At 66.9% G+C, this 57,034-nt stretch carries 53 protein-coding genes and 1 pseudogene (1 of these 54 running past the window's edge); 33 read left to right on the top strand and 21 right to left on the bottom strand.

Going from position 1 to position 57,034, the window contains the following annotated elements; genetic code table 11:
• Nucleotides 1-226: 226 nt before the first annotated feature.
• Nucleotides 227-1,078, top strand: coding sequence for a type IV toxin-antitoxin system AbiEi family antitoxin domain-containing protein (locus J1M43_RS12585; protein ID WP_206476889.1), 852 nt, complete (start codon nt 227-229; stop codon nt 1,076-1,078).
• 148 nt (nt 1,079-1,226) lie between these two features.
• Here J1M43_RS12585 and glmS read toward each other — a convergent pair whose 3' ends face one another.
• The 4 genes from glmS to J1M43_RS12605 form a co-directional block, all read right to left on the bottom strand.
• On the bottom strand, nt 1,227-3,068 hold the full coding sequence (glmS, locus tag J1M43_RS12590; protein WP_206476890.1) for a glutamine--fructose-6-phosphate transaminase (isomerizing): 1,842 nt from the start codon (nt 3,066-3,068) through the stop codon (nt 1,227-1,229).
• 576 nt (nt 3,069-3,644) lie between these two features.
• Nucleotides 3,645-4,589 carry a type I pantothenate kinase gene (gene coaA, locus J1M43_RS12595; RefSeq protein WP_206476891.1) on the bottom strand — a complete coding sequence of 315 codons (945 nt, stop codon included), beginning with the start codon at nt 4,587-4,589 and terminating at the stop codon, nt 3,645-3,647.
• A gap of 40 nt (nt 4,590-4,629) precedes the next feature.
• Complete coding sequence (locus J1M43_RS12600; RefSeq protein WP_206476892.1) at nt 4,630-5,892, bottom strand: type II toxin-antitoxin system HipA family toxin; 1,263 nt, start codon at nt 5,890-5,892, stop codon at nt 4,630-4,632.
• Entirely contained in the window at nt 5,885-6,157 is a 273-nt protein-coding gene (locus tag J1M43_RS12605) for a helix-turn-helix domain-containing protein (RefSeq protein ID WP_084595507.1), read from the bottom strand. The genes J1M43_RS12600 and J1M43_RS12605 overlap by 8 nt, the downstream gene beginning before the upstream one ends.
• Before the next feature lie 76 nt (nt 6,158-6,233).
• Here J1M43_RS12605 and J1M43_RS12610 point away from each other — a divergent pair, with 76 nt between their 5' ends.
• The gene (locus J1M43_RS12610; protein WP_206476893.1) at nt 6,234-7,175 is read left to right on the top strand and encodes a Ppx/GppA phosphatase family protein; all 942 of its coding nucleotides are present in this window, start codon (nt 6,234-6,236) and stop codon (nt 7,173-7,175) included.
• Between the two features lie 129 nt (nt 7,176-7,304).
• On the opposite strand, the gene J1M43_RS12615 is transcribed toward J1M43_RS12610, so the two are convergent.
• Entirely contained in the window at nt 7,305-7,619 is a 315-nt protein-coding gene (locus J1M43_RS12615) for a hypothetical protein (protein ID WP_206476894.1), read from the bottom strand.
• A 103-nt stretch (nt 7,620-7,722) separates the two neighbouring features.
• Here J1M43_RS12615 and J1M43_RS12620 point away from each other — a divergent pair, with 103 nt between their 5' ends.
• The 6 genes from J1M43_RS12620 (at nt 7,723) to J1M43_RS12645 (ending at nt 12,738) form a co-directional block, all read left to right on the top strand.
• On the top strand, nt 7,723-8,169 hold the full coding sequence (locus tag J1M43_RS12620) for a VanZ family protein (protein ID WP_206476895.1): 447 nt from the start codon (nt 7,723-7,725) through the stop codon (nt 8,167-8,169).
• A 47-nt stretch (nt 8,170-8,216) separates the two neighbouring features.
• Nucleotides 8,217-9,956: a cell wall metabolism sensor histidine kinase WalK gene (locus J1M43_RS12625; protein WP_206476896.1), complete on the top strand. Its 1,740-nt coding sequence runs from the start codon at nt 8,217-8,219 to the stop codon at nt 9,954-9,956.
• Nucleotides 9,953-11,071 (top strand): hypothetical protein, encoded by a 1,119-nt coding sequence (locus J1M43_RS12630; protein ID WP_206476897.1) that lies wholly within the window; start codon nt 9,953-9,955, stop codon nt 11,069-11,071. The genes J1M43_RS12625 and J1M43_RS12630 overlap by 4 nt, the downstream gene beginning before the upstream one ends.
• Nucleotides 11,072-11,123: 52 nt before the next feature.
• Nucleotides 11,124-11,894 (top strand): response regulator transcription factor, encoded by a 771-nt coding sequence (locus tag J1M43_RS12635; RefSeq protein ID WP_206476898.1) that lies wholly within the window; start codon nt 11,124-11,126, stop codon nt 11,892-11,894.
• Nucleotides 11,895-12,113: 219 nt separating this feature from the next.
• A complete protein-coding gene (locus J1M43_RS12640; RefSeq protein WP_206476899.1) occupies nt 12,114-12,263 on the top strand; it encodes a hypothetical protein in 150 nt (49 codons plus the stop codon).
• A gap of 82 nt (nt 12,264-12,345) precedes the next feature.
• Nucleotides 12,346-12,738 (top strand): response regulator transcription factor, encoded by a 393-nt coding sequence (locus tag J1M43_RS12645; RefSeq protein WP_206476900.1) that lies wholly within the window; start codon nt 12,346-12,348, stop codon nt 12,736-12,738.
• A gap of 9 nt (nt 12,739-12,747) precedes the next feature.
• On the opposite strand, the gene J1M43_RS12650 is transcribed toward J1M43_RS12645, so the two are convergent.
• Nucleotides 12,748-13,827 (bottom strand): hypothetical protein, encoded by a 1,080-nt coding sequence (locus J1M43_RS12650; RefSeq protein WP_206476901.1) that lies wholly within the window; start codon nt 13,825-13,827, stop codon nt 12,748-12,750.
• A gap of 333 nt (nt 13,828-14,160) precedes the next feature.
• On the opposite strand from J1M43_RS12650, the gene J1M43_RS12655 reads away from it, so the two are divergent.
• Both J1M43_RS12655 and J1M43_RS12660 read left to right on the top strand, forming a co-directional pair.
• A complete protein-coding gene (locus tag J1M43_RS12655; RefSeq protein ID WP_206476902.1) occupies nt 14,161-15,627 on the top strand; it encodes a sugar transferase in 1,467 nt (488 codons plus the stop codon).
• 45 nt (nt 15,628-15,672) lie between these two features.
• A complete protein-coding gene (locus J1M43_RS12660) occupies nt 15,673-17,532 on the top strand; it encodes a DUF4012 domain-containing protein (protein ID WP_206476903.1) in 1,860 nt (619 codons plus the stop codon).
• Nucleotides 17,533-17,536: 4 nt separating this feature from the next.
• On the opposite strand, the gene J1M43_RS12665 is transcribed toward J1M43_RS12660, so the two are convergent.
• Genes J1M43_RS12665 through J1M43_RS12680 form a run of 4 tightly spaced genes read right to left on the bottom strand, consistent with a single transcriptional unit; the run spans nt 17,537 to nt 20,904 of the window.
• The gene (locus J1M43_RS12665) at nt 17,537-18,550 is read right to left on the bottom strand and encodes a MauE/DoxX family redox-associated membrane protein (RefSeq protein WP_206476904.1); all 1,014 of its coding nucleotides are present in this window, start codon (nt 18,548-18,550) and stop codon (nt 17,537-17,539) included.
• A gap of 14 nt (nt 18,551-18,564) precedes the next feature.
• Complete coding sequence (locus tag J1M43_RS12670) at nt 18,565-18,831, bottom strand: hypothetical protein (protein WP_206476905.1); 267 nt, start codon at nt 18,829-18,831, stop codon at nt 18,565-18,567.
• Nucleotides 18,828-19,691: a hypothetical protein gene (locus tag J1M43_RS12675; protein WP_206476906.1), complete on the bottom strand. Its 864-nt coding sequence runs from the start codon at nt 19,689-19,691 to the stop codon at nt 18,828-18,830. The genes J1M43_RS12670 and J1M43_RS12675 overlap by 4 nt, the downstream gene beginning before the upstream one ends.
• A 10-nt stretch (nt 19,692-19,701) precedes the next feature.
• The gene (locus J1M43_RS12680; RefSeq protein ID WP_206476907.1) at nt 19,702-20,904 is read right to left on the bottom strand and encodes a glycosyltransferase family 4 protein; all 1,203 of its coding nucleotides are present in this window, start codon (nt 20,902-20,904) and stop codon (nt 19,702-19,704) included.
• A 48-nt stretch (nt 20,905-20,952) separates the two neighbouring features.
• Here J1M43_RS12680 and J1M43_RS12685 point away from each other — a divergent pair, with 48 nt between their 5' ends.
• Genes J1M43_RS12685 through J1M43_RS12695 form a run of 3 tightly spaced genes read left to right on the top strand, consistent with a single transcriptional unit; the run spans nt 20,953 to nt 25,225 of the window.
• Nucleotides 20,953-23,088, top strand: a complete 2,136-nt coding sequence (locus J1M43_RS12685) for a glycosyltransferase (RefSeq protein ID WP_206476908.1) — start codon at nt 20,953-20,955, stop codon at nt 23,086-23,088.
• Nucleotides 23,085-24,125: a glycosyltransferase gene (locus tag J1M43_RS12690; RefSeq protein WP_206476909.1), complete on the top strand. Its 1,041-nt coding sequence runs from the start codon at nt 23,085-23,087 to the stop codon at nt 24,123-24,125. The genes J1M43_RS12685 and J1M43_RS12690 overlap by 4 nt, the downstream gene beginning before the upstream one ends.
• Complete coding sequence (locus J1M43_RS12695) at nt 24,122-25,225, top strand: glycosyltransferase (protein WP_206476910.1); 1,104 nt, start codon at nt 24,122-24,124, stop codon at nt 25,223-25,225. Before J1M43_RS12690 ends, J1M43_RS12695 begins: the two co-directional genes overlap by 4 nt.
• Nucleotides 25,226-25,324: 99 nt before the next feature.
• On the opposite strand, the gene J1M43_RS12700 is transcribed toward J1M43_RS12695, so the two are convergent.
• Nucleotides 25,325-25,828, bottom strand: a complete 504-nt coding sequence (locus J1M43_RS12700; RefSeq protein WP_206476911.1) for a hypothetical protein — start codon at nt 25,826-25,828, stop codon at nt 25,325-25,327.
• A gap of 144 nt (nt 25,829-25,972) precedes the next feature.
• Here J1M43_RS12700 and J1M43_RS12705 point away from each other — a divergent pair, with 144 nt between their 5' ends.
• Nucleotides 25,973-27,775 carry an ABC transporter ATP-binding protein gene (locus J1M43_RS12705; RefSeq protein ID WP_206476912.1) on the top strand — a complete coding sequence of 601 codons (1,803 nt, stop codon included), beginning with the start codon at nt 25,973-25,975 and terminating at the stop codon, nt 27,773-27,775.
• Between the two features lies 1 nt (nt 27,776).
• On the opposite strand, the gene J1M43_RS12710 is transcribed toward J1M43_RS12705, so the two are convergent.
• Complete coding sequence (locus J1M43_RS12710) at nt 27,777-28,718, bottom strand: glycosyltransferase (RefSeq protein ID WP_206476913.1); 942 nt, start codon at nt 28,716-28,718, stop codon at nt 27,777-27,779.
• On the opposite strand from J1M43_RS12710, the gene J1M43_RS12715 reads away from it, so the two are divergent.
• Nucleotides 28,699-29,541 carry an alpha-1,2-fucosyltransferase gene (locus tag J1M43_RS12715; protein ID WP_206476914.1) on the top strand — a complete coding sequence of 281 codons (843 nt, stop codon included), beginning with the start codon at nt 28,699-28,701 and terminating at the stop codon, nt 29,539-29,541. The two genes, J1M43_RS12710 and J1M43_RS12715, sit on opposite strands and share 20 nt — an antisense overlap.
• On the opposite strand, the gene J1M43_RS12720 is transcribed toward J1M43_RS12715, so the two are convergent.
• On the bottom strand, nt 29,538-30,362 hold the full coding sequence (locus tag J1M43_RS12720) for a hypothetical protein (protein ID WP_206476915.1): 825 nt from the start codon (nt 30,360-30,362) through the stop codon (nt 29,538-29,540). The two genes, J1M43_RS12715 and J1M43_RS12720, sit on opposite strands and share 4 nt — an antisense overlap.
• An 80-nt stretch (nt 30,363-30,442) precedes the next feature.
• Nucleotides 30,443-31,426: a glycosyltransferase family 2 protein gene (locus J1M43_RS12725; RefSeq protein ID WP_206476916.1), complete on the bottom strand. Its 984-nt coding sequence runs from the start codon at nt 31,424-31,426 to the stop codon at nt 30,443-30,445.
• Nucleotides 31,427-31,534: 108 nt separating this feature from the next.
• Here J1M43_RS12725 and J1M43_RS12730 point away from each other — a divergent pair, with 108 nt between their 5' ends.
• From J1M43_RS12730 to J1M43_RS12740, 3 genes are all read left to right on the top strand, one after another.
• On the top strand, nt 31,535-32,587 hold the full coding sequence (locus J1M43_RS12730; protein WP_206476917.1) for a glycosyltransferase family 1 protein: 1,053 nt from the start codon (nt 31,535-31,537) through the stop codon (nt 32,585-32,587).
• Complete coding sequence (locus J1M43_RS12735; protein ID WP_206476918.1) at nt 32,584-33,432, top strand: hypothetical protein; 849 nt, start codon at nt 32,584-32,586, stop codon at nt 33,430-33,432. The genes J1M43_RS12730 and J1M43_RS12735 overlap by 4 nt, the downstream gene beginning before the upstream one ends.
• Before the next feature lie 150 nt (nt 33,433-33,582).
• Complete coding sequence (locus J1M43_RS12740) at nt 33,583-34,776, top strand: hypothetical protein (protein ID WP_206476919.1); 1,194 nt, start codon at nt 33,583-33,585, stop codon at nt 34,774-34,776.
• Nucleotides 34,777-35,095: 319 nt separating this feature from the next.
• Here J1M43_RS12740 and J1M43_RS12745 read toward each other — a convergent pair whose 3' ends face one another.
• From J1M43_RS12745 to J1M43_RS12765, 5 genes are all read right to left on the bottom strand, one after another.
• Nucleotides 35,096-35,992, bottom strand: a complete 897-nt coding sequence (locus J1M43_RS12745; protein WP_206476920.1) for a polysaccharide pyruvyl transferase family protein — start codon at nt 35,990-35,992, stop codon at nt 35,096-35,098.
• A complete protein-coding gene (locus J1M43_RS12750; protein WP_206476921.1) occupies nt 35,989-37,161 on the bottom strand; it encodes a glycosyltransferase family 4 protein in 1,173 nt (390 codons plus the stop codon). Before J1M43_RS12750 ends, J1M43_RS12745 begins: the two co-directional genes overlap by 4 nt.
• Nucleotides 37,145-38,761, bottom strand: a complete 1,617-nt coding sequence (locus tag J1M43_RS12755) for a polysaccharide biosynthesis tyrosine autokinase (RefSeq protein WP_206476922.1) — start codon at nt 38,759-38,761, stop codon at nt 37,145-37,147. Before J1M43_RS12755 ends, J1M43_RS12750 begins: the two co-directional genes overlap by 17 nt.
• Nucleotides 38,737-40,131 (bottom strand): O-antigen ligase, encoded by a 1,395-nt coding sequence (locus tag J1M43_RS17105; RefSeq protein ID WP_206476923.1) that lies wholly within the window; start codon nt 40,129-40,131, stop codon nt 38,737-38,739. Before J1M43_RS17105 ends, J1M43_RS12755 begins: the two co-directional genes overlap by 25 nt.
• An 84-nt stretch (nt 40,132-40,215) precedes the next feature.
• A complete protein-coding gene (locus J1M43_RS12765; protein WP_206476924.1) occupies nt 40,216-40,704 on the bottom strand; it encodes a hypothetical protein in 489 nt (162 codons plus the stop codon).
• Between the two features lie 216 nt (nt 40,705-40,920).
• Between J1M43_RS12765 and J1M43_RS12770 the strand changes: the two genes are divergently transcribed.
• From J1M43_RS12770 to J1M43_RS12780, 3 genes are all read left to right on the top strand, one after another.
• Nucleotides 40,921-42,108, top strand: a complete 1,188-nt coding sequence (locus J1M43_RS12770) for a glycosyltransferase (RefSeq protein ID WP_206477390.1) — start codon at nt 40,921-40,923, stop codon at nt 42,106-42,108.
• 120 nt (nt 42,109-42,228) lie between these two features.
• A complete protein-coding gene (locus J1M43_RS12775) occupies nt 42,229-43,539 on the top strand; it encodes a UDP-glucose/GDP-mannose dehydrogenase family protein (protein ID WP_206476925.1) in 1,311 nt (436 codons plus the stop codon).
• Between the two features lie 31 nt (nt 43,540-43,570).
• Complete coding sequence (locus J1M43_RS12780) at nt 43,571-44,320, top strand: low molecular weight phosphatase family protein (protein WP_307823443.1); 750 nt, start codon at nt 43,571-43,573, stop codon at nt 44,318-44,320.
• 39 nt (nt 44,321-44,359) lie between these two features.
• On the opposite strand, the pseudogene J1M43_RS12785 reads toward J1M43_RS12780, so the two are convergent.
• Nucleotides 44,360-44,701: pseudogene (locus tag J1M43_RS12785) on the bottom strand (DegT/DnrJ/EryC1/StrS family aminotransferase); the annotation flags it as partial.
• A gap of 897 nt (nt 44,702-45,598) precedes the next feature.
• On the opposite strand from J1M43_RS12785, the gene J1M43_RS12790 reads away from it, so the two are divergent.
• From J1M43_RS12790 to J1M43_RS16770, 11 genes are all read left to right on the top strand, one after another.
• On the top strand, nt 45,599-46,339 hold the full coding sequence (locus J1M43_RS12790; RefSeq protein WP_206476927.1) for a sensor histidine kinase KdpD: 741 nt from the start codon (nt 45,599-45,601) through the stop codon (nt 46,337-46,339).
• Entirely contained in the window at nt 46,336-47,460 is a 1,125-nt protein-coding gene (locus J1M43_RS12795; protein WP_206476928.1) for a hypothetical protein, read from the top strand. Before J1M43_RS12790 ends, J1M43_RS12795 begins: the two co-directional genes overlap by 4 nt.
• 74 nt (nt 47,461-47,534) lie before the next feature.
• A complete protein-coding gene (locus tag J1M43_RS12800; protein ID WP_206476929.1) occupies nt 47,535-48,401 on the top strand; it encodes a response regulator transcription factor in 867 nt (288 codons plus the stop codon).
• A gap of 206 nt (nt 48,402-48,607) precedes the next feature.
• Nucleotides 48,608-49,171, top strand: coding sequence for a hypothetical protein (locus tag J1M43_RS12805; protein WP_206476930.1), 564 nt, complete (start codon nt 48,608-48,610; stop codon nt 49,169-49,171).
• Nucleotides 49,172-49,224: 53 nt separating this feature from the next.
• Entirely contained in the window at nt 49,225-49,749 is a 525-nt protein-coding gene (locus J1M43_RS12810) for a signal peptidase I (protein ID WP_206476931.1), read from the top strand.
• Entirely contained in the window at nt 49,746-50,276 is a 531-nt protein-coding gene (locus J1M43_RS12815) for a hypothetical protein (protein WP_206476932.1), read from the top strand. The genes J1M43_RS12810 and J1M43_RS12815 overlap by 4 nt, the downstream gene beginning before the upstream one ends.
• Entirely contained in the window at nt 50,276-50,659 is a 384-nt protein-coding gene (locus J1M43_RS12820) for a response regulator transcription factor (RefSeq protein ID WP_206476933.1), read from the top strand. The genes J1M43_RS12815 and J1M43_RS12820 overlap by 1 nt, the downstream gene beginning before the upstream one ends.
• Nucleotides 50,660-50,712: 53 nt before the next feature.
• Complete coding sequence (locus J1M43_RS12825; protein ID WP_206476934.1) at nt 50,713-51,177, top strand: VanZ family protein; 465 nt, start codon at nt 50,713-50,715, stop codon at nt 51,175-51,177.
• Nucleotides 51,174-51,953, top strand: coding sequence for a low molecular weight phosphatase family protein (locus J1M43_RS12830; protein ID WP_206476935.1), 780 nt, complete (start codon nt 51,174-51,176; stop codon nt 51,951-51,953). The genes J1M43_RS12825 and J1M43_RS12830 overlap by 4 nt, the downstream gene beginning before the upstream one ends.
• Nucleotides 51,954-52,049: 96 nt before the next feature.
• Nucleotides 52,050-53,909, top strand: coding sequence for a DUF4012 domain-containing protein (locus tag J1M43_RS12835; RefSeq protein ID WP_206476936.1), 1,860 nt, complete (start codon nt 52,050-52,052; stop codon nt 53,907-53,909).
• A 627-nt stretch (nt 53,910-54,536) separates the two neighbouring features.
• The gene (locus tag J1M43_RS16770; protein ID WP_241245466.1) at nt 54,537-54,884 is read left to right on the top strand and encodes a hypothetical protein; all 348 of its coding nucleotides are present in this window, start codon (nt 54,537-54,539) and stop codon (nt 54,882-54,884) included.
• 317 nt (nt 54,885-55,201) lie between these two features.
• Here J1M43_RS16770 and J1M43_RS12845 read toward each other — a convergent pair whose 3' ends face one another.
• Complete coding sequence (locus tag J1M43_RS12845; protein WP_206476937.1) at nt 55,202-56,668, bottom strand: acyltransferase family protein; 1,467 nt, start codon at nt 56,666-56,668, stop codon at nt 55,202-55,204.
• 354 nt (nt 56,669-57,022) lie between these two features.
• On the opposite strand from J1M43_RS12845, the gene J1M43_RS16775 reads away from it, so the two are divergent.
• Nucleotides 57,023-57,034 carry the start of a hypothetical protein gene (locus J1M43_RS16775; protein ID WP_241245229.1) on the top strand. It continues 252 nt past the right edge of the window, so 12 of the gene's 264 nt are visible here — the first part of the coding sequence; its start codon is at nt 57,023-57,025; its stop codon lies beyond the right edge, outside the window.

Consider the following 57,034-nt stretch of genomic DNA (forward strand, 5'->3'; position numbering starts at 1 on the left):
ACGACGCGACAGACGCGACCGAAGATCCTCGACCGAGACCCGGCCGCGTGGATCAACCAGCCACCAACCGACGAGATCCAACTCGCCGCCTAACACCCACCGGCCTCACTCGCCTTGACAAATTCCGCGAGCGCGACTAGTTCTGCACAATTCCCGAGAAGTCGAACTCGTTCACAATCACCGCAATTCGGCAGTTGACGACCGAAGATCGGTGCATGCTCTGAGGATGCTTCAGCCCGCCCAGCTCCTCCCCCACTTCGACGGCATCGCGCGCGGTACGCAGCTTCAGGCGTTCGGATGCACTCGCACAGATCTCGCCGCCGCGGCGCGCTCCGGTGACATCGTCCGAGTCCGTCCCGGTGTGTACGCGCTGGCCGGGATCGATCCACGCGTCATCACGGCTGCGGAACACGGCGGCGCACTCACCTGCGCTGCCGCCCTTCGAAGCCACGGCGTCTGGATGCTTCCCGAGAAGAAGAAGAAGAAGAAGGAAGAGGAGGGCACCGAGGTCCACGTGTGGATGGGCAAGGCCGGTCGCCGGCACCACACCGAATGCGGGTGTGTCACACATCACAGTCCTGGCAAGGCACAGCTCGGCATGGCCCCCGTCGCCGCAGCCCTCATCCACTTGTTCCGCTGCGCCGACCACGAGACATTCTTCGCTGCGTACGAGTCCGCCTGGAATCAGCGATTGATCATGGCGAGCGATCGTGACCGCATCAGACGGGAGCTGCCACTCACCGCGGGGTGGCTCCTGGACCTCGCGCGCGGCGATGCCGAGAGCGGTTTGGAGTCGCTGCTCCGCTTGCGACTGCATCTTCTCGGAATCCGGCTCGACTGCCAAGTGCAGATCGACGGCGTCGGCAGAGTGGATTTCGTGATCGGCGGACGCGTGATCCTCGAGGCTGACGGCAAGGTGAACCACGACGGCAGCATGCGGCACAAGGACCTGATCCGGGATGCCGAGGCTTCAGCTCGCGGCTACGAGACGCTGCGCTTCGACTACTCGATGATCGTGTACGACTGGGACCGGGTCGTCGCAGCGATCCTGCCTGCACTCGCACGTGCTCGGGCCTGATGCCCCGGCATCCGGTGCCGGCAAGGTCGATCCCGCGCACACATGTCAGCCCAGAAAACAGGTGTCAGCCGAAACGCCGAGGTTTCGACCGACATCCGTGATCTGAGCCGACAAGTGTCAGGGCCGGCAAGCGCGCCGCGCCGCCCGCCTACTCGACGGTGACGGACTTCGCGAGGTTGCGGGGCTGGTCGACGTCCAGGCCCTTGGCCGTGGCCAGGGCCATCGCGAAGATCTGCAGCGGCACGACCGCGAGCACCGGCTCGAACATGGGCCCGGCGAGCGGGATGTGGATGACCTCGTCGGCGAACGGGAGCACGGCGGCATCGCCCTCTTCGGCGATCACGATGACGCGGGCGCCGCGGGCACGGATCTCCTGGATGTTCGAGACGACCTTCGAGTGGATCAGCGCGGAGTGACGCGGCGACGGCACGATGACGAACACCGGCTGGCCGGGCTCGATCAGGGCGATCGGTCCGTGCTTGAGCTCGCCGGCGGCGAAGCCCTCGGCATGGATGTACGAGATCTCCTTGAGCTTGAGCGCACCTTCGAGAGCGATCGGGTATCCGACGTGGCGGCCGAGGAACAGCACCGAACGCGTGTCGGCCATCCAGCCGGCGAGCTGCGAGACGTGGTCGTGCTCCTCGGCCAGCACGCGGGCGATTTTGTCGGGCAGGTCCGCAAGCTCAGAAACCGCGGTGTCGTCGGTCAGCGTCTGACGCACGCGACCCATGTGCAGACCGAGCAGCAGCAGCGCGGTGATCTGCGCCGAGAACGCCTTGGTCGACGCCACGGCGACCTCGGGGCCCGCGTGGGTGTAGACGACGGCATCCGATTCGCGAGGGATCGTGGCGCCCTGCGTGTTGCAGATCGAGAGTGTGCGCGCACCGCGCTCGCGGGCGTACTTGACGGCCATGAGCGTGTCCATGGTCTCGCCGGACTGGCTGATCGAGATGACGAGCGTATCGTCACCGATCACCGGGTCGCGGTAGCGGAACTCGTGGGCGAGCTCGACGTCGGTCGCGACGCGGGCCCACTGCTCGATCGCGTACTTTCCGACGAGGGCTGCATAGGATGCCGTGCCACACGCCGTGATGATCACGCGGTTGATGCCGATGAAGAGCTCGTCGAGTCCGTCGAGTTCGGGGATGACGACCTGTCCGTCGCTCACGCGGCCGAGGATCGTGTTCGCGACGGCCGTTGGCTGCTCGGCGACTTCCTTGGCCATGAAGGATGACCATCCGCCCTTCTCGGCGGCGGCGGCATCCCACGACACGTCGAACGGCTCGGCCTCGACCGGGTTGCCTTCGAAGTCGGTGACGGTGACCTCGGAAGGCGTGATCGACACGATCTGGTCCTGACCGATCGCGAGCGCCTTGCGGGTGTGCTCGACGAAGGCTGCGACGTCGGATCCGAGGAAGTTCTCGCCCTCGCCGAGTCCGATCACGAGCGGGGAGTTGCGGCGGGCGCCGACGACCAGGCCCGGGTGGTCCTCGTGCATCGCGAGCAGCGTGAACGCACCCTCGAGGCGGTTGACGACGTTCTGGAACGCGTCCTGCAGGTTGCCGCTCTTGGCGTATTCGCGGCCGAGCAGGGCTGCGGCGACCTCGGTGTCGGTCTCGCTGAGGAACGTCACACCGTCGGAGAGCAGGTCTTCGCGCAGGGCGGAGAAGTTCTCGATGATGCCGTTGTGGATGACGGCGAGCTTGTCGTCAGCGGCGAGGTGAGGATGCGCGTTGACGTCGGTCGGCCCGCCGTGCGTCGCCCACCGCGTGTGGCCGATCCCGGTCGTGCCGTCGCCGAGCGGAGCATCGGCGAGCGAGTCGCGCAGCATGCTGAGCTTTCCGGCTTTCTTGCGCATCCCGAGGTCGCCGTTCTCGTCGATGACCGCGATACCGGCGGAGTCGTACCCGCGATACTCGAGTCGGGCGAGGCCGGCGATAAGGATGTCCTGGCTGGGGCGCGGGCCCACGTATCCGACGATTCCACACATGGTCTCAAGAGTAAGCGGGATCTTTTGCGAGGGTTCCGAACGAACTTCGGATGCCGTCGTCCCCCGCCCCCGCAGGTGTCGCCTCGTGCCGCCTCAACCGCCGAAAGCGGCACGACCAACCACCTCGCAGGCGTGCGGCTCCGCGCCATCCCCCGCAGGTGTCACCTCGTGCCGCCTCAACCGCCGAGAAGCGGCACAACCAACCACCTCCCGCGCGCGACTCCGCACCATCCCCCGGAGGTGTCGCCTCCTGCCGCCTCAACCGCCACGAAGCGGCACAACCAACCACCTCCCGCGCGTGCGACTCCGCGCCATCCCCCCCAGGTGTCGCCTCGCGCCGCCTCAACCGCCACGAAGCGGCACGACCGACCACCTCCCGGGCGCGCGACTCCGCCCCCGCCCCCGGGTGCGTCGATGCGTTCCAGGCCGGGTACGCCGTTCGCGCGCGATCGCCGTTCGATCCGTCCAGGGCGCCGCGCCCGCCCGGGAGGTGGCGCGAGTGGCCGCATAAAGCGCCGCCACACGGCATCAAGCGCCACCTCCCGCACCGGAGTGGGCGGCGGAGGCGCGGCGCCGTCAAAGTTTGCGCAGCAGCACGCTCTCGACGTTGTGGTCGGCGCCCTTGTTCAGAACGAGGCTCGCACGGTGCCGGGTAGGCATCACGTTCTCGATGAGGTTCGGCATGTTGATGTCGTTCCAGTAGCCGAGGGCCGTGGTGACAGCCTCTTCGTCGGTCAGGTGCGCGAACACGTTGAAGTACGACGACGGGTTGCTGAACGCGCCCTTGCGCAGCGCGAGGAACCTCTCCACGTACCACTTCGAGATATGCGAGCTGTCGGCATCGACGAAGACCGAGAAGTCGAACAGGTCGCTCACGGCGACGTCGTTCGGCGCAGGCGGCGGCTGCAGCACGTTCAGCCCCTCGACGATCACGACGTCAGGGCGCCGGACGACGACGTGCGCATCCGGGACGATGTCGTACCGCATGTGCGAGTAGAACGGAGCGCGCACCTCGGGCGCCCCCGACTTCACCTCGGTGAGGAACGACAGCAACGCCCGGCGGTCGTACGACTCGGGAAAGCCCTTGCGCTCCATCAGTCCCCGGCGCTCGAGTTCGGCGTTCGGGTAGAGGAATCCGTCTGTGGTTACGAGCTCGACCCGAGGCGTGCCCGGCCAGCGGCTCATCAGCTCGCGCAGCAGGCGGGCGATGGTCGACTTGCCCACGGCAACCGATCCTGCGACGCCGACGACGAACGGCGTGGTGGCGTCGTCCTCCTGGAGGAACGTGCTGGTCGCGGCGCCGAGCTGCTTGGTCGCGGTCGCGTATAGGCTGAGCAGACGACTCAGCGGCATGTAGACGTCGCGCACCTCGTCCAGGCTCAGCCGGTCGCCGAGGCCGCGGATCTCGACGACCTCGTTCTGGCTCAACGGCTGGTCCAGGCCCGACGCCAATCGCGCCCACTCCGCACGGTCGATCTCTCGATACGGCGACAGCGGCTTTGTGGGGTCGGCGGTGGTCACGCGTTACATCGTATCGGGGCGGAACATCGGCGAGCATCGGTCATTCACCGATCTCGTCCCCCGCGCGTAAACGATCCACCGCGCGACCGAAGAACTCGCGCAGGCCGTTCGAGCCGCCTCGCGGCACGCTGACATCATCGAGCGCCGACCGGAATGAGCCCAGCACGTCATCGATCACGTCGTGCACGCGTGAAGCTCCCAGTACCCGCCATGATGCGACCTCGGCCTGCAGCCGCTCGACATCGATACGGCGGCGGTCGAATTCGCCGTCGATCGCGAGCGCCATATTCCATTGGATCCGCTCGGGTTGAAACAGATTCGGCACGGCGTCGTACATGTCGGTGAGTCGATCCTCGCCCGGCAGATGAAGGATCCCCACGTTCTTCGCGTGCCCGTCGTTGTCTCCGATGAGGATGCGGAACAGGAGTTGCCGCACCCATTGCTCGACCACTTCGAAGCCGCGCAGCGTGGCCGTGAGCTCCGCGATCCGATACGCCGATGGGCGGCGCGGATCGCGCGGTCGCTCAGGGTCCTGGAACTTCAGGTCGTCGTCGGCCCATCCGAGTGAGAGCGCTTGCGCAGCATCCTCTTGATGCACAAGCTCGACGGTTTCATCGTGCACACGGCGATCGAATCGCTCGATCGCGAGATACGTGCCGTCCCCCGAGCCTTCGAGCCATGAAGCGAAAGTGGCCAGGCCCAGAGCGCGAGCGAGTTCGTGACTGTAGAACTCGTCGACGAGGCGGGTCGGGCGGCTCTGCAGGCGAGGTTTCAGGATGTGGGTCGAGTGCCCTCCACCGTGCGGCAGCGACCACCCGCTGTCGCCGAACCTCGAGACGAGCAACTTCGGCTGAAACCCAGCGATCATCGATCGGCTGTCGTCTCGGATGCCGAGGTCGTGCTCCTTGATTGCGCGCTGCAACTCTCGGCGCAGGAGCTTCGGCGAGATCGGGGTATAACGAGGCTCGCGCTCGGTGGTCGCCTGGCCCCAGAACGTCAGAGCGCCGGCGATCGAACTACCGAATTCGCGGAGGAAGGCGAACAGGTCGTTCGGCTCGATCGCCCGCTTGGATGCGAGCGCTCTTCGTTGCGCACCTTCCGGCAGATAGCCGCCGAGAAACCGTGACACGAGATCCGTGTCGGGGCGTCGTCCAGCGCGCAGGGCGAACGACTCGGCAAGTCGAACCTTTGTTGATGTGGGAGTCACGTCCTCGAGGATCACGTTCTCGCGTGACCGCCGCGGCGCTCGACGCAGCAGTCCGAGGTACTCGCCGTGCAATCGAACTTCGAGCTCGTCAGTCATCCTCGGACTCCGTCGCCGACTCCCACGAGACTTCGACGCTGACGCCGAGAGAGTGCAGCGTGCGGAATAATCTCGCAAGCTGGACGGTCGATTTCCCCGACTCGAGCTCGCTCAAATAGCTCCTGGAGAACCCGAGACGATCCGCAAGTTCATCCTGTGTGACGCCCTGCTCCTCGCGCATGCCGGCAATGAGGTCACCGAAATCATGCGGTCTTTCCACCGTGTATCGCGGCATGCGGGCCTCCATGTGTGAATATTCAGACATTGTGTAATGTTCGAATATCCCGACACTACACGAAGTGAGAATATTCGAACACCCCGCATACGCGTAGTCTCATCCCGTGCGCCTCGGAATCCTAGACATCGGTTCGAACACCGTCCACCTGCTCGCTGCGGATGCCAGGCCGGGTGGCCGCCCTCTCGCGACGACGAGCGATCGCACGGTGGTGCGCCTGATGCGCTATCTCACGCCCGAGGGCGCGATCAGCGAGGAGGGCGTGCAGGCACTGGAGGCCGCGGTCACCAGGGCCCGCGAGATCGCCGTCACCGAACGCGTCGAGACCCTGCTGGCGACCGCGACCAGCGCCGTGCGCGAGGCGGTCAACGGCGAAGAGGTCATCGCCCGCATCGAGGCCGCTCTCGGCCAGCCGCTGCAGGTGCTCACCGGCGTGGAAGAGGCGGGGCTCACCTTTCTCGCCGTTCGGCGCTGGTTCGGGTGGGATGCCGGACGCATCCTGCTGCTCGACATCGGCGGCGGGTCCTTCGAGTTCGCGGCCGGTGGCGACGAGGTGCCGGAGGTCGCGGCATCCGTGCCTCTCGGCGCCGGGCGCATGACCGTCCAGTTCCTGCCCGAGGACCCGCCAGGTGAGGATGCTGTCGAGCAGCTGCGTGCGCACGCCGTCGAACTGCTCGCGCCCGTGGCCGAGAATCTCAACGCCCTTCCCGATCCTGACCACATGGTGGGCTCGTCGAAGGCGATCCGCTCGCTGGCGAACCTCGCAGGGCGAGAGGTGTCAGGGCTCGGCTTCGACCGCACGGTGCTCTCGCGTTCGTCGTTGAAGTCGTGGATCCCGCGGCTCGCCCGCATTCCGGCGATCGCCCGCCAGGAGCTGCCGGGGATCACGCCCGATCGCACGTTCCAGATCGTCGCGGCCGCCGTCGTGCTGCACACGGCGATGAAGATGCTCGACATCGATGAGCTCGAAGTGTCGCCGTGGGCGCTGCGTGAGGGCGTGCTGCTGCGCTACACGGAGTCGCTCAGTTGGGGCGGCCTCGGGATCTGACGGCGAACCGTGGCGGGCTGTCCCGAGTGGCGGAGCCTGTTACGCACGGCGGAGGAATTCTGTCAGGAAGTCCGACGTCTGCGACATGCTCCGACGTCCGTACTGCAAAGAACGTGAGCCGGCGCAGGATCAGCGCGTCGACACGTGATGGCGCGGCTGCCCCTCGATGCGGGCGATCGCGACCTTGACCTCTACGAGTTCGTCCGCCACCTTGTCGATGCGGGCACCGAGGTTGCGCTCAACACCATCGACGCGGGCACCGGACTTGTCCTGAAAATCATCGAGACGGGCATCGATATTGGCGTTCACGCCTTTCATGCGCGTTCCGGGGTTGCGCTCAACATTGCCAATTCGATGGTCGAACCAAACGCAGCCGCCGAGAATCGCAAAGATCACCGTCACGGTTCCGACGATCGTCGTGATGGCCTCGGGTGAGATGTACATTCCTCCATTCTGCCCGACATCCCGGCGCTTGGCGATGCAATCGCTGTGGAGAACGACATACGACACGGAGCCGACACCCAGCACGCCTCGCTACCCTGAAGCCATGCCCAAAGTGTCGATGCTCGCGTTGATCTCGCGCATCCTCCTCGTCCCCTACACGATCGCCCTGGCGCTCGTCGTGTGGCTGCCCGGCGACCAGGCGAGCCGGGTGACGGGCATCGTCGGACGCATCGCGCGGTCGCTCGCCTACCGGCTGGACGTGCCGTTCTTCTACACCTACACGGTGCTGGAGTTCCTGGCGAATATCGCTCTGTTCATCCCGTTCGGGCTGCTGCTGGCCCTCGGCTGGTCGCGCCTGAGAACGTGGCATCTGGCTGTGCTCGGTCTGGTCACCAGCGGCGCAATCGAGTTCGTGCAGCTGTTCCTGCCCACGCGCTTCTCGACGATCTCCGACCTGGTCGCGAACACCGCGGGTGCGGTCGTCGGCTGCCTGTTCGTGCGCGTGATCGGCCGGCTCGCGATGACTCCCGCGCTTCAGGCAGCGTCGTAGGGCGGATGCTCCCGCGGTCACCCGACCACACAGATACACTGACGCACATGGGGAGGGACGGCGCTACGCGCGCGACGGCGCCATCCTCGGACCACCCCGAGTCCGACCCCACGCACTTCGCCGGCGACCGGCGCTCGCGCTCGATCTGGCAGTGGCAGCTCATCCTCGGCTTCACCGTCGTGATGATCGCACTCGGTGTGGCACTGCTCACACCCGTGATGTTCACCAATGCGGCGTTCACCCTGGGCCTGGTGCTCATCATCGCGATCACGATCGCGACCCTGGCCGTGCCTTGGCATCAGGTCAGCCCTGTCGGCGTCCTGCTCGTGCCGCTGCTCGACATACTCGCGGTCGCCCTGCTCAGCGTCGGCAGCAGCCCCGCGATCGTCTTCTTGTGGGTGCTGCTGGTCGCGTGGATCGCGTCGTATTACTCCCCCGTCATCCTCATCTCGACGCTGTGTCTCATCGGCGCGATCACGCTGGCCGTGCTCTTCCTCCGGGGCCTCACGGTCGACACCCTCATGAATGCCGTGATCCTCATGGTCACGCTCGGCTTCGTCGGGGTCATCATGATGGTCGGCTCAGAGCGCAGCCGCTCCACCCGGCGACTGCTGAGTGCGCAGTCCACCCGCCTTGCCCACGCCCTGCACCGCGTGACCGAGCAGAAGGCGCGCACCCGCCGGCTGATGGACTCATTGGATGTCGGCATCGCGCGAGTAGGCACGGGCGGGCTGATCGAGATCTCCAACACCGCGTTCCTGGCCCTGTACGCGCTCGACGAATCGGCGCAGTTCCACCCGGCGCCGGCCGTGGAGTATCACGAGCGACGCGGCACGCCGGTGCCCCTCGCGCAGACGACGATCTCCCGCGCCGTCCGTCGCGAGCTCTTCGACGATGAGATCGTGTGGCTGTTCGGCCTTGACGGCGAATGGCGGGCGCTCAGCGCCTCCACCCGGGTGATGGGCAACGGTAAGGTCGCCGACGACGGCGTACTGCTGATCGTGCGCGACGTGACCGCAGCGATGGATCCGCATACGGATGCGTCGGCCACGCGCCGCACGATCTCCCACGAGCTGCGCAACCCCCTCACCGCGATCCTCGGTCACATCGATCTGCTCATCGAGCGTGACGACATCAGCGCGGCGGCGCGCCGTCAGCTCGACGTCGTCGAGCGAGCCGGCACCCGGATGGAGCGCCTCATCGACGATGCGCTCGTCACACCAGGTGCTCGCGCGGAAGACAGCGATGTGCGCTTCGATCTCGCCGACACGGCCAGGGCGTCGATCGAGGGTTTCGCCCCGGTTGCGGATGCCGGCGGCATCGCCCTGGACGTCGACCTGGAGCAGTGCCTCCCGCTGTGTGCAGATGCCTTCCGGCTGCGTCAGGTCATCGACAACGTGATCAGCAATGCGATCAAGTACGTCCAGCGCGGCGGAAAGGTCAGCGTGCGGGGCCACTGCCCCGCCCCGGGCGAAGTCGCCCTCACCGTCACAGACACGGGCATCGGCATCGACGCCGATGACCTTCCCCGCATCTTCGAACCGGACTTCCGCACCGACCTCGCCCGCGAGCAGGGAATTCCAGGCACGGGCCTCGGCCTCGGCATCTCACGCGATATCGTCCTCGCACAGGGCGGCCGCATCGGCGTGAAGAGTGAACTCGGTCAGGGCACCGAGGTCAGCATCATCCTCCCCTCGTCTCGTGAGTCTCGTGAGTCTCGTGAGTCTCGTGAATCTCGCGAATCTCGCGAATCCGGCGAGCCGTCTCCGAAACGGAGTCCCGCATGATCACCACCTCCCTGGTGATGCCCGTCATCGCAGTGGCCACGGTCGCCACCGTCATATTCATCGCACTGGGCTTCCTGCCGCGGCCGTCTCGCGCCACCGCGATCTGGTCGGCAGGGTTCGCGATCGCAATGATCGGCTCCTACGTCTGGCTCGCTCACGAGATGCTCGACTCCGAGCCGCTCCGTGCCCTCGGGGCAGCACTGGTCGTCTCACCGCTGCCACTGATGTGGTCGGGCTTGCGCGCCTACCGCGGGAGCGAACGGCAATTCGTGCTGCTCTCGGGTTCTTTCGTCGTGGTGGCTCCTGCCTTGCTGATGGCCACGATGCACTTCGGCATGTACGGGATCGGATTCCGGGCGCTGTTCGCGTCGATGGCGGTGTTCGCCGTGCTCGTCCTCATCGAACTCGTGCGCCTGGGCCCGCACCTGCGCGACGAGGCGCTTCCACTCATGGCCGTGGCTGCGGCATTCCTCGTTTTCGCCGCGATCACGGTCATCAACGGAGTGTTGGTGGCCAATGGCACCGTCGCCGACACCGACAGCCTGCAGTTCCTGCGCACGCTCAACATGATCGGCGTCACGGTCTTCATCACGTGCAATCTGGTCACCTGTCTTCTGCTCACCACGCGGACCGGTGACACCACGCACTCGCCGCGCAGTGAATTCGACCGCATCGTGCGCAACCGGCTCGATCGTGCAGAGGCGGCGTCGGATCCCTGGTGGTCGCTGCTCGACATCCGTCTGGATGACCCAGACGACATCCGCGCAGCATCCAGCACCGGCGCCTTCAACGCCATCAGCGAGCGATTCGGTCGCGATGTGGATGCTGCGCTACCCGCGGATGCCGACATCGAGCAGCTGAGCGCGACACGGTTCATCGCGCTCGTGCCTCGCGCACAGGGCGGCGTGCGCGAAGTGGTGACCGATCTGCTCGATCGGGTGTCCACGATCGATGATCATCAGCCCATGCCGATCCGGATGTCGGCGAGCATCGGCTGGACGCAGGTCCCGGTGGCCGGTTACGACCTCGACGATCTGCTCGCCTCCGCTGCCGCCGCTGCCGAGGTCGCGCAGCAGGCCGGCGGCAACAGGTGGGAGCGAATTCGCGCCATGTAGCATGTGCCATGGAAGTCCCCGATTCCTAACGCCGAGTGAAAGAACTCCACAGATGCATGACGCCGCGCACCCGCAGAAGACTGCGGTGATCGTCGAAGACGATCCGGACGTGCGTCATCTTCTGGCAGAGGTGCTCGAAGCAGCGGGATTCTCGACGGTCTCGGCCGACAACGGCATCGACGGCGTGAACGCCGTGCTCACCCATCAGCCGCTGATCACGACGCTCGATGTCAACATGCCCGGCATCGACGGCTTCGAAGCGGCCCGTCGCATCCGCGCGCAGAGCGACACCTACATCATCATGCTCACCGCCCTCGACGAGGAAGCGGATGTCGTGCTCGGTCTCACCGCGGGTGCAGACGAGTACCTTGACAAGCCCTTCCGCCCGCGCGAGCTGCGTGCGCGCATCGAGGCGCTGCTGCGCCGCCCACGTTCGAGTGTGTACTCGCCGCGTGAGGAGCCGGCCGCGCAGGTCGATGCCGACGATGAGACCTGGATCGCCCACCGCGATCTGCGACTCGATCCCGACAGCCGGATCGCACTCGTCCAGGAGCGCGAGATCGAGCTCACCCGCACCGAGTTCGACCTGCTCAACGCCTTGATGCAATCCAAGCGCCGCGTGCGCAGCAAGGTCGATCTCACGCTGCTGCTGCGCGGCGAGGCGTATGTCACGAGCTCCTTCGTCAGCGATGCCGACAAGCGCGCCGTCGAAGCACACATGACGAATCTCCGGCGCAAACTCGGCGACGATCCGACGCAGCCGCGCTACATCGAGACTGTGCGCGGCGTCGGTTATCGGCTCACGCGCGACGTCGCAGCCTGACCACGACGCCGCGGACTCCGCAGCGGGGTTGCGCAGATCTTGCGGAAATCTTCGCAGAGCGCTGAGGCGGGCCTGGCTCCGCGTTGCGGTGGGTTTCCTACTCTCAGAGCATGACATCGAGCACCCTCGAACCCGACGAGGTGCACGTTCGACACGGTCTTCGTCGCGGTGGCTGCCACCGCGACTTCCTGAACCCCTTCTCCTGGGGACGAAGAAGGGATGATGATGCACGCAACGCACCGCGTTGCCATGGTTGTGCGGGCCCTCGCAGCCATCGGCGTCGCGTGCGGACTGGTCTGGGGACTGTTGTCGCCGAGCATCATCACGCCGCTGGTCATGATCCCCGGCTCCACGGAGCCGGGGACATGACCGGTGACATCATCATCGACATTCGCGCATCCGCTGACGAACTGACCGTCGGCGACGACCACGGCCCGTCGGCGATCTGCCCATGATGGACGACGCATCCTCATGCAAGAAGGTCGCCGTCGTAATCGACGATGACCTCGGAACCCGCGCGCTCGTCACCGGAATCCTCGAACGAGCGGGGTTCGCCGTGCATTGCGCCGGCACCGGCGCTGCGGGCGCCGAGCTCACCCGCTCGCACGGCGCGGCCATCACGACGCTGGACGTCGACTTGCCCGATGTCGACGGGTTCGAGACGGCCACGCGCATCCGCGCGTCCAGCGACACCTATCTGCTCATGCTCACGGCTCGAGATACTCACGCCGACATCGTGCGCGGCTATCAGTCCGGCGCAGACGGCTACATGGTCAAGCCAGTGCGCCCCCTCGAACTTCGCGCCAGGATCGAGGCCATGCTGCGGCGCCCGCGGACGCCGTAGCGGCGCGTATCACGCCGGCACGAGCCCGACATCGGCGAGTTCGGCCACCACCTCGCGCACCATCGCCACCGCGTCACCGCTCGGTGGCGCTCCGTGCGCGTCGAGCACCGCGCTGACGATCCGGTCGAGTTCAGACGACTCGCGCGCCGCGCGCAGCACCGCCGGTGCGATCCCCTCGAGCACGCGCAGCATGCCGTCGGAGAAGGCCACCACGACGCTGCCGTAGTCGACGGCATCCGCCTTCGAATCGCGGCCAGCACCGTCCAGACGCATCCGCTCCCAGGGTGCCGGGGCCGGCTCGGGTACGAGCAGCGCATCGATCATCGCGGGCACGTCCGCGGCCTCGGCGTATCGCAGCAGCCGCACCCCGCCCACGCGGTCGCACAGATCGGCGAGCGCGGCGACCGTCCCCTCGTACTCGATCAGGTAGCTGGACTGCGCCGCGAGCAGCGGGGCGGCATCTGCGAAGTGCAGATGCTCGATCTCGGGTTCGGTGGCATCCGGATCGCGTTCGAGCAGCACGATCGCCGCGAGCGTCAGATCAGCGTCGGGCAATTCACGCAGCCCCGCATCCGCCGGCGAGACCTGATCCTTCGGCGCACCCGGCCGCACGACCGACAGCGGCTTGCGATACGGCAGCACGCGCAGGTGCTCGTCGAATGCGATCGTCTCGTCCGATACGTAGCCGTGATGCTGCGCGAGCGCGCGACTGAGCGTCGTCTTGCCCCGACCCGACGGGCCGACGAACGCGATCACGCGTCCGTCCTCGAGGGCGACGCCGGCCGCGTGCAGCATCATGAGCCGGCCGCGATTGTGCGCGAGCGCGTCGAGTGTCACCCTCGTCGACAGCGTCTCGAGGTGGCGTTCGACGTCGTCGATCGCATCCACGTCAATACGGGCATCGGATGCCGCGTGCGCAGCGGATGCCGAGTCGGACGATGCCGGGAAACCCGCACCGGACCACGCCCTTCGGATGCGAGCGACCACGTCTTCCGACACGTCCTCACCGAACGCCAATTCGATCCGAGCACCGAGCGCGGAGACGGCGAGCATCGACCTCGTCACCACGGCATCCACCCCCAGATTCACGCCCCACCGTACTACAGCGCGGGCCACTGTTTCGGCCAGTACGGTGCTGCGGGTTCCGCAATCCCGCCACCCGGGCTAGACTGCGGATCTGGACCTTCGGCGTGAGCCGGGGGAAAGCAGCGTTTGCTGGGGCAACGCTGATTCATCGCCTCCTGTTCGCAGGTGGCAGCCCTCGACCCTGTCGAGAGCATTGGGGCGCGCATTCTCTGGGGAGGGATTGTGGCAATATCTGGGGACGTCATTCTGACGCCGCTTACGCGGAGACAGAACGGACGAACGGCATCGATCGCGGCAGTACCACCGTTCGCGACCGCACCACCGCTCTCGCGAGCCGTGCCGACCACGGCGGACACCACCGCCGTCAAGGCGCAGGCGGCGGGACGCTGGCAGCGCGAGTACGCCTGGCGTCTGCTGCTGACCGACTCGCTGATCATCGTGGGGGTCGTGTTCGGTGCGCAAGCGCTGCGCTTCGGCCAGAGCAACGCCGACCTGTACATTCCGGGGGTCACGGATGCAGGATTCGAAGTCGCGTACACGATGGTCTCCGTGGTGTTCGCCCTCGCGTGGCTGTGGGGGCTGCGCCTGTACGACACCAGGGACGCGAAGGTCATCGGCAGCGGCTGGACAGAGTACCGCAGGGTCGCCGACGCCAGCATCCGCGTGTTCGGGCTGCTGACGATCGCCGCCTTCCTGCTGCATGTCGAAGTCGCCAGGGCCTATCTGCTGCTCGCCCTGCCCGCCGGGATGGCCGCGCTCATCGCCAGCCGCTGGCTCTGGCGACGCTGGCTGGCCACACAGCGCGCGTCGGGTCGCTACCTCTCCCGCGTGGTCGTCGTCGGCGAGCACGCGAAGTCGCTGCACATCGCTCGTGAGATGCAGCGTGACAGCGCCTCCGGGCTGGTCATCACCGGCGCCCTCACCGAACGCGGACCCGGTGTCGAACTGCTGCCGGGCATCCCCGTCGTGGGAAGCCTGGAGGATGCCGTCGCCGGCGCCGACCTCGCGGGCGTGGATGCCGTGGTCTACAGCGGCTCCGACCTGATCAGCCCCGCGCAGCTGCGGCAGTTCGGCTGGGATCTGCAGTCGCGCAGCGTCGATCTCATCGTCGCCGCTGCACTGACCGACATCGCCGGTCCCCGCATCCACGCCAGACCTGTGGCCGGGCTGTCGCTCATCCACGTCGACTACCCCGCCTTCACCGGTTCGCGGTACGCCGCCAAGCGCGCGTTCGACATCGTCGTCTCCTCGCTCGCCCTGATCGTGCTGAGTCCGCTGTTCCTCGTGCTCGCGGCGATGGTGCGCCGCGACGGCGGCCCCGCCCTGTTCCGCCAGCGCCGAGTGGGACTCGAGGGGCGACGGTTCACGATGCTCAAGTTCCGCACGATGGTGACCGATGCCGAGCAGCGCCTGCCCGGACTGCTCGCCGCCTCCGACGGCAACGGTGTCATGTTCAAGATGCGCAGCGACCCGCGCGTGACCCGTTTCGGCCGCACCCTGAGGCGGCTCAGCCTCGACGAACTGCCGCAGCTGATCAATGTGCTCCGCGGCGAAATGTCGCTGGTAGGGCCTCGCCCTCCGCTGATGAGCGAGGTCGACACGTACGAGAAGTGGGTGCAGCGGCGTCTGCTCGTGAAGCCAGGTATCACCGGGCTGTGGCAGATCAGCGGCCGCTCCGACCTGTCGTGGGATGACAGCATCCGCCTCGATCTCTACTACGTCGAGAACCGGTCCCTGACGAGCGATCTGGCGATCCTGTGGCGCACCCTGCGCGTGGTGCTGCAGCGCCAGGGGGCGTATTGAGCACTCCCGCAGGAAGCGCCTGCCCCGTACTCGTACGATGAGTTCATGACCACCAGAGCAGCCGAGCGCGCCCGACGCGCCGACCGACAGCGCCGCCCCCTGCTTCGCAGCTTCCGCCTGTGGGTCCCTGTCGGCATCGTGCTGCTGCTCATCGTGATCGCCGTCGTCGGTCTCATCGTCGGCACCCGGCTCTACGACAGGGCGATGGCCGCCAGGGATTCACTCGAGCAGGCGCTGCCGCTCGCGACGACCGCCAAGGATCAGATCCTCGCCGGCGACTCCGAGGGGGCGAGCGCGACCACCGCGAAGCTGTCGGCCCTCACGGCGGATGCCCGTGAGCAGACCGACGACGAGATGTGGAAGAACCTCGAATGGGTGCCGGTCGTGGGCCCCAACCTCAACGCCGTGCGCACCGCGGCCGTCGTCACCGACGATCTGGTCAACGACGCACTGACCCCCGCGACAGGCTTGAGCCTCAAGGCGCTCACCCCGGTGGGCGGAGCGATCAACCTCGCAGCGATCACCGACATGCAGGCGGCCGTGACGCAGGCGGCGGATGCTGTCGAGAAGGCTGCAACGGATCTCGACGGCATCGACCGCGATGCACTCATCCCGCAGGTCGACGGTGCGCTCGTGCAATTGACCGACGCGGTCGATGAGATGCAGCCGCTGCTGGGGCCCGCAAAGGACATCATCGGCATCCTGCCGACCGCCCTCGGCGCAGAGGCACCCCGCAACTACCTGATGGTGTTCCAGAACAACGCCGAGTCGCGAGGCACCGGCGGCAACCCCGCCGCGATCGTGATGATCACCGCCGATCAGGGGCGCATCAGCATCACGCAGCAGGCATCGAGCGGCGATTTCGAGAACGCGCGACCGACCCCTGTCACTGCGCTTAATCCCGAGACCGAAGCGCTGTATGGCGACAAGGTCGGCCGATGGATCTCCGACACCACGATGAGCCCCGACTTCAGCGAGTCGGTCGAGATCATCCGCGCATACTGGGCCGAGGCCTTCGGCACGCCGGTGGATGCTGTCGTGTCGTTCGACCCGGTCGCGCTGAGCTACCTGCTGCAGGCCACCGGACCCGCAACGATCCCGGCGGAGCCCTTCGAGATCGACGGCGAGATGATCCAGTTCCTCGACGAGCCGATCACTCTCACCGCTGAGAACGCCGTGCCGTTCCTGCTGAACCAGGTGTACTCGACCTTCCCAGAGGCTGTGCAGCAGGACGCCATCTTCGCCGTGGCTGCACGGTCGATCTTCGACATGATCACCTCGGGCAGCGCCGATCCGAAGGCGCTCCTGGACAGCCTCGCCCTCGCGGTCGATGAGAACCGGCTGCTGTACTCCCCCGCCACCGAAGCAGAGGCCGCGCTCGTCGGCGAGTCGAAGCTGTCGGGCCGCCTGCCCAGCACGAACGAGGAGCGCACGCTCGTCGGGGTGTACGTGAACGACTTCACGCAGAGCAAGCTCGACTACTACATGCAACTCGATGTCGCGGCGTCGTCGACGCAGTGCACGGCGCCAGACAGCCCGACGTTCACCACGACGGCGACCCTGACGAACACCGTGACGCCGGAACAGGCACCGGATCTTCCTCGTTCGATCGCGCCGGCGAGGTTCTTCGACAAGGGCACGGTCGCGACCTACCTGGTGTTCTACGGCCCGGTGGGCTCGACGTTCACTGGTGCGACCGTCGACGGGCAGGCGGTGACGGCCAGCGGTGTGCAGCACCTCGGCCGCGGAGCGGTCAAGATCGCCGTCGAGAACCTGCCGGCGCAGACGCACACGGTCGTGGCGACCTTCACCGGTGCCGCCGGCGAGTACGGGCCGCTCGACATCCAGCACACCCCGATGGTGCGCACCGTCGGGGTGCAGCTCACCGCAGAGGGCTGCGGCTGACCCGTCACGGCTCGTCGGGGCGTTCTCCGTGCAGACTCTCGTAGATGTCGCCGACAAAGGCCGAGACCTCGTCGTAGCCTGACACCGGCCCGCCGGCCAGGTAGCCGTCGGCGCCGATCAGAACCGCAGTGGGCGTCGCCCAGTCGGCGATCGAACCCTGCACGTAGAAGTACGGATCGTGCAGCGACTGCGGCTCGGTGACCTCGGTGAGCGGCGTATTCTCCGGCGCGGGCCACAGCAGGAACCGCACCGAGACCTCGGGCAGCAGCTCGCGCCATCTCGGCATCGCCTCGATCACCGGAAGGCATGCCCCGCAGTCCTCTTTCACGGCGAGCAACAGCATCGGTCCGCGCGCGGCGAGGTGCCGCAGGTTCACCGTGCTGCGATCGGCCAGCATGACGGGCACTGCGGGTGTGCGCGTGCGGATGTACTCCGCCGCGTCGACCTCGCCGGGGGCGGCGTTCTCGGTGTCGGCGGCATTGCGGGTTCCGATCGTCGGCACGCCGGATTCCACCGGCCGGTCGGATGCCGGATGCCACAGCACGAGCGCTGTGGTGAACGCGGCTGCGGCGATACCGATCAGCCACAGCCACTGGTCGGCGAGCGCGGCGAGCGGTCCGCCGAGCAACGGTGTGGACCAGGTGACGACGGCAGTGAGGACCGCGAGCAGCAGGAACCACGCGTTGCGCACGACAGTCAGAGTCGTGATCGGCTCAGGGGCGCCGAAGCAGGTGCACGAGGCATCCGCTCCCCCAGCTCGACGCCGCACGATCAGCACGAGGTATGCGCCGAACAGAACGACAGCGCACGCCGCGGCGAGCGCGCCCAGCACACCCCCGAACACCAGCAGCGCGGCAGCGAGAATCATCTCGCCCCACGGGTGCAGCCGGATCAGCCAGTCGCGACGAAGCACGGCGGGAACGCCGAGATCGGCCCATGCCGCTTCGCCTTCCGGATGCCGTAGCTTCGCCGCACCGCTCGCGACGAGCACGCCCGCGAGTATGAGAGGAGCTGCCATGAGCGCCTGTTCCATCAGTCCTCTTCCTCACGCAGCAGTCCCACGTCGATCAAGGCGTGGGTGAAGAGGCCGGCATCCGCCGACGCCGTCTCCTCGGTGCAGATGCCGTCTTCGATCAGCTGCAGTGCGAGGGCATGCACGTCTCGGCCCGGCGCTGCGCGCCACACCACCGCGGCGATGTCGGCGAGCACCACGATCGGCCCGTCTGGAAGAGCCGCGGCGAACACGCGGACGCCGTCGTCGATCACGCCGACGTCGGGTGCCTGGGCGAAGGTCGTCATGTTCGCGCCCCGTTCCCGGGGCGGATGCTCCGCAGTGCAGATCCGACCCGCCGCAGAAAGGCGAGGAACACGTCACGACTGTCGGGTTCGCGGCCCAGCTCGTGCGCGAGCACAGAGCGGTTGACGCGGGGTGCTTGGGCGGCGGTGCGCAGCGCGTCGCCGAACGTCGGTGCGGCCCTGATCCGCCCCCACCACTCTGCAAGCCGTCCGCCGCCCTGCGACACCGTCTTCCAGAGCAGGTACTCCCGACGACCGCGGTATCGCTCCAGGTCGCCGAGGCCTGCACCGAACGCGACCTCGGCGTGCAGCATCCGCACCAGTCTCGACCGCCGGATCCGCGCCTGCTCGTCCTGGCCCGACCACAGCGCGCGCGCCTCGTCGCCCAGCACGTCGAGGTCGCGGGCGGCGTTGAGCACGAACAGCACGGCCTGCGCGTCGACCGAGGGGATCGCGCATTCGATCCCGGCCGAGACGTGGGTGTCGTGACCGGCCCACAGCACCTCGAACGCGTCCTGATCGGGCAGCACGATGCCGGGGAAACGGCGGTGCATGTCGATGTAACCCCATTCGGGGTGGTGATACGTCTGGGCGTGACCGAACGGCGATCCTTCGACGAATGAGCTGTAGACCGCCCAACCGTGCTGCACGAGTGCGGCGTGCATGGCCGGCAGGGCGAGTGGATCGACCATGGTGTCGACGTCGGTGCCGCTGCGCCTCCGGCTGCGCAGAGAGCCGTCGAGAGTCGTGCCCTTGACGTGCAGCACACGCACACCGATACGGCGCGCGATCACCTCGAACGCGGCACGGCTGAACTCGATCCGCACGTCGAGCGAGATCGGTGTCGTCTCCAGGGAGTCCACAGGCGTCAGCTTATGCCCGGCGACCCGGCCGCACGCGGCACACGTCGTGGAACACAGCGGCGTGTGCTGCTGCGACTGCGGCGTCATCGAGCAGTCCCGGCGTCCGGGCGGCCGCAGCCCCGAGCCGCTCCCGCTGTGTCGGGTCGCCAGCCAGCTCCCGCAGCACGCGGGCCAGCTCCTCCACGTCGCGCGGCGGCACGACGCGTCCGTTGACGCCGTCATCGACCCATTCCACCGGTCCGCCCTCGTCGGCGACGACCGCGACTGTGCCCGCGGCGAGGTACTGCAGCACGTTCTGCCCCATCGGCTCGGCACGGGTGGAGTACTGCACCGCGATGTCCCAGCCGTCGAGCAGCGCGGCGGTGTCGTCGACGTGACCGAGCAGATGCACGCGGTCAGCCACCCCGAGCTCCACGGCGCGCTCCTGCAGCTGTGCTGCGAACCGGGCCTGCTCGAACGGCGCCCCGCCCGCGAGTTCGAGCTGCGCCGTGCCGGTCGGGAACGTCGCGGCGAACGCCTCGAGCAGTTCGAGCTGGCCCTTCCAGGGATCGATGCGGGCGAGCATGCCGATGCGCAGCGGGCTCGTCGATCGCGCGCGCGGTGTGCGCCCGGCCGCGAGCTTCAGCCCTGACGCGCTGTGGATGACGACCGCCGCCGTCCCTGGCCGCACGAACGGCAGCGCTCCTGCGAGCGTGGTGCGAGAGTTGCCGATCACCGCGTCCGCGCGCGGCAGCACGACCTTCGTCATGAGGCGGTAGCCGAGCGCGCCGAGGCTCTCCTCGTCGATCATGTCGCGCAGCTGCACGACAAGCGGCGTGCGCGAGAGCTGCAGCGCGAGTGCCGCATAGGCCGCGGCCCTGGTGCTGTTGGCGATCACGACGTCGGCCGTGCGCACATTCGGGTGGGTGCGGGTCAGCACGGCCTGGAACAGCAACCGTGCGGCGAGGGCGGCCATGCGCAGAGGTGACGATCCGCTGCCTCCTGCGCTCTGTCGTACCCCGCGCGTGCGTCGCACGACCGATGGCGGCAGCTGCGCGAACACGTCGTCGTCATCGATCGCCGGCACGAGCACCGCTGGGGTCCATGCGGGCTGCGGTGCGGCCTGTTCGGCGGCGAGCAGGCGCACGAGGGCGAGTTCGGCGCCGCCGCGCACGGTCGTGTGATCGAGATGCACGACGCGCAGGGCGCGCGCGCTCGAATACGAGTTCCCCAAAAGAATGCCTCCCCAGAAGGCTGCTATCCGTCCTGCACTCCCCAGCGCATGGATGGACGGATAGTGTTGCTCACACAGAGCATATCCTGGGGAGGCAATGTGCGGGTACTTCGGATTTCGCACAGCGCCGCGATCGCCGCATGGCGTGGCCGGGAGCGGGCCCTCCGGCAGCGAGGCGACGATGTGGCACTGATCACCGCGACCCGATGGCACGCCGGTGGCGTGTGGGTCGACCTGGATGCCGCCGACGACGAGAACGCCATCCCGGCCCGTGCGTTCGGCACTCATCCGGCGTTGTTCGTCTACGACCCGCGTCCGCTGTGGCGCGCGCTCGGCGAGCAGTGGGACGTGATCGACATCCACGAGGAGCCCTTCGCCCTCAGCACCGCAGAGGTGCTGGTCATGCGGATGCTGCGCCGCAATCCTGCCCCAGTCGTGCTGTACACCGCCCAGAACCTGCACAAGCGCTACCCGGTGCCGTTCCGGTGGCTGGAGAGGTGGGCGCTGGGCCGCGCCGCCGGCATCTCGGCGTGCAACTCCGAGGCCGCGCACATCACCGAGGCCAAGGGCTTCGCCGGGCGCGCACGCGTGATCCCGCTGGGCGTGGATGCGGTCGCTGCAGCTGCCTCTGAGGCCGCGCGCCCGCCTGCCGAGGATGATCGCGTGACCGTCGGGATGCTGGGGCGTCTGGTGCCCGAGAAGGGCCTCGCCACGCTGCTGGACGCCCTCGTGCTCGAGCCGCGACTGCACGCGCGGATCGGAGGCTCCGGGCCGCTCGAAAGCGTTCTTGCGGACTGGGCGGCAGAGCGCGGGGTCGCCGACCGCGTCGAACTGATCGGTCCGGTCGATCCAGAGGCCGTCGACGAGTTCTACCGCTCCATCGACGTGCTCGCGGTGCCGTCGGTGGCGCGGGCGGGATGGACAGAGCAGTTCGGCCGCGTCGCGGTCGAGGCCATGGCGATGGACGTGCCGGTGGTCTCGAGCGACGCCGGGGCGCTGCCCGACGTCGTCGGCGGTGCGGGCATCGTGGTGCCGGAGCAGGATGCCGCGGCCCTCGCCGCTGCGCTGCTCGCGGCCGCAGGGCCACGACGTGACGAACTGGTCAGAGCCGGGCGCGTGCGCGCCGAGGAGTGCAGTTGGGACAGCGTCGCCGCCGCGTATCAGGAGCTGTATCGATCGGTCGTGCGCGCTCCCCCGGTCGCTGAGCCTGCACCCCCGGTCGCTGAGCCTGTCGAAGTGTCTGGAACTCCCCCGGTCGCTGAGCCTGTCGAAGTGTCCGGGGCAGCCTCCCCCGAGATCGTCGTCGTCGCATACGGCGCACCCGAGATGCTGCGCCGTGCCCTCGAACCCGTCGCCGCACTCCCCGTGACAGTGATCGACAACTCCTCGCTGCCCGAGATCGCCGCACTGTGCGCGGAGCTCGGCATCCGCTACCGCGACTCCGGTGCGAACCTCGGGTTCGGTGCCGCCGTGAATCTCGCTTTGAAGGACCGTCTGCTTCCCGGCGCCGACCTGCTGCTGCTGAATCCGGATGCCGAGATCGATCCCGCTGGGATCGATCAGCTGCACAGGGCGCTGCGCGCCGATGCTTCGCTCGCCAGCGTCGGCCCGGTCCAGGTCGACGGCGAGGGGCGCCCTGCGCGTGTCGAGTGGCCGTTCCCGGCCCCGCACCGCGCCGTCATGGATGCGCTGGGACTCGGCCGATTCGAACGCGGCCCGCGGTTCGTGATCGGATCGGTACTGCTGCTGCGCGCCGAAGCACTCGCCCAGGTCGGCGACTTCGACGAGCGGTTCTTCCTCTATGCGGAGGAGACCGACTGGTCCTATCGCGCGCACCGGCTCGGCTGGCGTCACCGGGCCGTGAACGAGGCGACCGCGCGGCACCTCGCAGGCGGTACGAGCACCGACCCGCGCCGCCGCGAGGCCTTCTTCTTCGCGTCTCAGGAGCGCTACTTCCGCAAGCACTTCGGCGCTGCCGGTTGGGCGGTCGCCCGCAGCGCGGGATGGGCGGGCGCACTCGCGCGGGCACTCGTGCTGCGCGGAGAACGCCGAGCCCAGGCGAGACGTCGTGCGGCGATCTACCGGCTCGGTCCGGTTCGCGTCGAGGCGCGGTTCCGTCCGGATGCCGCGTCCGCGCGGCACGAAGACCAAGAGCTCGTGCGTCCGCTCGAGGCGACACCGTGACGCCCTGGCGCATCCTGCATACCGTCGCATCCGATCGGTTCGCCGGCGTGGAGCAGTTCGTGCGGCGCCTCGCCGCAGCTCAGGCAGAGCACGGCCATCAGGTGACCGTGGCCGGCGGTGCCCCCGAGCAGATGCGCGCGACGCTCGAGCGGGCAGGCGTCCGAGTGATTCCCGCGCTCACCGCGCTCGACGTCATGCGCGCCGTGCGTCGCACCGCCGCCGATGTGGTGAATTCGCACATGACGACGGCGGACGCGGCATCCGCCATCGGCCTGCTCGGCCGCCGTACCGCGCTCGTGTCGACCCGCCATTTCGCCGGCCGTCGCGCACACGCGGGCCCGCTGTCGATAGATCCGTTCCTTCGCCGGGTCGATGCCGAGATCGCGGTGAGCAGGGCCGTGGCTGCGGCCACCGGCGTCGCGAGCACAGTGGTGCACCCAGGCCTGCCTGCAACGAAGGCCCCGGCCGACCTGCCGCGGCACCCCGTCGCGCGCCGCATCGTCATGGTGCAGCGACTGCAACCCGAGAAGCACACAGCGGTCGGCGTGCGGGCATTCGCGGCGTCCGGGCTCGCTGACGACGGCTGGGGGCTGCTCATCGTCGGCGAGGGTCCCGACCGGCCCGAACTCGAGACCCTCATCGCCGACCTCGGCATCGGCGAGTCCGCTTCGCTGCTGGGCTTCCGCAACGACGTGCCAGAGCTCCTGACATCATCGTCGCTGCTGCTGGCGACCTGCCCCGTCGAAGGGCTGGGGCTCGCCGTGCTCGAGGCGATGACGCACGGCCTCGCCCCGATCGCCGCCGGTGCGGCAGGTCACCTCGATCTGCTGGAGGGCCTCGACGACCGCGCACTGTTCCGCCCGGACGATGTGGGCGACGCGGCTGCCGCGCTGCGTGCCTTCGCCGACGATCCGGAACGCCGGCTGCGCCTGGCGACAGCGGCGCAGGAGCGCGCCCTCACCGTGTTCACGATGCAACGGCAGGTCGCCGGCACCGATGCCGTGTACCGCGACGCGATCGCGAGGAGACGCGCATGAACGACCTCGTCGTGATCTCGCTCGAGCGGTGGGATGCCGTGTGGCGACGCAACCAGCACCTCATCGCCGGGCTCATCGCCGCCGACCCGGCGCTGCGCGTGCTGTTCGTCGAGCCTCCGGACGATCCGCTGCATGATGTCCGCGGGCGTCGCAGTCCGCGCTTCGGCGCTCCTGTGACACAACTCGGCGACAGGCTGTGGACGCTCCGCCCTGTGAAGTGGCTCCCCCGCCGTCTGGACTCCGGCGGCGACGACCGCAGGGCTCGGGCGATCCGGCGTGCTGCGACGCAGCTCGGATTCACGACGCCGGTGCTCTGGGTCAACGACCCGGCTGCGGCCGACATCGTCGCGCTCACCGGATGGCGGTCGCTCTACGACATCACCGACGACTGGCTGAGCGCCACGCGCCCGGCGGCCGAGCTCGAGCGGATCGCGGCCGGTGAGGCGCTGCTGCTCGATCGTGCCGACGCGGTCGTGGCCTGCTCCGCCGAGCTCGTACGCCGCAAGAGTCCGCAGCGAGGCGACATCCACCTCGTGCCCAACGGTGTCGATCTCGAGGCCTACCGCACGCCGTCCGCACGGCCGAACATCCTGCCCGCGGCACCGGTGGCCCTGTATCTCGGCACGCTGCACGATGACCGCATCGACGTGCAGTTATGCGCGCGGGTCGCCCGTGAGCTCACCGGGCATGTGCGGCTCGTGCTGGCAGGGCCCGATCTGCTGAGCACGGCCGATCGAGAACTCCTCGATGCCGCAGGCGTCGTGCGTCTCGGACCGGTCGATCGCGACGCCGTGCCCGCTCTACTGCAGCATTCGGATGTGCTGATCGTGCCGCACCGGATCACGGCTTTCACCGACAGTCTCGACCCGATCAAGCTCTACGAGTACCGGGCTGCGGGACGCCCTGTCGTCTCGACAGCGGTCGCAGGGTTCCGCGACAGTGCAGATGCTCGCATCCGGATCGCCGACGAGGATGACTTCGCGCACATGGTGGGATCTGTGCTGGAGTCATCCACGTCGGACGGGTCAACTGACACCGCCGACATCGACTGGAGCGCACGTGTGCGCCAGATGGGTCAGATCCTCACGTCGATCCGCTGACAGGGTCGGCGAAGCGATCGATCAGGCAGCGTCTGTCGTCAGGCGACGACCAAGCGAGCCCGTCGTCCGGTCAGGCAGCTGACCGGACGGCGGTGCCGCTTACTTGCAGCAGTCCGGCGGAGTGGCCGGAACCGTGACGGTGACCTGGATCGGTGCGTGGTCCATGTCGGAGCCGTTGATCTCATGGCCCCAGGTGACGCTGAAGCCCAACTGGAAATCGAGGTTGGCGCTGTTACCGCTCGTGGCGTTGAAGTTCACGTCGAGTGAACCGCCGGCGGGCACCGTCCACGGCAGCGGCGGGATCGGGTTCAAGCCGAAGCCGATGCCGCTGGTGTTGATGTTGATGACGATCGCCGTCACGTAGATGGTCTTGTTGCTCGGGTTGTTCACCGTCGCGGGAACGCTGTAGCCCTTGACGATCGGGTTACAGCTGTTGCCCGGCGCCTTGCACGCGGTGCCCGGTGTGATGGTCGGGATCTTGCCGGATGCCGCGAATGCGGGTATCGGCGCGGCTACCGCGATCGCGGGTAGCGCCCAAGCCATCGCCTTGGTCACGGTTCGGCGGCTGATGCCTTCCGAATTGGTCGCTGCTGTATCAACCATGAGGTTCCCCAATATGTCCCCGGCGCCACCCCGGACTCTCCCACAGAGCACTGAATGAGTGACGACGCGCTAATCTTAGCCTAGTCTCGGCCTTTTGGAACAGGGTGTTCTGACGAGAAGCTCCCCGCCATCGAAAGGTGAAGAATGAGCACGTCCCCTGGCATTGCGTCGATGCTCCGCCGTCTGCTCCTCGTCACCGGAGCGAACCCCGTCGCCTGGATCGCCGGAACGGTGTTCGCCTCGCTCGCCCTCGCCGCGCTCGACACCATCGGAGTCGCCGCCATGGTTCCGCTGATGCAACTGGTGACCGGCGGGACCGGCGATAACTTCGTGATCGACGCCGCCGCCGACGTGCTCGGCACAAAGGATGTCAACACGCTGCTGCCCGCGGTCGCTGGCCTCGTCGCCGTGGCGTTCATCCTGAAGAGCATCGGTGCACTGCTCTTCCGCTGGTGGCTCGTAGGTCGCACTTCGCGGATTTCTGCGCGCGCGTCATCCGAGCTGATGCGGCGATTCGTGCTCTCCCCCTTCGCAAAGCACCGCACGCGCGCGATCAGCGAGACGTACTGGAAGATCACCGACTGCACCGGACAGTCAGCCAGTGTGCTACTAGGAGTTGTGAGTCTGTTCAGCGACTTCCTCGTGCTCGCGGCGATCACGGTCGTACTCGCGGTGAACTCGCCTGTGGCGACGCTGGTCACGGTCGTCGTCTTTGGGCTGCTCATCGCGATCACCCAGCGCGTGCTGCGCCCGCGCCAGTTGACCATCGGAGAGCAGACCGCGCAGGCCAGCCTGGAGAGCTGGCAGTTCCTGATGCCCGCGCTCGACGGCTTCCGCGAGACCCGACTCGCGTCGAGTGCGGGGACGCTGGTCGACGGTTTCCGCAAGACCCAGCTGCACCGCGCCGACCTCGACCGCTCGCGCGCGATTCTCGCTGAGATCCCCAGGTACTTCCTCGAGGTGGCATTCATCATCGCGATCATCGCGATCGCCTGGGTGCTCGCCGCAATCGGACAGGGTGCGCAGGTACTGCCGGTTCTCGGCCTGTTCGCCGCTGCTTCCATGCGCGCTCTGCCGACCATGATGAGGATCACATCAAGCTTTGCCAATGTGCGTAGCAGCCAGGCGGGGCTGCGGATCGTCACAGAGACGATCGACGACTTGAACCGAGATCCGCTCCACGAGGAGCAGGGACACAGCGATGCCCGATTTACTGGCGATATCGTGTTGCAGAACGTCACGTTCCGCTACGAAGATGCGGATGCCCCGACGATCGACGACCTCAGCCTCCGGATCCGCGCGGACCATACGACCGCGTTTGTCGGCTCGAGCGGGGCCGGCAAGAGCACCTTGCTCGACCTGGTGCTGGGGCTGCTCACACCGAACAGCGGTTCCGTCACGTCAGGCGGGCGCCCGATCCACGAGGATCTCGCCGCCTGGTATGCCGACCTGGGTGTCGTCTCCCAGGACGTCTTCCTCACGAATGACACCCTGCGTGCGAACATCGCCTTCGGTATCGCGCCCGCGAACGTCGACCAGAAGCGGCTCGACTCGGCGCTTGAGATGGCGCAGCTGCGTGATCTGATCGGCCAGTTGCCCGACGGGCTCGCCACCGCCGTTGGCGACCGGGGCGTGCGCCTCTCCGGCGGGCAACGTCAGCGTGTCGGACTCGCGCGAGCCCTCTATCGCGAACCGCGCGTCCTCATTCTCGATGAGGCGACTTCGGCTCTCGATAACGCTACCGAGCACGAGATTGCGCAGACTCTTACCTCGCTGCGTGGACAGATGACGATCATCGTCGTCGCTCATCGCCTCTCGACCGTCCGTGGCGCCGACGAGCTGATCTACCTCGAATCGGGCTCGGTCGCCGCAGCGGGTACATTCGACGAAGTCAAGAAGCGGAACGCCGACTTCGCGCGCCTTGTCGAACTGGGCAAGCTGGAGTAGCTCAAGCCCTCGCCCGCCGAAGGACGGCGCGGACCGTCTGCCCCGGCGACAGTGCCAAGCTCCAGCTGATACGCGCCGAGTATGCCCAGTGGTGATGCCGCACCGCGTCGATGAGTTCGCCCAGGTCCGCCTCGGAATTTGCTCTCCGTGTTCGCCGCCGGTTCTCGTCAATGGCTTCCACCACGGCCGAATCACCGTGAACGAGCGCTTCTGCGCGCAGTCTTCGCCACCACCTACGTGCGTTCGGGCGCCCACTCGATAGCCGACTCGTTACGTTGTCAGGATGTCTTCGGTATCCGACGAGCGAACGGTCGACCGCCGCCGACTCCCCCAGCATCAACAGCCTCAAGATCAGGTCGTGGTCTTCCCCCATGCGCATGCCGTTGCAGAACCCACCTATACGATCGAAAGCATCATGCCGCACGATGAGGGTCGTAATCCGCGGCAGAGGCACATCCCCGCGGAGCAGTTCAATTGACGACGCGGATGGGGCCGACCAGTCCACGCCGAATCTGCTGCCGTCAGAATCCATGTACCAGCCACCCGTATGACTCGCAATTGTCCCCGCCCGTCCCTCGAGAGCGCGGAGCTGTTCCTGTATGCGGTCTGGGTGCCAGACATCATCGTCGTCGAGGAAGACCAACCAGTCTGCAGAAGTCGCGGCGGCCCCAGCATTGCGCGCGGCCGAAACGCCCTGGCCGTCAGAGCGTACGTACCGCAACGAGTTCTTCTCGACGAAACGTTGCAGTTCACCAGCAGGAGCACCATCATCGACGATGACGACCTCTTCGACCGGCCGGGTCTGCCGACGCACGGACTCCACGGCCTCAGCAAGGTACGGGCCACCACGGTTCGTCGCGATGATCACAGCGATCGTCTGCGGCACCAGGACTTCCTCTCGCTCGAACCATAAGCTATCAGCCATGCCGACCTCGTCATTCATGACCTTCCTCAGCCGAGCAGTAGGCCACGTCCGCTGGCGTGTACGCAGGTTCATCGCTCTGATGCTTGACCGCATGCGACGCGGTGATCGGACAGTGATCATGACTCCGCCTGCAGGACTTCGTTTCGGAAACTGGATGTACCTGTGGCTGGACGCGCATCAGAAATCAGTCGCGGGACAGCCAACGCTGGTCCTCGAAGCACCGGGAATGGCACCGTGGTTCGAGACCTTTCCTGCCCTCCGGGCGCTGACCATCACACGAGATGAGCTGCGATTTCACGACCAGCGTGAGTGGAATGATCAGGACTGGCGTCAGGTCTTCGGCAAGGACTTCACGCGTGAGTCCGCGCACCGTTTCATCCGCGACAACATCGCCGATCACATCCCGCTCAGTCCACCAGATCGGATCGTTCTCAACGTTCGGCGCGGCGACTACTACTCCAACCCAGGGCTGAAAAAGCTCTATGGTTTCGACCAGCTCGGTTACATTCGTGCAGCCCTTGCCGAGTTCTCGAACGTGAACGATGTGCTCATCGTGTCGGACGACGCCGACTGGTGCCGGCAGAATGTTGCCCCGCTCATGCATGCAGTGGCCAACGTGGCTTACGCCGACCCGGATCCAGCGGCGAATTTTCTTGCGGTCGCAGGTGCGCGACGCATCATAGGTATGAACTCGACGTTCACTTACTGGGCCGGTTACGTGGCCGACGCCATCCGTGCGGATGCGCAGATCGTCATGCCACTGTTCCACGGCCGGCTTTATGCCGATACCGATGCCCACCAGCTAGACCCGACTTGGACGGCGATCCCTGGATTCCACTAGCTGCGCCTCGGTTCACCGCTATCCGCGATCGAATCGATGACGACGTTGATCGGGGCCCCGCCCGGCGGTTCCGGGATGGACACCAGGCGATACCACCCGTCATCTCTACGACGCAACGGCGCTGTGATGACGGCGAGAAGCGGATGCTTGGTTCGCCGCACCCAACGCCGTAACACCAAAGGCGGCTTCATTGACGCCGTATGCCCTGACCATCGGAACTTCCGCCTGATGACTTCTGGTGTGCGCACCCAGGAGAAATGCAGGACGGCGCTATCGCTGGGAACGACGGCGTTCACGACGGCGTCTCGAGGTCGCCAGGGGTCGGTGTTCCTCGATCGCAGATCGACCCGGAAGAGATCGACCCCCGCCTGACGAGCGTGCAATAGCCGGGTACCTGCCTTCACAGCAAGCGGTCCAGGAAATGAACCCGCGGGACGCCAGAATCTGCTCGATGCCTCCAGATATCGTCCGCGGTCGTTGCGGGTGTACAGCCAGCGAGAAGGGAAATCGAGTCCCGAGGCACCTGCACGATCCGCTCGATCAAGCATCGCGAAGAATGCGTGAGGGTCGAGCATCACCTCGTCGGTGTCGAGTTGGACGACCCAGTCAGCGCCCGCGGAGGCGACATCGAGTGCTGCCTGTCTCTGAAAGGTGTCGTTCTCGAGAGGATGACGCTCTACCTGAGCAAAATCACCCGGCGCATGTACACACTTTCTCTCGGTATCGATCTCGGCGATGATCGCAAGACACTGCGCAACGGGGAGGGGCGTTCCGGTCCAAGACGTCGAGGTCCGGTCATAGGAGAGCACGATCCGATCCACGAACGGATAGTATGCGGACAGGCTTTCTCGCAAATAGCTCGGATCAGCGAGAAGGATGTACGCGTTTATCCGCAGTGGTCTCATCTAGTCGTCTCGTTCACTTGCCGTGCCCTGTCGTGCGGACGAATCGCTGCCAACAGCCCCACGAACGTTCCCGCGATATCCGTGCTCGCGCGAACGACACCTCCTCCGACCCCGCGAACGCGCGAGCGCAGCGAATCCTTCGCACCCCACTCCCGCACGCCTGTGGTGGCTTCTCGCCCCACGCCTGCGACGACCGAGCCGAGATAGCGCGTCATGTGCGGGTCGGACCAGCCGAGCGTGGTGCGCAGCAGCAGGATGTGATTCCGTGCGCCGTAGAACCGATAGCGCCGATCGAAGCGGCGCCCCTTGGCGTAGTCGCCCGCGACGTGGAGCACAACCGCATCCGGGGCGAAGACGATGCGGTACCCGGCCTTGCGCACGCGCAGCGCGAGGTCGCTGTCCTCACGCAGACACGTACCGGGGTAGAAGTCGTGGATGCCGCCGATCTCGGTCAGCACCCGAGTGCGCACCGACATGTTCGCCCCGAGCATGTGGTCGGCATCGACGACGCGTCCCGGATCGGCGCCGAAGTTCCCGGTCAAGCGCCCGTTGGGCAGGAATCGGCCGATGCGGTCGTGCCCCTCGAGCTCTTCTCCTGGACGATCGTTGCTCGCCCGCCCGCCGACCGCACCGACGTCGTCAGGCTCATAGGCGTCGAGCAATTCGGCCAACCACTGCGGCTCGGCGTAGGCGTCGTCGTCGATGAACGCCACAACGTCTTCGGTCGCGTCGAATGAACCGATCGCGCGGGATGCCGCGAGAGTCCCTGCGCCGAGATCGTTGCGGCGGTACTCGACGTCGGGGAAGCCCGCGGCACCGATGAACTCGTCGACGACCGCGTGCGTGAGCTCGTCAGGCGAGGCGTCCACGACGACGATGCGCTCCGGCGCGAGCGTCTGCCGCCCCAGATGCTCCAGACACGTGCGAACAAAATCCGGGCGACGATACGTCGCCACGACCACCACTGCATGACGCGCCATCGTCCACACTCCCCTTGGTGCATTCCCCTGATGCCCGGAACGTCCCCTGATCCCGTGCTGCCTCGACTATATCGACCGCGACCGACGCGGGCACGCTAGATTCAGGCCATGCCCCAGCTCTCCATCACGACGATCGCGACGGACACGCCGATGGGCGCGCAGGCGTACCAGCGACAGGTGACCTCTCGAGCGGCCGAGGCGCTGGCCGCGACGGGCGAGGTGTGGTCGGTGCACGAGCACACCGTGCGATCGCTGCGTTCGTCGCTGCCCGGCGATCGGCGTCTGCCGCTGGGGCGCCTGGCACGCGCCTCCGCATCGACGCGCGCGGCCGTTGGACGACTGCTCTACCGCGGCGACGATGTCTCACACCGCATGACGCTCGAGCTTCCGCCATCGCCGCACGCCGACGTCGCGACGCTGCACGACGTCGTGGCGTGGCGCTTCCCCGACGAGTCGGGGCCAGTGGCGGCCGCCGCCGAAGAACTCCGACGCAGCGCCGCCGTCATCTGCGTCTCAGCATTCACGGCGGCCGAGGCTCAGGAGCTGCTGGGCATCAAAGATCCGCACGTCGTACCGAACGGCGTCGACCCGCGCTACTTCGATGCTGCTCCGCTCGCTCCCGCACTCCTGCAGGGGCTCGGACTCGACGGGCCGTACGTGCTGCACGCCGGCGGCGCCGCACGCCGCAAGAACCTGCGCGCCCTCGCCGAGGCATGGCCGCTGATCCGCCGCGAGCGGCCGGGTCTCAGACTCGCTCTCGCGGGGCCCGAGCATCCCGAGCGCACCGCGCTGTTCGACGGGCAGCCGGGCGTGCACCTGCTGGGGCGACTCCCGGACGAGCTCATGCCCGGCCTCGTCGCCGCATCCGCCGTCGTCGCGGTGCCGTCGTTGTACGAGGGTTTCGGACTGCCCGTGCTCGAGGCGATGGCGGCGAACGTGCCCGTGGTCGCCGCGAACACGAGCAGTCTGCCGGAGGTCGCCAGCGGGCACGCGATTCTCACCGAGCCGGATGCTGCTGCGATCGCCGCCGGCATCATCGACGCCACCTCCGGCGACAGCGCGCTCAGCGGCCTAGTCACAGGAGGCCGCGCACACGCCGCCCAGTACACCTGGGAGCGAAGCGCCGCCGGCCATGCGAGGATCTGGAACGCCGTGCGATGAGCCCGCAGAACCCTGTGCTCGCGTTCGTGACGAGCATCCGGCATCCGCGCAACAGCACCGACTACGCATCGGTCGAGGCCATGCTGCGGCAGTCGGTGACCGCGTGGCTGGGTCAGGCCGACCCGCGCTTCGCGATCGTCGTCGTCGCGAACCAGTCCGTCGAGCTGCCACGTGATGATCGCGTCCACCAGGTGCAGGTGTCGTTCCCGCCGCCGTCGGATGAGCGCACGCCCCGCACCGGAATCGCGGCGGTGCTGCGCGACAAGGGCACGAAGAACGCGATCGGGCTTACCCGCGCGCGCGAGCTGGGAGCCGAGTACGTGATGTTCGTCGATGCCGATGACTTCGTCTCGCACCGCCTCACAGGGTTCGTCGCCGCGCATGCCGGCGATCCTGGGTGGACGATCACCGACGGATGGCGCGTGCAGCTCGAACGCCGCACGATCCGTCGGCACTCCGGGGATTTCCAGCTGCAGTGCGGGTCATCTCACATCGTGCGCGCCGATCTGCTGCCGCCGACCACCGGTGGTGTGATCGCGACGCAGGGCGAGCTGTACGCGGAGCAGGGCGATTTGCTCGAGCGCTGGCTCGGGTCGCACATGCACCTCCACGACGATCTACCGCTGTCGCCATTGCCGTTCCCCGGCGCGCTCTACCGGGTCGGCACCAGCCAGTCGCACTCGGGCAATGCGCTGGGCGGTGCGGGCAGTGTCGTCACCCATAGGATCGCGACGGAGTTCGGCGTACCTGCGACAGGCTGGATGCCGTGGCGTGTGGCACGTGCGGTGCTGCCGTCCGGACGCGCCGTGCGCGAGCGGGTGCGGAAGCTGCGCCGCCGGGGGTAGCGAGGTGTCGCGAACGGCCGCAAGGCTTTGAGCACGCGGCACCTCGTGCCACCTCCCGCTGCGGCCCCACCCCGCACCCGCGAATCCCCTACGCCCCGCACTTGTCGAGATTTCCGCCCCGCACCGGCGCCGGAGCCCCATACTGACGCAATGAACCCAATGGTGGTGTCGCCGCCGCGTCGTGAGCACGTGGATGGCCAGACTCGAGTCACCGTCGACGTCAGCGACCGCGCACCCCTCTGGTTCTCCGTCCCAGACCAGTTCGCCGACCTGCTCGGCGACCGCGCAGACCACGCGCTCATCGCACTGCTCATGCCAGCGATGAAAGTCGGGCGCGACCTGCACATCGGCGGCACGGTGACCGACAGCCTGCTTCATCAGGCGAACAACGACCTGCAGCGCCTGCTGCAGATGGAGCATCACGATCTCCTGCCGATCCGGGTCACCGCGGACGCCGCATCCGTCCCCGCGGCGCACGCGTCGGGGGTCGCCACCGCAAGCTCAGGGGGCGTCGATTCCTCAGCAGTGCTCATCGAGTACTTCCACAGCGACGACGTGCCCGAATCGCTGCGGGTGACGCATCTGCTGAACAACAACGTCGGCGCGCACGGGCCGGACGGCGACGAGCTGTGGCGACTGCGTTGCGAGCCACTACGACGCCTCGCTGCCGACTACGGCCTGCCGTTCGTGACCGTCGACAGCAACCTCGACGCCCACTACCCGTTGATCGGCTTTCTCGAGTCGGTTTCGATGCGCAACGCCGCCGTCGCCCATCTGCTGTCGGCGGGGATCGGGCACCTGCACGTGGGATCGGAGATCTCGTACGTCTTCGGGCGAGTGGATGACTCCGGCGAGATCGCCCGGCTCGACCCGATGCTGCTGCCATTGGTGTCGACGACCGCGGTGTCGGTCAGCTCGACGAGCTCGGGCCTGAGCCGAGTGCAGCGGACGATCGCTCTGATCGGACGTCCAGAGGCACGGTATCTCGACGTGTGCACCGACGACGATCCGACGCGTGTGGGCAACTGCTCGAAGTGCGCGAAATGCGTGCGCGCGATGCTCACGTTGGAGATCGCCGGGCATCTTCAGGACTTCTGCCCTGATGCCTTCACCTACGCCACGTATGCCGACCACCGTGATGCGTACATCGCGCGGGTGCTGTCGGCCAACGATCCGCTCGAGCGCGAGATCCGCGACTTCGCGGCCGCGCAGGGATGGCGCTGGCGCGCGTCGGATCGCCGCCGTGCTGCGGTCCGGTGGGTGCGGATCGAGGCGAGGAGGTCGGGGCGACGGATGCTGCGCCGGTTCGGGCGGCGGGGTCAGGAGCCGGCTTCGACTCGCTGACGCTCGCTCAACCCGTTTCGTCTCGCTCCGCTCGCTCAACGACCCGCATGGCAGCATCGTCTCGCTTCGCTTCGCCCCGCATGGCAGCATTCGCGGGTCATTGAGCTTCGACTCGCTGACGCTCGCTCAACCCGTTTCGTCTCGCTTCGCTCGCTCAACGCCCCGTATGGCAGCTTCGTCTCGCTTCGCCTCGCCCCGCATGGCAGCATTCGCAGACCGTTTCGTCTCGCCCGCAAGGCAGCAGTCGCGGGTCGTTGAGCGAGGAGCGCAGCGACGAGACGAAACGCGTTGAGCAAGCGAAGCGCGTCGAAACGACGACTCAGCCCCTGAGCGCCGACACGATCCCGGACGGGAACCGTCGCTGCCCCAGTGGCAACCCGGCCACGCGCGCGATCGCCGCCTCGAGCCCGTCATTGAGCCGCGCGACCGTCGCCTGATCAGCCACCCACCCGGACTCCGCCATTTCCTCCAGCGGCTGCGACGCGTCGAACTCCCGGTACCTCGACTGCCCCGGAGTCACCGCAGCCTCGTAGTCGCGGAACTTGAAGTCGCCGCCGTCGAGCGGCGGGTCCAGCGTCGTCCAGACGGCGGGGATCCCGTACGAGTCGGCGGTGATCAGCCCGTGCAGCGACGTGGTGATCACCGCCCGCGCAGCGGCGATCTCGCGCACCGCGCCACCCGCACGCTGATGCACATTCACTACCCTCGCGCCATCGCCGGCAGCCCGCACGAGCGCGGCCAGCCCCTCGTGCGGCCGGTGGTGTCCGTGCGGCACGACGGCGATCCTGTCGTCGCCGACCGGGCGGGCCTGGTGCCTGGCCACGAGCAGCCCAGGATCACCGTAGGCGGGCTCGGCCTGCACCCCGATGCGCTCGGCGGTCAGCGGGCCGCGGACGGCCAGGACGGATGCCGACGGCAGCGGACGCCGTCCATCACGCATGAGACCCGACCCCCAGATCGCTCCGGAGAACTCCGGCGGCAGGAACTCGAGCAGGCTCCCCACACCGACCAACCCGGCCGCACGGGGTTCGCGGTACTGCGGCACGAGCCCGTAGCGGGGCAGCAGCCACGGCGTGAGGTCGTCGCCGAAGTTGGGGTGGCCGTCCCACCAGAACGTCGGAACGATGTGTCCGCCCCACGCCGTCCGACGTCCGAGCGCCGACCCGAACCGTCCCAGTTGCCTGAGCCTCCGTCGCGCGGCACCGTGATACTTCACCTCGCGCCTCCCGATACGGCGACCCCGCCGACCGCATCGTGGAACAGCGTCTCGTACGACTCCGCCACCCGCGCCCACTCGAACTCCGGCAGGCGCGTACGACCGTTCGCGGCCAGGGTGCGACGAAGCGGCTCTTCGCCCAGCATCCGTCGGATCGCCGATGCCAGCGACAGGCGGTCCGTCGGGTCGACCAGCAGCCCGTCTTCGCCGTCGCGCACGAACTCGGCTGCGCCGCCTCGCGACGTCATCAGCAGCGGAGCACCAGCCCGCCACGCTTCGAGTGCGACGATGCCGAACGCCTCGGAACGGCTCGGCACGACCACGGCGGTCGCCGCCGCCATGCGCGCCGCGACCCCTTCGGGCGTCGCCTGTCCTGCCAGGTGGATTCGGTCACTGAACCCGGCGCGGGAGATCTGCTGCTGAAGTGCGGAACGTTCCGGCCCTTCGCCGACGATCTCGAGTTCCACCCCGGCGGCATCCGCCTCGACGAAGGCGTCGATGAGCAGGTCGAAGCCCTTCATCCGCCCGAGCCGCCCGACCGCCACCAGCAGATCCGACCGACGCTCCACACCCTCGACGAGCGGCAGCGGAGCGACCCCGTTCGGAATCACCATGCCACTGCGCGAATCCAGCCCGAACCGCGCCCGCAGATCGGCGAGCACGTACGCACTCGGCGCGGTCACCGCAGACGCTGCGGCGATCGCATCTCGCAGCCCCCGTCGCAGCAGGGCAGAGCGCGCGTAGACGCCGTTGTCGTCACCGAGGGTCTCGCCGTGCGACGTGACGACCAGCGGCACGCCGTATCGGCGATGGATGCCGAGCGCGTACAGCCCGTTGGGCCCGAAGCACTGCACCGACACAACGTCAGGACGGAACTCGCGCATCGCCCGCGACCACTTCGACAGCGCGCCGGGCGCGCGCAGCGCGAACCGCCCCAGATCACGGGCGCTGCGGGCAGGCAGCGGTGTCGGCAGATACCGAACGCCGAACCCGCGGGCAGAAGCACGCGCCCCTCGATCCACCGTCCAGACCTCGACCGCATTCCCCCGCGCCTGCAGCTCTTCGCCCACCCGCGCAACGTGCTCCTCGACCCCGCCGACGAACGGCGCGAACGATGACGAGATCAGCGCGATGCGAAGGCCTGAAGGCGCGTCATCTCTTCGATGCACCGCGTCCGCCGGGGCGTTCGGTCGGCAGATCGACGCTCGCCGGACGGAGCGGGTTCAGCGGACGTTCGGTCGAGGTGTCATTGTTCGCCGCGCGGAGGAGGTCGTCGATCGACATGGTCTCGTCCGATTGATACCCGTCGGATGGGTCAGATGGCGAACGTCGCGGGCCCGTCGACTGCCGCGCCCCCCTCCGTGGTCGCGGCGCGGGCTCAGCCTCCTCGGGAGGCGCCGATTGATACCCGTAGCCGTAGCTGGCCCCCGAACTGGAGAGTGCGACGCGGTTGAGCACGACGCCGAGCACGCGTCCGTGCACCTTCTCGATGGCATCCATCGCCTTGGCCACGATGTCGTAGGTGCTCGACCCGGCGGCGATCACGAGGATCGCGCCGTCGGCCTGATGCGTGAGGATCGCGCCGTCGGTGATGGGCACCAGCGGAGGCGCATCGATGATGACGGTGGCGTGGTCGGCGAGCTGGTCGAGCAGCGTCTTCATCCGGTCGGATCCGAGAAGCTCGCTGGGGTTGGGCGGGGTGGTGCCGGCGCCGAGCACGAGAAGCCCCGGCATCCCCGGGGCGCGCTGCAGCACGTCGGTGAGATCCGCCCGCCCGGCCAGCACGTCGGTGAGTCCGGCGCCGTGGGCCAGGCCCATGGTGCGCGCGACGGTCGGGCGGCGAAGGTCGCCGTCGACGAGAACGACGTGGGCGCCGTTCGCTGCGAGTGTCGCGGCGAGGTTCGCCGCCACGGTGGATTTGCCCTCTCCCGGCAGTGCGCTGGTGACGACGATGCGCCGGGGCGGGTGGTCGACGTCCATGAACTGCAGGTTCGTGCGCATGACGCGCAACGATTCCGAGACGGCGAACGAGCTCTTCGACGCGCTGTCCTGCTCGGGGATGAGTCGCTGGTGCTTGTCGAGACCCGAAATGGTCGGGATGGCACCGAGCACCGACACGCCCAGGCGCTGCTCGACGTCGTCAGCAGCACGGATCCGCCGGTCGGAATATGCGCGCATGAACGCGAAGGCGATACCCGCGGCCAATCCGATGATGCCGCCGATGACGACGGCGGAGCGGGTGTCGGGGAATGACGGTGCGACTGGCAGCGCCGCCGATTCGCCGAGAATGACGGTGATCGGCGATGACCCCTCTGTGCCGTCGCCGTCGAACTGGTCGATCGTTGCGGTGAGGCCGCGCACCCACGCCGAGGCGAGGTCACGTGCTGCTTCCGGGCTCGAGCCCTGGGCGGTGATGCGCAGGATCGCCGTGCTCGGGGGGTTCTCCACCGTGATGCGCCTGACGAGCTGCTCCGGGCTGTCGCTGAGGTCCAGCTCTTCCGCCGCGTGCTCTGCGACCGTGCGCCACATCGCCATGTCGAGATAGGTCTCGACCTTGGCGTTGGCGAGTGCGTCCTGGGTGCCCGGTGCGACGACGACACCCGCGTCGGTTCCGAGGTCGCGCGTCTTGACGAAGCCGCTGGCCGATGCCTCGTACACCGGCGTCTGCAGCTTCGCCCAGCCGTAGCTCACGCCGACGCCGATCAATGTGAGCAGCACGATCGCCAGTGCGTGCCGCCGCAACGCTACGAAGTAGTCGCGGAGTTCCATGTGGCCCCCAGAGTGTTGGATCTGATCTTACGCATGGGCACGGATGCCGCGGCATCGAACTTGCCCGATGACTGCGCCGCTTCGAAAGCCAGTGCCCCCAGACACAGACCGGCGATCAGGAAAGGGATCGACACCTGTGCCGATACCCAGAACAGGTCGAACTGCGCCTGCACGATGCGAGCGAGTACCGATCCGAAGGCCAGCATCCCGAATCGCGGATCGACGCGCCAGAGCACCACGATGAAGCCGACCCACATGATCGTGAAGCCGAGCAGGCCGATCAGACCGGTCGAGGCGATCACTTCGAGCTCGGCTTGCGGGGGCTGGAAGTTGGCGGTCGGGTGCACGTACCAGTAGCGCAGGCCGTGCCCGACGAGCGGCTGCTCACGCCACAGGTGGTAGACCTCCTGCAGCCAGTTGAGCCGCTGGTAGACCGAGTTGAACTTGTTCTGCGATTCGACCTGCTCGATTACGCTCTGCGCGAGCAGCCAGATGCCGGGCACACTGAGCAGGAAGGCGAGCACCCAGTGCTTCGCCCCGCCCTGACGCAGCACGTAGATGAGCATCACGACGATGAAACCGATGATGGCCTGGCGCGACTGCGTCAGCAGCAGGGCGACGAGGCAGAGCACGAACGTGATGCGTGCCCATCGTTTCGGGATGCGCGCCCAGTCGGGGCTGAGCCAGGCGGCGAAAGCGACGAAGGCAAGCGCTCCGCCGGCGGCGTTCTTGTGCATCGGCCACGGCCAGGCCGGATACACGGCGGCGAACTCACCGCGGGCGAAGTTCATGACGGCGGTGATGAGCGTGCCGACGGCGATCATGGCGCCGACGATGAGGATCAGCCGCAGTGCGATGTATGCCTTCCCGGACCGCCCGATCGCCCAGCCGAGGATCAGGGCGCCGGAGATCAGCAGCCACGCGCGCACCCACTCGACGACGTTCTGCTGGAACGGGTTGATGATGACGGTGAACACTGTGCTGAACTGATAGATCAGGTTGAGCCGGAGCATCGCCCGCATCGGCGGTGTGTGCTCGTGCTGGCCGAGCAGCACGGCGACGCCGAAGCCGGCGGCGAGCGCCGCATCCGAGACGGTGAAGTCGCCGCCGCCGAGGCCGATCCGTTCGACGATGAACACTGCGGGTGTCGCCATCAGCATCGTCGCGATCGGCGTCGACCAGGTGATCACGGCTGCGATCATGAGCACGCCGATCACGACGGCGGTGATGGCACCGTTGGCGAGGCCGCGGTCGAGCACGAAGTACACCGCGCCGGCGACGCCGATGGCGAACAGCACCCATCGCCACGCGTCTGCCCACAGGTCCGCAAGCCACCGGCGAATCCCCGTTCGCTGGTGGGCCGGAGCCACACCTATCCCCATTGAGTCAGTATGACACCGGCGTCCGTCGGGCGCGGGTTCGGATAAGTGGAGAGCGGCAGACGATGCCGAGCGTCAGCGACCGGTGATGAGGTGCCGCGGTGGCCCCTCGACGCGCGCGACCGCGATCTTGAGTTCGACGAGTTCATCGTTCATCTTGTCCATGCGAGCTCCGAGTTCGCGACGAGTTTCAGCGATCTCGCCCCTGACACCGGCAAACTCGCCCCTGACGCCAGCGATCTCCCCCCGGACACCGGCAATCTCGTCTCGCAGCTCACCTCGGACCCCGGCGGTCTCGTCCCGCATCTCGTCGTGGGCACCCGCGAACCCGTCCCGCATCTCCCGGCGGACGTCAGCGAACCCGTCCCGCATCTCCCGGCGGACGTCAGCGAACTGGGCATCGGTGCGGTGGATCATCCAGCCGAAGGAGCCCGCGAAGGCGAGCAGAAGCGAAACGACACCCACGATGGTCGTGATCATTTCGGCGGACATGTACACGCTCCTATTGTGCCCGAGATCTGGCCTTCTTGCCTGTTCTTCGAGGCTACGGGCGGCGTTCGACATGCGGGCCGCGTATGCCGGGTTCGGTGGACAGTCACGGCGCGCCGTCGCCGGTGCAGAAGAAGTCATTTCACCGAAACCCTCAGAAATGGGGCATGATTGGCACATCGGTGCCCCTGTGGGAGGGTCACCGACGACGACGCCCTGTGGGAGGGCGTTTTGATAGTGCTCTGGGGAGAGGCAGTTCAGCATGCGCAGTGGGAATCTGGGGTGGCTGCGATGAGCGGCCTGCTCGTGACGGAGTGGATCGAGCGATCGGGCGGCGCGGAGCGCGTGCTCGACGTGATGGGGAACGCGTTTCCCGATGCCGACGTGCGCTGCCTGTGGAGCGATGCGCCTTCGGCGTTTCCGACACGGCAGCTCGATGAGTCGTGGCTCGCGCGCACGCCGTTGCGACGGCACAAGGCGCTGGCGCTGCCGCTGATGCCGTCTCTCTGGCGTCATGTGCGTGCCGACGCGTCGTATGACTGGATGCTGGTGAGCTCCTACGTCTTCGCGCACCATGTGCGCCTGGCCGGGCAGGACATCCCCAAGTACGTCTACGCGCACACGCCGGCTCGGTACATCTGGAACCCCGAGCTCGACCGCCGCGGCGACAATCCGGCGGTGCGTGCGGTCGCGCCGATCTTCCGCGGCATCGACCGTCGTCGCGCGCAGGAGGCGACGGCGATCGCGGCGAACAGCGAGTTCGTGCGGGAGCGGATCCGGCGGGCGTGGGATCGCGACGCCACCGTGATCCATCCTCCGGTCGCTGTCGAGCGCATCCTGTCGCGGCCCGACTGGCGCACCGGCGTGACCGACGATGACGAGCGCCGGATCATCGATGCCCTGCCGGACACCTACGTGCTGGGGGCGTCGCGCTTCATCCCGTACAAGCATCTCGATCTGGTGATCGAGGCCGCTGCCCGCGTGGGGCTTCCCGTCGTGATCGCAGGGTCGGGTCCGGATGAGCAGCGCCTCAACGCGGTCGCCGCGCAGGCGGGTGTACCGGTCACTTTCGTGATCGCGCCGTCGGATGCGCTGCTGTACGCGCTCATGCAGCGTGCGTCCGTATTCGTCTTCCCGCCCGTCGAGGATTTCGGCATCGTGCCGGTCGAGGCGCAGGCGGCCGGCGTGCCCGTCGTCACCGGCCCCGAAGGCGGCCAGCTCGAAACGTACATCGACGGCGTGAGCGGGGTGACAGCCGAGTCGACGGATGCTGTCGACCTCGCCGATGCGATCAGCACGGCGATGTTCCTGCCGCGCTTCGACGCCCGTTCGGCGACGGCGCGCTTCCACGAAGACATCTTCACCGCGAAGATCCGCCGCTTCGTGGGCGATGAGCAGGATATGACGCCATTGCGCACGCTGCGGAAGCCGTTCGCGCCGGAGCCGCCTTCTCCAAGACGCTTCCGGCCGGCTGCCTGAGCAGTCGACGGTCTCCCACAGGTTACGAAACGGACACCTCCCGGCCACCGAAACGTCCTGAATGCCGCTTACGCAAACGGGATGATGAGCCCGATGTTCGTCTGAGAGAGGAACTACCACATGCGGCTTTCCGTCATCGGTTGCGGCTACCTAGGGGCCGTGCACGCTGCGTCCATGGCATCCATCGGCCATGAGGTCGTCGGCATCGACGTCGATTCTCGCAAGATCGATGCGCTGTCGAAGGGACAGGCGCCGTTCTTCGAACCGGGGCTGCCGGCGATTCTCGAAGACGGCATGCGTTCCGGTCGTCTGTCGTTCACGACCGACATCTCGGCGGCGGCCGGCGCGGCCGTGCACTTCGTCGGTGTCGGCACGCCGCAGCAGTCCGGCGGGCACGCGGCAGACCTCACCTACGTGAACGCGGCGATCGATTCACTGCTCCCCCACCTGGCCGACGGCGACATCGTCGCCGGCAAGTCGACGGTCCCCGTAGGCACCGCCGCAGAACTCGCTCCACGGATCACGGATGTCGGCGCCACGCTGGTGTGGAACCCCGAGTTCCTCCGCGAGGGCTGGGCGGTGCAGGACACTGTCGACCCCGATCGCCTTGTCGCCGGAGTGCCGGCTGGGCCTGAGGGCGAACGCGCGGCGGATATTCTGCGGGAGATCTATCACCCCGCTGTCGCCAAGGGCACCCCATTCATCGTGACCGACTATGCGACAGCCGAGCTGGTCAAGGTCTCGGCGAACGCGTTCCTCGCGACCAAGATCTCGTTCATCAACGCGATGGCCGAGATCGCCGAGGTCACCGGCGCCGACGTCACCCAGCTCGCCGACGCGATCGGCTACGACGCGCGCATCGGCCGTCGTTTTCTCGGTGCGGGGATCGGTTTCGGCGGTGGATGCCTGCCGAAGGACATCCGTGCATTCGCGGCACGTGCGGAAGAGCTCGGCCGCGGAGAATCGGTGAACTTCCTGCGCGAGGTCGACGCGATCAACCTGCGCCGCCGCGATCGTGCGGTGCAGCTCGTCGTCGAAGGGCTCGGCGGCAGAGTGTTCGGCAAGAAGGTGGCGATGCTGGGCGCTGCGTTCAAGCCGTTCAGCGACGACGTGCGCGATTCGCCGGCGCTGGATGTCGCCGTGCGGCTCAACGGCCTCGGAGCGGATGTCGTGGTCACCGACCCGCAGGCGATCGAGAACGCTCGCCATCTTCATCCGCAGCTGACGTACATCACCAGCCGGGATGACGCGATCCGTGATGCGGATGCCGTCGTGATGGTGACCGAATGGGATGAGTATCGGCGCGAGCTGACGCCTGAGCACGCGTCGACACTCACGGATGGTCGCGTGGTGGTCGATGCCCGCAACGGCTTCGATGCTGCGGCCTGGCGAGCGGCCGGCTGGCAGTACTTCGGAATGGGCCGGCCGTGATGCCACAGGCGGGCGACGTTAGGCTGGGAGTGTGATTTCGCTTCCTCCGAGTGACCCTCCCGCCGGCATCAGCCGCCGCGAGTGGCGCCGACGTACCGCGGGAGCTTCGACGCCCGAGAACACGCAGTCCTCTGGTGCTCTGCCCGGCCTCTTCGCGTCGGCCGAGAGCGCTGCCGCGCGCCCCGAAGATGCTCGCCCGACCATCTTGACCGTCTGTACGGGCAACATCTGCCGATCGCCGATGGCCGAGATCCTGCTCCGGCGCACCCTCGAGCCGCTGGGCGTTCACGTGCACAGTGCGGGGACCCAGGCTCTGGTCGACTACGGCATGCCCCAGCCGGCGCAGGATATGGCACGAGCGTTGGGGGCGGATGCCGGCGTCGTCGACGCCCACCGTGCGCGCTACCTGATCGAGCCGATGGTGCAGCGGGCCGATCTGATTCTGACGATGAGCCGCGAACACCGCTCACGGGCCGTGCAAATGATGCCACGCAGTCTGCGCCGCGTGTTCACTATCCGCGAGTTCGCACGCCTGGCCTCAACCCTCAGCACCGAAGACGCTCGCGCCGCCGCAGACGCCGCAGGCGACGGCCCCCGCGAACGTCTGCGCGCCGTAGCACTCGCAGTTGCCGACCAGCGTGGCCTGTCGGAACCGGTCGCCGACGAGGACGACGTGATCGACCCGTACCGGCGTTCGCAGGAGATCTACGAGCAGTCAGCGGCAGAGATGACGCCCGCCGTCGCCGAGGTGGACCGGATCGTTCGCGCGGCGCTCGGCTGAGCAAGCCGCTCCACCTCGGCAGAGGCCGAGCGGCCGCCGTCAGGCGCCTGCCTTGGTGAGGGTATTGACAGCGGTGATGATGCGTTCAAGGTCGCCCTGCGACAGGGAGCACCGGCAGGGACGCGACCTCGCGCGCTCGGCCTTCCACGCCGCCACGAACCCGTCCCGATCCTCCGGCACACGGATCGTGTACTGGTGATACACATGCACCGCCCGCTCTGCCACTGGAGGTGTGACAACGCCGTGCAGGTTCGCGTCCAGGAACGCCACATTAGCCTGACAGGTCTTCGTCCACGCGTCGACCTTCGTCAACTGCTCACGGCCGATCGCCGCATGGATATCGGTCATGCGGGCGTTGAATCCGATGATCTCGCTCTCATGCATCATCATGCTCAGGGCCCCGATGAAGACGCCGACGTGGTTCTCGGCCTCAGCGCCGGCGCAGACGAGTATCTGAACAAGCCGTTCCCACGGCGTGAACTGCGGGACTCACCGGCTCTCCGACGTCGACTCGAGCATCGGGCATGACCGTTCTCGAACCGTTGCATCCGGGGCGGCCGCTCCGCGCTGTCGACGACAGCGCGCGGGTTGTGCACCGCGATCTGCGCCTGGATCCTGAAACCAGGATCGACACGAAGGTGCTCTCCAACGCACATCCGCAGTTCCGAGCCCGCGACGGGCGTGCGCCGAGTTGCCGCGTATGCGGTCGACCGGTGCGGAGTGGCAGACGTCGCAGTTCTCCTTCAAGATCGCCGAGAACGACCCCAACGCGTCTGCGATGTGTTCCTGATGGGAGCGGCGACATCGCAGATGATCGCTGTCGTCCTCGACGATGCTGCCGCCGAGGGCTCATCGGTGATCGAGGTGCCCGGTCGGGTCGGGCTCGCCGTGCACTCGGTAACCGCTCTTGGTCACTGGCATCGCCGCCCTCATCGATCAAATCGAGTCCGGGATTGATGATGCTGTGGTCTCGCTCGAGAGGATCGATCGAGGAGGCCTCGTCGATCAAGTATCTAGCGGCCTACACCAATTGGACGGAGCATTGGCCGAGGGCCAGCCGATGATCCAGCCGGTACGCGACATCGTAGAGGTCTTGCCGAATGCGCTCGGTGCGGATGGGCCACGGAACTAGCTGCTGATGTTCCAGGGGAACTCTGAAGCACGCAGTCTCGGCGGCAATGCCGCGATTTTCATCGTGCTCCGCCCTGAGAACGGCGGTTTGTCTATTGTCGATGAGATCGCCAGTCAGCAGTCGCCGACGACGGCGTACTGCTGATCGTGCGCGACGTGACCGCAGCGATGGATCCGCATACGGATGCGTCGGCCACGCGCCGCACGATCTCCCACGAGCTGCGCAACCCCCTCACCGCGATCCTCGGTCACATCGATCTGCTCATCGAGCGTGACGACATCAGCGCGGCGGCGCGCCGTCAGCTCGACGTCGTCGAGCGAGCCGGCACCCGGATGGAGCGCCTCATCGACGATGCGCTCGTCACACCAGGTGCTCGCGCGGAAGACAGCGACGTGCACTTCGACCTCGCCGACATCGCACGGGCGTCGATCGAGGGCTTCGCCCCGGTCGCGGATGCCGGCGGCATCGCCCTGGACGTCGATCTGGAGCAGTACCTCCCCCTGTGCGCAGACGCCTTCCGGTTGCGTCAGGTCGTCGACAACGTGATCAGCAATGCGATCAAGTACGTCCAGCGCGGCGGGAAGGTCAGTGTGCGCGGTCACTGCCCCGCCCCGGGCGAAGTCGCCCTCACCGTCACCGACACCGGCATCGGCATCGGCGTCGACGACCTCCCCCGCATCTTCGAGCCCGACTTCCGCACCGAGGTCGCCCGTGAGCAGGGAATCCCCGGCACTGGCCTCGGACTCGGCATCTCGCGCGACATCGTCCTCGCGCAGGGTGGCCGCATCGACGTGAAGAGCGATCTCGGTCAGGGCACCGAAGTCAGCATCGTCCTCCCCTCGTCTCGCGAGCCCCGCGAGTCGTCTCCGGAACGGAGCCCCGCATGATCAACTCCTCCCTGGTGATGCCCGTCATCGCCGTGGCGACGGTCGCCACCGTCATCTTCATCGCGCTGGGCTTCCTGCCGAGGCCCTCGCGCGCCACGGCGATCTGGTCCGCGGGCTTCGCGATCGCGATGGTCGGGGCGTACGTCTGGCTCGCCCACGAGATGCTCGATTCCGAGCCGCTGCGCGCGCTCGGGTCTGCGCTGGTCATCGCGCCGATGCCGCTGATGTGGTCGGGCCTGCGTGCCTATCGAGGCCTCGAACGTCAGTTCGTGGTGCTGTCCGCGACTTTCGTCGTGGTCATGCCGCTCTTCCTCGTCGCCACCATGTACTTCGGCGTATACGGGATCGGTTTCCGGGTGCTCTTCTCGTCGACAGCGGTGTTCGCGGTGCTCATGCTCGTGGAGCTCGTGCGCCTGGGGCCCCACCTGCGCGACGAAGCGCTTCCGCTCATGGCCGTCTCGGCGGCGTTCCTGGTGTTCGCCCTCATCACGATCATCAATGGGGTACTGGTTGCGAATGGCACCATCGGCGGCGCCGACAGCCTGCAGTTCCTGCGCACGCTCAACATGATCGGCATCACGGTCTACATCACCTGCAACCTCGTCACCTGTCTGCTGCTCACCACGCGCGCCGGCGACACGACGCTCTCGCCGCGCAACACCTTCGACAGCACGGTGCGCAACCGGCTCAATCGCGCCGAGGCCGCCTCCGACCCGTGGTGGTCGCTTCTCGACATCCGCCTGGATGACCCAGACGACATCCGCTCAGCATCCAGCAGCGCCGGCTTCAACGCGATCAGCGAGCGATTCGGTCGCGATGTCGACGCGGCGCTGCCCGCGGATGCTGATTTCGAGCAGCTCAGCGCGACCCGCTTCATCGCACTTGTGCCGCGCGCGCAGGGCGGCGTGCGCGAGGTGGTGACGGATCTGCTCGAGCGGGTGTCGACGATCGATGACCGTCAGCCGGTACCGATCCGGATGTCGGCGAGCGTCGGCTGGACGCAGGTTCCGGTGGCCGGCTACAACCTCGACGACCTGATCGCATCCGCCGCCGCCGCGGCCGAGATCGCACAGGGGGCGGGCGGTAACAGGTGGGAGCGGGTCAGTGAGACCGCTCCCTGACACAACACATCCATGCGCTGTAGCATGACGGTGGAAGTCCCCAATTCCTGACGCTGAGTGAAAGAACTCCACAGATGTATGACGCCGCCCAGACGCAGAAGACTGCGGTGATCGTCGAAGACGATCAGGATGTGCGTGATCTTCTGGTTCAGGTGCTGCAAGCGGCAGGTTTCACGACGGTCGCAGTCGGCAACGGCATCGATGGAGTGAACGCCGTGCTCACGCATCAGCCGTTGATCACGACGCTCGATGTGAACATGCCGGGCATCGACGGGTTCGAGGCCGCGCGCCGCATCCGCACCCGGAGCGACACGTACATCATCATGCTCAGCGCCCTCGATGAAGAGGCCGACGTCGTGCTCGGCCTCAGTGCCGGCGCAGACGAGTACCTGAACAAGCCGTTCCGGCCGCGTGAGCTGCGGGCGCGGATCGAAGCGCTGCTGCGCCGTCCGCGCAGTGGTGCAGTGTCTGCCGTGCCCGCGTCATCGCCTGCAGCGGCGCCGCAACTGGCGGCCCCGACCGCGCCGACACCGGCGGGCGTTGCCGATTCCCCGACGTCGACTCCAGCGTCGGGTATGACCGTTGTCGAGCCGGCGCATCCGGGCCAGCCGCTCCACGCCGGCGACGACAGCGCCTGGGTCGTGCACCGCGATCTGCGGCTGGATCCTGAAACCAGGATCGCGATCATCGAAGACCGCGTGGTCGAGTTGACCCGCACCGAGTTCGATCTGCTGCACGCGCTGATGGAATCGAAGCGCCGGGTGCGCAGCAAGGCCGAGCTCACGCTGGTGCTGCGCGGCGAGTCGTACCTCACGACCGACTTCGTGGGCGAGGCCGACAAGCGCGCCATCGAAGCGCACATGACGACAGCGAAGTCTGTTGAACTCTGTCTTCATCGGATGCAGTGTGATCGGGTCTGCGCTCCGACAATGCGATCTTGACGCGCCGACCTTGACCTAGCCACAAGACCACCACAAGATTCCCCAAAGGTCCATGCTCTGCTAGCCATTCATCGATCCACTACTACGACTTTTAGCCGACCAAGATGCATTGACCCGGGCATTCCGGCACGATCCTTCATTCAACCTTTAGACGACACGATGGGTCGCTTGGGTGCACGTTGAGGCGGGCTCCATAGCTTCAGAACATGACATCGACCCACACTGAAACCGTCCCTTCGCAGGAGCGCCGCAACAAGCGCCGCCCGTTCATCGCCTTCGGCCTCGCAGTACTCGCCATCGGCGGTATCGGCGCCGCAGCGACGAGCGCCGCGTGGACCGACAACGGCTGGTTCAGCGCCTCTGCCAGCGCCGCCACCTTCAATCTGAAGGTGTCGCTCGACGGAAACACCTGGTCCGAGGGCGCCGCGAAGACGGTTGACGGCGTCACGACCATCGACGTCAAGGTCCCGTCGACTGCGTACGCCAACCTGCTGCCCGGTCAGAAGCGCGACGTGAGCCTCTGGGTGCGCAACGACAGCTCCGTCGCTGCCAATCTCACCAAGACGGTCGGCTTCTCCGAAGGCTCGACGTTCGCGGCGAACCCATCCGCCACGCTCTCCGGCCTCGCCGAGACGCTCGCACCCACCGGCCAGACCGGCTCCGATGACCAGTTCCTTCTGACGCTCACGACCCCTGCCGACTGGACTTCGGCGAACGTCGGCAAGTCCGGCACCGTGGTCGTGACGCTGACCGCCACCGCGACTTCCTGACCACCAACCGCTGAAACACGAGACACCGACCACTGAAACACGAGGGAACCATCATGCAGGCACTGCGTCGCGTCGCCATGGGTGCACTGTGGACCCTCGCGGCGATCGGTCTCGCGTGCGGCGTGGTCTGGGCGCTGACGTCGCTCGGACTGATCAAGCCGCTGGTCGTGATCTCCGGCTCGATGGAGCCAGGGATCATGACCGGCGACCTGATCATCGACACCCGCGTGCCGGCATCCGAGCTCGTCGTCGGAGACGTCATCAGCCTGCCGAGCGAGTTGACCGAAGATCTGGTCACACACCGCATCGCGGCGATCGCACCGGCCGTCGACGGCGGGTACACGATCACCATGAAGGGCGACAACAACGAATACACCGACGCGCTCGACTACGCGGTGGCGGGTGAGGTCTGGCAGCCGTCGCTTCAGCTGCCCGGCTGGGGCTCCGTGCTCATGCGTCTGACCACGCCCGCTGTAGCGGTGCCATTGATGGTGGGTCTTCTCGGGCTGTTGGGGCTCACCATGCTGACTCCTCCCGCTGCCAGACCTCGTCCGGCGCCGAAGGTCGCACGGGCATGAAGAACAAGCGCTTCGTCGCGCTCGCGATCGCGCTTCTGATCGGCGGCGGCCTGGGGGCAGCCACCGCCGATCAGGGACTCGAGCGCACCTCCGCATCGTGGACCGATCAGGGACAGGTGGCTGCGGCGGTGACGGCAGGCACCTGGACGACCACCACGGCGAGCAGCTGCGTTGCTTACGGCGATAACCGGGTCCAGCTCGCCGGATGCCGCGTCGTCGGCACTTCGTACTACTTCGGGTGGGTCGATTCCGGGAAGCACTTTCGGAACTACTACTTGAACTTCGACGTTCCCAGCGGAACCCGCTGGGTCAGCTTCGACGTTGATCTGAGCACAGTGCAGGGGAATGAATCAACGTGGTCCTGGACTTCGTCGAAGGTGCTCTCCGGCGCGCAGTTCACATCGCGTGACGGCTGGAACTGCAGCCAGTTGCCACGTGCGCGCGGCACAGGACTGGAGTGGCAGACGCACTCGATCTACTTCAAGGTCGTGGAGAACGATCCCGGCGCGTCCGCGATGTGCTCCTGATGGGCGCGGCGTCACCGCAGATGATCGCTGTCGTCATCGACGATGATGCCGCCGAGCGCTCATCGGTGATCGAGGTGCTCGCACGGGCCGGGCTCGCCGTGTATTCCGTCTCCCCCGCCACGGCGGTCGAGTCGGTTCGCCGGTACTCCCCCGTCGTCACAGTGCTGGGCATCGACATCCCCGACGCCGACGGTTTCGAGATCGCGCGGCGCATCCGCGCGGACAGCGCGACGTATCTGGTCGTGCTCAGCACGCGATCCGCGCAGAGCGACGTGATTCTGGGATACCAGTCCGGAGCGGATTGCTACATGACCACGCCGCTGCGCCCGCTCGAGCTCCGCGCCAGGGTCGAGGCGATGCTGCGTCGCGCGCGCCGGTCGTAACGGGCTTCGTCATGCTCAGGCTCGCTCAAGGACCGTCTCGTAAGCTGTCGCTCATGCCGTCGACCCGCCTTCCGCCCGTCGCGATATTCGCGCGAGTGATGCTCGTGCCATATGCCCTCGCGCTGGCCCTGATCGTCTGGTTGCCTGCGACCGCAGCATCCAAGGTGACCGGCATCGTCTTCCGCTTCGCGCGTTACGTGAGCGAGCACTCGACCATCTCGCTCGCCACCAGTTACACGGTGTTCGAGTTCCTCGCTAACATCGCACTCTTCGTGCCCCTCGGCCTGCTCTTGGTGGCCGCCTGGCCGCGGTCGAACGCCTGGGTGGTGTTGCTGCTGGGCTATTCGGCGAGCGCGACGATCGAATTGGTGCAGACGCTGCTGCCCAGCCGCTACCCGACTCTGTCGGATGTCATCGCGAACACGATCGGCACCGCGATCGGGTGCCTGGCCGTTCGCCTGTTCGTGCAACGGCATCCTGCTCCGAGGACCGTGCGAGCCTCTACGGTGGAAGCATGATCTTTTCCTCCTCTGACTCGCCGCCTCCGGGCGTCAGCCGTCGCGAATGGCGTCGGCGGATCGCGAGTGAGACGCCGCAGGATGCCCCGGTACAGGCGCGCCCGTCGCAGGCGGACCCGCAGTCGAATCGGGTGCAAGCCGGCCAAGCGCCGGACGTGCAGGATGCTGCGCAGCCGAGCGCCCCGCATGCGCTGACGATCCTCACTGTGTGCACCGGCAACATCTGCCGCTCGCCCATGGCAGAAGTGCTGCTGCGTGCCCGGCTTGAGCCGCTCGGCGTTCGCGTGCACAGCGCCGGCACGCATGCGCTGGTCGATCACGAGATGACCGGACCCGCACAGGCCCTCGCCCTCGAGTCGGGGGCAAGGACGGCGGATGCTGCGGCTCACGCCGCCCGTTATCTGGTGGAGCCCTACCTGCTGGATGCCGACCTGGTGCTTGCCATGGCGCGCGAGCATCGTTCGTATGCCGTGAAGATGGTGCCGAGCCGCATGCGCCGCACGTTCACGGTCAGGGAGTTCGCACGGCTCGCGTCGACGCTCGGCACTGATCAGGCCCGCGCCGCCGCCGAGGCCGCCGGCGCAGATCCGAAGGCGCGGCTGGCTGCCGTGCTGCAGGCTGTCACTGATCAGCGTGGACTCGTGCCGACTGATCCCGAAGACGACGACGTGATCGACCCGTATCGCCGCTCGCAGGAGACATACGCGAAGTCAGCTGCACAACTGATCCCTGCCCTGGATGAGGTCGAGCGCGTCGTGCGGGGGGCGCTCGGCTGAGCCCGACGCCCCGCAACCGTCGGCCCCTGAGCCTGGCGAAGGGTCCGACACACACCCCGCCCATTCACGGCATCTCCACGGCCTTCGCCTTCTACGATGGTGATCATGACGACGAGAGCCGAGCTGCGTGCTGAGAAGACGCGCCGACCCCTGCTGCGCAGCTTCCGTTTCTGGATTCCCATGGGGATTCTGCTGCTGCTTCTGGTGCTTGCGGTCGCGGCCGTCCTCGTGGGCAAGCCCATCTACGACCGTGCTATGTCCGCGAGGGCCTCTCTCGTGCAGGCGATGCCGCTCGCCACGACGGCCAAGGGTCAAATCCTTGCCGGGGACAGCGAGGGTGCGAAGACAACCGCCACGCAACTCGCGGCGCTGACCGCAGACGCTCGCGAACAGACCGACGACGGAATGTGGAAGAGCCTGGAATGGGTCCCGTTCATTGGCCCAAATTTGTACGCAGTTCGCACCGCCGCGGTTGTGACAGACGACCTTGTTACGGGCGCGCTCACGCCGGCAACCAACTTGAGCCTCAAGGCGCTGACGCCCGTCGACGGTGCTATCAGCCTTGCCTCGATCACCGACATGCAGTCGACTGTTACACAGGCGGCAGATGCCGTCGATGAGGCCGCCAGCGATCTCGACTCGATCAATCACGACGCGCTCATCCCCCAGGTCGAGCAAGCACTCACGCAACTCACCGACACAGTCGACGAGTTGCAGCCGTTGCTCGGGTCCACGAGGGACGTTATCGGAGTCCTGCCCACCGCGCTCGGAGCCGACGGCCCCCGGAATTACTTGACGATCTTCCAAAACAATGCAGAGTCCCGCGGTACCGGTGGTAACCCCGCGGCGATCGTCATGATTACGGCGGATCAGGGACGTATCACCATCACCCAGCAAGCGTCCAGCGCCGACTTCAGGAACGCCAGACCGGAACCGGTCACGACATTGAACGCCGAATCTGAGGCACTGTACGGCGACAAGATCGGACGTTGGATCCCGGACGCCACAATGACACCAGACTTCCTCGAGACTGCAGACATCATGCGAGCATGGTGGGCCGAGGAATTTGGAACCCCTGTCGACGCCGTGGTGTCCTTTGACCCGGTGGCGCTGAGCTATCTGCTGAAGGCCACCGGGCCGGCAGTTATTCCTGCAGATCCCGTCGAGGTCGACGGCTATCAGGTGCAACTTCTCGATGAGCCAATCACGTTGACCAGCGAGAACGCTGTCCCGTTGCTGCTCAACGAGGCCTATTCGATGTTCCCGGAGAACAAACTGCAGGACGCGTTCTTTGGCGCCGCGGCGTCATCCGTATTCGATGCCCTAACCTCGGGCAGCGCTGACCCAAAGGCGCTGTTGGACAACCTCGCACTCGCGATCGATGAGAACAGGCTTCTCTACTCGCCAGCGAACGAGACAGAGTCGGCGCTCGTTGGAGAATCGAAGCTCTCTGGTCGCCTGCCCAGCACGAATGCAGATCGCACGTTGGTCGGCGTCTATGTGAACGACTTCACGTCGAGCAAACTCGACTACTACATGCAACTCGACGTGGCAGCGACGTCAACGCAGTGCATAGCTCCCGACAGCCCGACGTTCACGACCACCGCAACGCTGACGAATACCATTACTCCCGAGCAAGCGCCGGGTCTGCCGTACCACATCGCGCCGGCACAGTTCTTCGACCGGGGCACTGTAGCGACGAACCTAGTCTTCTACGGCCCAGTGGGATCAACTCTCAGCGGCGTGACGGTCGATGGTCAACCCGCGAAGGTTACTGGTGTGCAGCACCTGGGCCGAGGGGCGGTCATGGTAGCTGTCGAGAATGCACCCGCTCAAACGCACACGGTGGTGGCCGAGTTCGCTGGCGCCGCGGGCGAATACGGCCAGTTCGACATTCAGCACACGCCAATGGTTCGCCCCGTCAGCAACCAGCTCACAACCGAAGGTTGCGATTGAGCTTTCGATTACAAGCATGTGACCTTGATCCGCAGTGACACCCCGCGCCGGTATTGATGGTTCGATGGCGCAGCCGGCATCGACATCGGTCAGTTCCTGCCGGCCAGACGCATAACGCCACGTCGACGGACCAGCACGTCCCGGCTCGTCGGCCGACTCGTAAAGCTCATGCGCGAGGCACCCGCGTGCTCGATGCGCGCTCTCCCGCGGCGCGTGACTTCTCGCACACCCTCAGCTACTCGGCGTTCGCGGACGCCTAGATCTTCGGTTGCCGGAAAACGGGGCATGTCAGAGATGACGGGCACGTCACTATCTACAGGCTCAATCGGTGCAACCGTCCATGCGGTCCCTTTGCTCCAGGCTTCGGCGCGCCCGGCTGCGAGGACGTCAGGTAGCGCGTACACGAAAATAACTGGAGATCCTCCCGATCATGGGTAGTGACGGCGCTCACTGAAATTCCTCAGTTCTGCTCATCGAAATTCCCCATCCTGGGTCGCTCCGCCACATGAGGCGGGCCTCCATGGACGCTGGTGGTCTCTGACCACACACCGGATTTCAAGGGAGGCCCTGTTTCTCATACTCTCAGAGAGGAGCAGCGTGGATATCCACGCTCTGAAACGGCAGGGGATGACGATCAGCGAGATCGCCCGGCGCACGAACCATGACCGCAAAACGATCCGCGCGTATCTAAACGGTGAACGCACACCCGGGCGGCGTGAGCGAGCTGAACCGGATGCGTTCGACGCGTTCGTCGATTACGTGACCGCGAAGCTGACCGAGGACCCGCATTTGTGGGCGGTGACGATCCCCGCATACCCTCCCGCCCTCTCGATCCAGACACTCTCCTCGGCATCGAGCTCGCCACGATCTGCTCCCGGAATCGGTACACGGCCGACCCCGGCCCCGTGCTCGCAGAGCTCATGGCGACCGTCGGCGATCCGGCGGGACATTCTCGCGCGAGAGGCCGGGCGCTGATCAGGGTTCTACGACGACGAGTACACGCACACGCTCGCTCAGGCACTGCTCGAGATCCCCGGCGCGCCGGAGTGGGTACAGCTGGGCCGTAAGCGGCGGAATGCGGGATCGCACGGCACGCAGGGCTACGCGCGGCCGTAGCTGGGCAGTGACGGGAAGCTCCCCAGCGGGGGTCGGTACACTCGAGACCGTGCAAGCTTCGAGAGTGCGAGCGACCCTCGTCGGCGGGACTATCGCGCTGATGCTGACGGGATGCGCCACCCATTCGCCGGAACCATCACCGTCGGTCCCCCAGACTCCACCGCCGGTCGCATTCATCACGACGCCGACGCCGCAGACCACTGGCGTCGGCACGGACGTCGCTGTCGAAACGATGCGCGAGGTGTGGGAGCAGGCGACACCCGATCAGCGCGAGTCCGTATTGCGCGAGATCGGTCTCGACCCGGCAGCCCCTCAGCCGACCGAGGAGGCTGTATCCGCGCTCGTCTCAAAGGCTGCGGAGTTCGGTTATGTGGTGACCGAGGATGCCGCGCGCGCTTTCCTGGATCAGATCGCGAACCGCTGACGCGCGCGGGCACAGAAGGGTTCTTCCGTCTAGCGCACATTCCGGGGGGGGTACTCCCAGCCCGGTGGATCGTCGGTGGCCCCGGGTCTTCTGGTTCATCGTCGCGGTTGCGGCGTTCCTTGATGCGCTGCGGGATTCGTTCAATGGGCCGCAGGATGCGTCCAGCGGTGTTGTTGAAGAATGCGACCCACATCTTCTTCGGTCGCTGTTCCACCAGGTTAAACAGAGCGTAGGACAGCCCGAGAACGAGGACGAGGGCGAGTGAGTAGATCAGCCACTTGTTCTCGTCGTCGGCGAACCGGTTGAAGATCATGTATCCGATGTGGGCGTGCAGCAGGTACAGCGGGTACGTGAGTGCGCCTAGCAGGTAGCTCTTGGGGATTCTCCATGCCGTGACCTTGGGGATGATCTGGATCAGCATCACCGCGAAGAACCCACAGACGACCACTGCCGTCACCGGGACCGACTGGACGTACGGACCAGTCGCGGCGTCGTTGATCAGCGCGACTTCTTTGAGAGTGAAGGTGATCGCGACGTAGAAGCTCGCTGCGAGTCCGACCGCCTGCCACCAGTGCCACCCGCGGCGGTGGATGGTACGTATGATCGCACCGGCCGCGAAGTAGGCGTACAGCGTGCCGAGCAATGGGAGTGCCGCAATGGACGGCACCAGGAGCGTCAGCACCAGCATGAGTAGCGCCCACGCCGGATAGAACACCTCGAGCCGCTTCCCGAGACCGACGAGCAGGAACACGAACACCATGCCGTAGAAGAGAATTTCGCAGAACAGTGTCCAATAACTGCGGTCTACGAGCGGCTGGTCGAAGAGGCTGGGGATCATCGTCAGGTTCGCGAGGAACTGCGGGATCGTAACGGCGAAGATGGACCCGCCGATGAGGAGGGCGGTGATCGACGTGAGGATCACGGCCACCCAGAACGACGGGTATAGGCGTACGAGCCGACCTACCGCGAACACTGAAGCTGGACGATCTCGGGCTGAGTTGGCGATCACGAACCCGCTGATCATGAAGAAGAAGTACACGCCGAGGTAGCCGTACGCGGCGACGCCCGCGAGCGGCGAGTACGAGACAGTGTCCATCATCCCGGTCTCGGTGCCCTTGTACAGCCAGTGGAAGACGAGCACTGCGAACGCTGCGATGAATCGACAGACGTCCAGCAGTTGGAAGCGAACTGTCTCTTTCGCTGGGCTTGCAGACACCATGCGCCCAATCCTGGCATATACCCTCGACGGCGGGAACGACGAAAAACCCTCGCTCGCACGTCCGAGGACGATGCAAGCGGGGGTCTTTAGTCAGGTGTGTCGTACGAGACGGACACCAAGGAACAGGACGTTATCGTGATAGGTGCCGCCAGCGCCGTCGCGTTGGACTCGGAAGAACCATGGACCATCGTCCGCGATCGGGACGCTGGTGATCACGGTCGATTTGAGTGTGTCGCCCAGCACACAAGGAACGGCTACCGGAGTACCAGCCACAGACGGACGCACACCCGCAGTGCCCCATCGGTGCGTTGCCGGTAGCTCACACCGCTCGGCTTCACGGGGTCGTATCCGACGTTGACGAGACAG

Source organism: Microbacterium sp. KRD172 (assembly GCF_017168295.1).
Classification (GTDB): Bacteria; Actinomycetota; Actinomycetes; order Actinomycetales; family Microbacteriaceae; genus Microbacterium; species Microbacterium profundi.

Excerpts from the sequence above, each read along its gene's own strand:
- J1M43_RS12585 (WP_206476889.1), top strand. The coding sequence starts at position 227 with ATGCTTCAGCCCGCCCAGCTCCTCCCCCACTTCGACGGCATCGCGCGC.
- glmS (WP_206476890.1), bottom strand. The coding sequence starts at position 3,068 with ATGTGTGGAATCGTCGGATACGTGGGCCCGCGCCCCAGCCAGGACATC.
- J1M43_RS12600 (WP_206476892.1), bottom strand. The coding sequence starts at position 5,892 with ATGACTGACGAGCTCGAAGTTCGATTGCACGGCGAGTACCTCGGACTG.
- J1M43_RS12605 (WP_084595507.1), bottom strand. The coding sequence starts at position 6,157 with ATGTCTGAATATTCACACATGGAGGCCCGCATGCCGCGATACACGGTG.
- J1M43_RS12615 (WP_206476894.1), bottom strand. The coding sequence starts at position 7,619 with ATGTACATCTCACCCGAGGCCATCACGACGATCGTCGGAACCGTGACG.
- J1M43_RS12620 (WP_206476895.1), top strand. The coding sequence starts at position 7,723 with ATGCCCAAAGTGTCGATGCTCGCGTTGATCTCGCGCATCCTCCTCGTC.
- J1M43_RS12625 (WP_206476896.1), top strand. The coding sequence starts at position 8,217 with ATGGGGAGGGACGGCGCTACGCGCGCGACGGCGCCATCCTCGGACCAC.
- J1M43_RS12630 (WP_206476897.1), top strand. The coding sequence starts at position 9,953 with ATGATCACCACCTCCCTGGTGATGCCCGTCATCGCAGTGGCCACGGTC.
- J1M43_RS12635 (WP_206476898.1), top strand. The coding sequence starts at position 11,124 with ATGCATGACGCCGCGCACCCGCAGAAGACTGCGGTGATCGTCGAAGAC.
- J1M43_RS12640 (WP_206476899.1), top strand. The coding sequence starts at position 12,114 with ATGATGATGCACGCAACGCACCGCGTTGCCATGGTTGTGCGGGCCCTC.
- J1M43_RS12645 (WP_206476900.1), top strand. The coding sequence starts at position 12,346 with ATGATGGACGACGCATCCTCATGCAAGAAGGTCGCCGTCGTAATCGAC.
- J1M43_RS12660 (WP_206476903.1), top strand. The coding sequence starts at position 15,673 with ATGACCACCAGAGCAGCCGAGCGCGCCCGACGCGCCGACCGACAGCGC.
- J1M43_RS12665 (WP_206476904.1), bottom strand. The coding sequence starts at position 18,550 with ATGGCAGCTCCTCTCATACTCGCGGGCGTGCTCGTCGCGAGCGGTGCG.
- J1M43_RS12670 (WP_206476905.1), bottom strand. The coding sequence starts at position 18,831 with ATGACGACCTTCGCCCAGGCACCCGACGTCGGCGTGATCGACGACGGC.
- J1M43_RS12685 (WP_206476908.1), top strand. The coding sequence starts at position 20,953 with ATGGATGGACGGATAGTGTTGCTCACACAGAGCATATCCTGGGGAGGC.
- J1M43_RS12695 (WP_206476910.1), top strand. The coding sequence starts at position 24,122 with ATGAACGACCTCGTCGTGATCTCGCTCGAGCGGTGGGATGCCGTGTGG.
- J1M43_RS12700 (WP_206476911.1), bottom strand. The coding sequence starts at position 25,828 with ATGGTTGATACAGCAGCGACCAATTCGGAAGGCATCAGCCGCCGAACC.
- J1M43_RS12705 (WP_206476912.1), top strand. The coding sequence starts at position 25,973 with ATGAGCACGTCCCCTGGCATTGCGTCGATGCTCCGCCGTCTGCTCCTC.
- J1M43_RS12715 (WP_206476914.1), top strand. The coding sequence starts at position 28,699 with ATGCCGACCTCGTCATTCATGACCTTCCTCAGCCGAGCAGTAGGCCAC.
- J1M43_RS12710 (WP_206476913.1), bottom strand. The coding sequence starts at position 28,718 with ATGAATGACGAGGTCGGCATGGCTGATAGCTTATGGTTCGAGCGAGAG.
- J1M43_RS12725 (WP_206476916.1), bottom strand. The coding sequence starts at position 31,426 with ATGGCGCGTCATGCAGTGGTGGTCGTGGCGACGTATCGTCGCCCGGAT.
- J1M43_RS12730 (WP_206476917.1), top strand. The coding sequence starts at position 31,535 with ATGCCCCAGCTCTCCATCACGACGATCGCGACGGACACGCCGATGGGC.
- J1M43_RS12735 (WP_206476918.1), top strand. The coding sequence starts at position 32,584 with ATGAGCCCGCAGAACCCTGTGCTCGCGTTCGTGACGAGCATCCGGCAT.
- J1M43_RS12740 (WP_206476919.1), top strand. The coding sequence starts at position 33,583 with ATGAACCCAATGGTGGTGTCGCCGCCGCGTCGTGAGCACGTGGATGGC.
- J1M43_RS12755 (WP_206476922.1), bottom strand. The coding sequence starts at position 38,761 with ATGGAACTCCGCGACTACTTCGTAGCGTTGCGGCGGCACGCACTGGCG.
- J1M43_RS12765 (WP_206476924.1), bottom strand. The coding sequence starts at position 40,704 with ATGTCGAACGCCGCCCGTAGCCTCGAAGAACAGGCAAGAAGGCCAGAT.
- J1M43_RS12770 (WP_206477390.1), top strand. The coding sequence starts at position 40,921 with ATGAGCGGCCTGCTCGTGACGGAGTGGATCGAGCGATCGGGCGGCGCG.
- J1M43_RS12775 (WP_206476925.1), top strand. The coding sequence starts at position 42,229 with ATGCGGCTTTCCGTCATCGGTTGCGGCTACCTAGGGGCCGTGCACGCT.
- J1M43_RS12795 (WP_206476928.1), top strand. The coding sequence starts at position 46,336 with ATGATCAACTCCTCCCTGGTGATGCCCGTCATCGCCGTGGCGACGGTC.
- J1M43_RS12800 (WP_206476929.1), top strand. The coding sequence starts at position 47,535 with ATGTATGACGCCGCCCAGACGCAGAAGACTGCGGTGATCGTCGAAGAC.
- J1M43_RS12805 (WP_206476930.1), top strand. The coding sequence starts at position 48,608 with ATGACATCGACCCACACTGAAACCGTCCCTTCGCAGGAGCGCCGCAAC.
- J1M43_RS12810 (WP_206476931.1), top strand. The coding sequence starts at position 49,225 with ATGCAGGCACTGCGTCGCGTCGCCATGGGTGCACTGTGGACCCTCGCG.
- J1M43_RS12815 (WP_206476932.1), top strand. The coding sequence starts at position 49,746 with ATGAAGAACAAGCGCTTCGTCGCGCTCGCGATCGCGCTTCTGATCGGC.
- J1M43_RS12820 (WP_206476933.1), top strand. The coding sequence starts at position 50,276 with ATGGGCGCGGCGTCACCGCAGATGATCGCTGTCGTCATCGACGATGAT.
- J1M43_RS12825 (WP_206476934.1), top strand. The coding sequence starts at position 50,713 with ATGCCGTCGACCCGCCTTCCGCCCGTCGCGATATTCGCGCGAGTGATG.
- J1M43_RS12830 (WP_206476935.1), top strand. The coding sequence starts at position 51,174 with ATGATCTTTTCCTCCTCTGACTCGCCGCCTCCGGGCGTCAGCCGTCGC.
- J1M43_RS12835 (WP_206476936.1), top strand. The coding sequence starts at position 52,050 with ATGGTGATCATGACGACGAGAGCCGAGCTGCGTGCTGAGAAGACGCGC.
- J1M43_RS16770 (WP_241245466.1), top strand. The coding sequence starts at position 54,537 with ATGACGATCAGCGAGATCGCCCGGCGCACGAACCATGACCGCAAAACG.
- J1M43_RS12845 (WP_206476937.1), bottom strand. The coding sequence starts at position 56,668 with ATGGTGTCTGCAAGCCCAGCGAAAGAGACAGTTCGCTTCCAACTGCTG.